Annotated in this window: 57 protein-coding genes (1 of these 57 cut by a window edge); 31 read left to right on the forward strand and 26 right to left on the reverse strand. The window is 37.1% G+C overall.

Annotated elements, in window-relative coordinates; translation table 11 throughout:
- Nucleotides 1-49: 49 nt before the first annotated feature.
- From AC59HC_RS14830 to AC59HC_RS14860, 7 genes are all read right to left on the reverse strand, one after another.
- On the reverse strand, nt 50-502 hold the full coding sequence (locus tag AC59HC_RS14830; protein ID WP_062671553.1) for a MarR family winged helix-turn-helix transcriptional regulator: 453 nt from the start codon (nt 500-502) through the stop codon (nt 50-52).
- A 165-nt stretch (nt 503-667) separates the two neighbouring features.
- Nucleotides 668-1,591 (reverse strand): ABC transporter ATP-binding protein, encoded by a 924-nt coding sequence (locus AC59HC_RS14835; protein WP_411413248.1) that lies wholly within the window; start codon nt 1,589-1,591, stop codon nt 668-670.
- 98 nt (nt 1,592-1,689) lie between these two features.
- Nucleotides 1,690-2,067, reverse strand: coding sequence for a GxxExxY protein (locus tag AC59HC_RS14840; RefSeq protein ID WP_062670086.1), 378 nt, complete (start codon nt 2,065-2,067; stop codon nt 1,690-1,692).
- A gap of 307 nt (nt 2,068-2,374) precedes the next feature.
- Nucleotides 2,375-2,497, reverse strand: coding sequence for a hypothetical protein (locus AC59HC_RS14845; RefSeq protein ID WP_395973430.1), 123 nt, complete (start codon nt 2,495-2,497; stop codon nt 2,375-2,377).
- 342 nt (nt 2,498-2,839) lie between these two features.
- Nucleotides 2,840-2,962, reverse strand: coding sequence for a hypothetical protein (locus AC59HC_RS14850; protein ID WP_407846406.1), 123 nt, complete (start codon nt 2,960-2,962; stop codon nt 2,840-2,842).
- A gap of 342 nt (nt 2,963-3,304) precedes the next feature.
- Nucleotides 3,305-4,276, reverse strand: a complete 972-nt coding sequence (locus AC59HC_RS14855) for a FecCD family ABC transporter permease (RefSeq protein ID WP_496558900.1) — start codon at nt 4,274-4,276, stop codon at nt 3,305-3,307.
- 23 nt (nt 4,277-4,299) lie between these two features.
- Nucleotides 4,300-4,860, reverse strand: a complete 561-nt coding sequence (locus tag AC59HC_RS14860; protein ID WP_496558901.1) for a thioredoxin domain-containing protein — start codon at nt 4,858-4,860, stop codon at nt 4,300-4,302.
- A 33-nt stretch (nt 4,861-4,893) separates the two neighbouring features.
- Here AC59HC_RS14860 and AC59HC_RS14865 point away from each other — a divergent pair, with 33 nt between their 5' ends.
- Together AC59HC_RS14865 and AC59HC_RS14870 are read left to right on the forward strand one after the other, a co-directional pair.
- Complete coding sequence (locus AC59HC_RS14865) at nt 4,894-6,018, forward strand: 2Fe-2S iron-sulfur cluster-binding protein (protein ID WP_496558902.1); 1,125 nt, start codon at nt 4,894-4,896, stop codon at nt 6,016-6,018.
- Between the two features lie 56 nt (nt 6,019-6,074).
- The gene (locus AC59HC_RS14870; RefSeq protein WP_496558929.1) at nt 6,075-6,632 is read left to right on the forward strand and encodes a SanA/YdcF family protein; all 558 of its coding nucleotides are present in this window, start codon (nt 6,075-6,077) and stop codon (nt 6,630-6,632) included.
- Here AC59HC_RS14870 and tamL read toward each other — a convergent pair.
- A complete protein-coding gene (gene tamL, locus AC59HC_RS14875; RefSeq protein WP_496558903.1) occupies nt 6,629-9,238 on the reverse strand; it encodes a translocation and assembly module lipoprotein TamL in 2,610 nt (869 codons plus the stop codon). The two genes, AC59HC_RS14870 and tamL, sit on opposite strands and share 4 nt — an antisense overlap.
- Here tamL and AC59HC_RS14880 point away from each other — a divergent pair.
- The gene (locus AC59HC_RS14880; RefSeq protein WP_110008752.1) at nt 9,224-9,949 is read left to right on the forward strand and encodes a TrmH family RNA methyltransferase; all 726 of its coding nucleotides are present in this window, start codon (nt 9,224-9,226) and stop codon (nt 9,947-9,949) included. The genes tamL and AC59HC_RS14880 overlap by 15 nt on opposite strands.
- Nucleotides 9,950-10,028: 79 nt before the next feature.
- Here AC59HC_RS14880 and AC59HC_RS14885 read toward each other — a convergent pair whose 3' ends face one another.
- From AC59HC_RS14885 to porQ, 5 genes are all read right to left on the reverse strand, one after another.
- Entirely contained in the window at nt 10,029-10,529 is a 501-nt protein-coding gene (locus AC59HC_RS14885) for a phosphoribosyl-ATP pyrophosphatase (RefSeq protein ID WP_202842456.1), read from the reverse strand.
- Nucleotides 10,530-10,532: 3 nt separating this feature from the next.
- The gene (locus tag AC59HC_RS14890; protein WP_034694332.1) at nt 10,533-10,841 is read right to left on the reverse strand and encodes a phage holin family protein; all 309 of its coding nucleotides are present in this window, start codon (nt 10,839-10,841) and stop codon (nt 10,533-10,535) included.
- A gap of 79 nt (nt 10,842-10,920) precedes the next feature.
- The gene (locus AC59HC_RS14895; RefSeq protein WP_047431084.1) at nt 10,921-11,271 is read right to left on the reverse strand and encodes a YtxH domain-containing protein; all 351 of its coding nucleotides are present in this window, start codon (nt 11,269-11,271) and stop codon (nt 10,921-10,923) included.
- A gap of 95 nt (nt 11,272-11,366) precedes the next feature.
- A complete protein-coding gene (gene cmk / locus AC59HC_RS14900) occupies nt 11,367-12,041 on the reverse strand; it encodes a (d)CMP kinase (RefSeq protein WP_496558904.1) in 675 nt (224 codons plus the stop codon).
- A gap of 84 nt (nt 12,042-12,125) precedes the next feature.
- Nucleotides 12,126-13,118, reverse strand: a complete 993-nt coding sequence (gene porQ, locus AC59HC_RS14905) for a type IX secretion system protein PorQ (protein ID WP_110008755.1) — start codon at nt 13,116-13,118, stop codon at nt 12,126-12,128.
- 167 nt (nt 13,119-13,285) lie between these two features.
- On the opposite strand from porQ, the gene pyrH reads away from it, so the two are divergent.
- Nucleotides 13,286-13,993, forward strand: a complete 708-nt coding sequence (gene pyrH, locus AC59HC_RS14910) for a UMP kinase (RefSeq protein ID WP_076355472.1) — start codon at nt 13,286-13,288, stop codon at nt 13,991-13,993.
- 81 nt (nt 13,994-14,074) lie between these two features.
- On the opposite strand, the gene AC59HC_RS14915 is transcribed toward pyrH, so the two are convergent.
- Nucleotides 14,075-15,430, reverse strand: a complete 1,356-nt coding sequence (locus AC59HC_RS14915; protein ID WP_496558905.1) for a lipase family protein — start codon at nt 15,428-15,430, stop codon at nt 14,075-14,077.
- Nucleotides 15,431-15,894: 464 nt separating this feature from the next.
- Here AC59HC_RS14915 and AC59HC_RS14920 point away from each other — a divergent pair, with 464 nt between their 5' ends.
- Nucleotides 15,895-16,605, forward strand: coding sequence for a hypothetical protein (locus AC59HC_RS14920; protein ID WP_343641007.1), 711 nt, complete (start codon nt 15,895-15,897; stop codon nt 16,603-16,605).
- A 31-nt stretch (nt 16,606-16,636) separates the two neighbouring features.
- Here AC59HC_RS14920 and AC59HC_RS14925 read toward each other — a convergent pair whose 3' ends face one another.
- Nucleotides 16,637-16,804, reverse strand: a complete 168-nt coding sequence (locus tag AC59HC_RS14925) for a hypothetical protein (RefSeq protein ID WP_343641009.1) — start codon at nt 16,802-16,804, stop codon at nt 16,637-16,639.
- Nucleotides 16,805-17,257: 453 nt separating this feature from the next.
- On the opposite strand from AC59HC_RS14925, the gene frr reads away from it, so the two are divergent.
- Together frr and AC59HC_RS14935 are read left to right on the forward strand one after the other, a co-directional pair.
- Nucleotides 17,258-17,812 carry a ribosome recycling factor gene (gene frr / locus AC59HC_RS14930; protein ID WP_034694343.1) on the forward strand — a complete coding sequence of 185 codons (555 nt, stop codon included), beginning with the start codon at nt 17,258-17,260 and terminating at the stop codon, nt 17,810-17,812.
- Between the two features lie 194 nt (nt 17,813-18,006).
- On the forward strand, nt 18,007-19,068 hold the full coding sequence (locus tag AC59HC_RS14935) for a 3-oxoacyl-ACP synthase III family protein (protein ID WP_062670066.1): 1,062 nt from the start codon (nt 18,007-18,009) through the stop codon (nt 19,066-19,068).
- 43 nt (nt 19,069-19,111) lie between these two features.
- On the opposite strand, the gene AC59HC_RS14940 is transcribed toward AC59HC_RS14935, so the two are convergent.
- From AC59HC_RS14940 to AC59HC_RS14960, 5 genes are all read right to left on the reverse strand, one after another.
- Nucleotides 19,112-19,903: a hypothetical protein gene (locus tag AC59HC_RS14940; RefSeq protein WP_202842444.1), complete on the reverse strand. Its 792-nt coding sequence runs from the start codon at nt 19,901-19,903 to the stop codon at nt 19,112-19,114.
- Between the two features lie 131 nt (nt 19,904-20,034).
- Nucleotides 20,035-21,492, reverse strand: coding sequence for an LptF/LptG family permease (locus AC59HC_RS14945; protein WP_137904035.1), 1,458 nt, complete (start codon nt 21,490-21,492; stop codon nt 20,035-20,037).
- 110 nt (nt 21,493-21,602) lie between these two features.
- Nucleotides 21,603-22,250 (reverse strand): outer membrane lipoprotein periplasmic chaperone LolA1, encoded by a 648-nt coding sequence (gene lolA1 / locus AC59HC_RS14950; RefSeq protein WP_496558906.1) that lies wholly within the window; start codon nt 22,248-22,250, stop codon nt 21,603-21,605.
- A 143-nt stretch (nt 22,251-22,393) separates the two neighbouring features.
- Nucleotides 22,394-22,855: a hypothetical protein gene (locus AC59HC_RS14955; RefSeq protein WP_496558907.1), complete on the reverse strand. Its 462-nt coding sequence runs from the start codon at nt 22,853-22,855 to the stop codon at nt 22,394-22,396.
- An 85-nt stretch (nt 22,856-22,940) separates the two neighbouring features.
- Nucleotides 22,941-25,520: an FtsK/SpoIIIE family DNA translocase gene (locus tag AC59HC_RS14960; protein WP_202842436.1), complete on the reverse strand. Its 2,580-nt coding sequence runs from the start codon at nt 25,518-25,520 to the stop codon at nt 22,941-22,943.
- Between the two features lie 362 nt (nt 25,521-25,882).
- On the opposite strand from AC59HC_RS14960, the gene AC59HC_RS14965 reads away from it, so the two are divergent.
- The 5 genes from AC59HC_RS14965 to AC59HC_RS14985 all read left to right on the forward strand — a co-directional run bounded on the left by AC59HC_RS14965 (nt 25,883) and on the right by AC59HC_RS14985 (nt 32,494).
- Entirely contained in the window at nt 25,883-26,518 is a 636-nt protein-coding gene (locus tag AC59HC_RS14965; RefSeq protein ID WP_202842434.1) for a cysteine hydrolase family protein, read from the forward strand.
- 361 nt (nt 26,519-26,879) lie between these two features.
- Entirely contained in the window at nt 26,880-27,458 is a 579-nt protein-coding gene (locus AC59HC_RS14970; RefSeq protein ID WP_496558908.1) for a Crp/Fnr family transcriptional regulator, read from the forward strand.
- 269 nt (nt 27,459-27,727) lie between these two features.
- Entirely contained in the window at nt 27,728-30,997 is a 3,270-nt protein-coding gene (locus AC59HC_RS14975) for a cytochrome c biogenesis protein (protein WP_496558909.1), read from the forward strand.
- Between the two features lie 358 nt (nt 30,998-31,355).
- Entirely contained in the window at nt 31,356-32,222 is an 867-nt protein-coding gene (locus tag AC59HC_RS14980) for an SPFH domain-containing protein (RefSeq protein ID WP_079241549.1), read from the forward strand.
- An 83-nt stretch (nt 32,223-32,305) separates the two neighbouring features.
- Nucleotides 32,306-32,494 (forward strand): type II toxin-antitoxin system antitoxin, encoded by a 189-nt coding sequence (locus tag AC59HC_RS14985; RefSeq protein WP_496558910.1) that lies wholly within the window; start codon nt 32,306-32,308, stop codon nt 32,492-32,494.
- A 189-nt stretch (nt 32,495-32,683) separates the two neighbouring features.
- Here AC59HC_RS14985 and AC59HC_RS14990 read toward each other — a convergent pair whose 3' ends face one another.
- Nucleotides 32,684-32,833: an FAM210 family protein gene (locus tag AC59HC_RS14990; RefSeq protein ID WP_002979804.1), complete on the reverse strand. Its 150-nt coding sequence runs from the start codon at nt 32,831-32,833 to the stop codon at nt 32,684-32,686.
- A gap of 135 nt (nt 32,834-32,968) precedes the next feature.
- Between AC59HC_RS14990 and amaB the strand changes: the two genes are divergently transcribed.
- The 8 genes from amaB to AC59HC_RS15030 all read left to right on the forward strand — a co-directional run bounded on the left by amaB (nt 32,969) and on the right by AC59HC_RS15030 (nt 43,349).
- Nucleotides 32,969-34,519: an L-piperidine-6-carboxylate dehydrogenase gene (gene amaB, locus AC59HC_RS14995; RefSeq protein WP_496558911.1), complete on the forward strand. Its 1,551-nt coding sequence runs from the start codon at nt 32,969-32,971 to the stop codon at nt 34,517-34,519.
- A gap of 113 nt (nt 34,520-34,632) precedes the next feature.
- The gene (gene lat, locus AC59HC_RS15000) at nt 34,633-35,958 is read left to right on the forward strand and encodes an L-lysine 6-transaminase (RefSeq protein WP_202842420.1); all 1,326 of its coding nucleotides are present in this window, start codon (nt 34,633-34,635) and stop codon (nt 35,956-35,958) included.
- A gap of 61 nt (nt 35,959-36,019) precedes the next feature.
- On the forward strand, nt 36,020-36,250 hold the full coding sequence (locus AC59HC_RS15005; RefSeq protein ID WP_002979801.1) for a DUF2007 domain-containing protein: 231 nt from the start codon (nt 36,020-36,022) through the stop codon (nt 36,248-36,250).
- Between the two features lie 172 nt (nt 36,251-36,422).
- The gene (locus tag AC59HC_RS15010; RefSeq protein ID WP_496558912.1) at nt 36,423-36,935 is read left to right on the forward strand and encodes a GNAT family N-acetyltransferase; all 513 of its coding nucleotides are present in this window, start codon (nt 36,423-36,425) and stop codon (nt 36,933-36,935) included.
- Nucleotides 36,936-37,051: 116 nt separating this feature from the next.
- Nucleotides 37,052-37,507, forward strand: coding sequence for a hypothetical protein (locus tag AC59HC_RS15015; RefSeq protein ID WP_034694378.1), 456 nt, complete (start codon nt 37,052-37,054; stop codon nt 37,505-37,507).
- A gap of 1 nt (nt 37,508) precedes the next feature.
- Nucleotides 37,509-38,696 carry an efflux RND transporter periplasmic adaptor subunit gene (locus tag AC59HC_RS15020; RefSeq protein ID WP_062670040.1) on the forward strand — a complete coding sequence of 396 codons (1,188 nt, stop codon included), beginning with the start codon at nt 37,509-37,511 and terminating at the stop codon, nt 38,694-38,696.
- The gene (locus tag AC59HC_RS15025; RefSeq protein WP_062670038.1) at nt 38,696-41,842 is read left to right on the forward strand and encodes an efflux RND transporter permease subunit; all 3,147 of its coding nucleotides are present in this window, start codon (nt 38,696-38,698) and stop codon (nt 41,840-41,842) included. The genes AC59HC_RS15020 and AC59HC_RS15025 overlap by 1 nt, the downstream gene beginning before the upstream one ends.
- Nucleotides 41,843-41,933: 91 nt before the next feature.
- Nucleotides 41,934-43,349, forward strand: a complete 1,416-nt coding sequence (locus tag AC59HC_RS15030; RefSeq protein ID WP_202842408.1) for an efflux transporter outer membrane subunit — start codon at nt 41,934-41,936, stop codon at nt 43,347-43,349.
- Nucleotides 43,350-43,543: 194 nt separating this feature from the next.
- Here AC59HC_RS15030 and AC59HC_RS15035 read toward each other — a convergent pair whose 3' ends face one another.
- Together AC59HC_RS15035 and AC59HC_RS15040 are read right to left on the reverse strand one after the other, a co-directional pair.
- Complete coding sequence (locus AC59HC_RS15035) at nt 43,544-44,434, reverse strand: C1 family peptidase (protein ID WP_429814821.1); 891 nt, start codon at nt 44,432-44,434, stop codon at nt 43,544-43,546.
- A gap of 192 nt (nt 44,435-44,626) precedes the next feature.
- Complete coding sequence (locus tag AC59HC_RS15040; protein ID WP_496558913.1) at nt 44,627-45,607, reverse strand: BtrH N-terminal domain-containing protein; 981 nt, start codon at nt 45,605-45,607, stop codon at nt 44,627-44,629.
- Between the two features lie 168 nt (nt 45,608-45,775).
- Here AC59HC_RS15040 and AC59HC_RS15045 point away from each other — a divergent pair, with 168 nt between their 5' ends.
- Together AC59HC_RS15045 and AC59HC_RS15050 are read left to right on the forward strand one after the other, a co-directional pair.
- On the forward strand, nt 45,776-46,264 hold the full coding sequence (locus AC59HC_RS15045; RefSeq protein ID WP_395973460.1) for a GNAT family N-acetyltransferase: 489 nt from the start codon (nt 45,776-45,778) through the stop codon (nt 46,262-46,264).
- A 2-nt stretch (nt 46,265-46,266) separates the two neighbouring features.
- Nucleotides 46,267-46,749 (forward strand): MarR family winged helix-turn-helix transcriptional regulator, encoded by a 483-nt coding sequence (locus tag AC59HC_RS15050; protein WP_496558914.1) that lies wholly within the window; start codon nt 46,267-46,269, stop codon nt 46,747-46,749.
- Nucleotide 46,750: 1 nt separating this feature from the next.
- On the opposite strand, the gene AC59HC_RS15055 is transcribed toward AC59HC_RS15050, so the two are convergent.
- Nucleotides 46,751-47,356 (reverse strand): hypothetical protein, encoded by a 606-nt coding sequence (locus AC59HC_RS15055; RefSeq protein WP_395973464.1) that lies wholly within the window; start codon nt 47,354-47,356, stop codon nt 46,751-46,753.
- 186 nt (nt 47,357-47,542) lie between these two features.
- Here AC59HC_RS15055 and AC59HC_RS15060 point away from each other — a divergent pair, with 186 nt between their 5' ends.
- Nucleotides 47,543-48,124, forward strand: a complete 582-nt coding sequence (locus tag AC59HC_RS15060) for a YdeI/OmpD-associated family protein (protein ID WP_395973466.1) — start codon at nt 47,543-47,545, stop codon at nt 48,122-48,124.
- 89 nt (nt 48,125-48,213) lie between these two features.
- Here the strand turns inward: AC59HC_RS15060 and AC59HC_RS15065 are convergent, their stop codons facing one another.
- Complete coding sequence (locus AC59HC_RS15065; protein ID WP_496558915.1) at nt 48,214-50,823, reverse strand: TonB-dependent receptor; 2,610 nt, start codon at nt 50,821-50,823, stop codon at nt 48,214-48,216.
- 373 nt (nt 50,824-51,196) lie between these two features.
- Here AC59HC_RS15065 and AC59HC_RS15070 point away from each other — a divergent pair, with 373 nt between their 5' ends.
- From AC59HC_RS15070 to AC59HC_RS15100, 7 genes are all read left to right on the forward strand, one after another.
- The gene (locus AC59HC_RS15070) at nt 51,197-51,592 is read left to right on the forward strand and encodes a low affinity iron permease family protein (RefSeq protein ID WP_496558916.1); all 396 of its coding nucleotides are present in this window, start codon (nt 51,197-51,199) and stop codon (nt 51,590-51,592) included.
- A gap of 27 nt (nt 51,593-51,619) precedes the next feature.
- Nucleotides 51,620-52,189 carry a CinA family protein gene (locus tag AC59HC_RS15075; protein WP_496558917.1) on the forward strand — a complete coding sequence of 190 codons (570 nt, stop codon included), beginning with the start codon at nt 51,620-51,622 and terminating at the stop codon, nt 52,187-52,189.
- 31 nt (nt 52,190-52,220) lie between these two features.
- A complete protein-coding gene (locus tag AC59HC_RS15080; RefSeq protein WP_496558918.1) occupies nt 52,221-52,973 on the forward strand; it encodes an SDR family oxidoreductase in 753 nt (250 codons plus the stop codon).
- 11 nt (nt 52,974-52,984) lie between these two features.
- Nucleotides 52,985-54,463: an alpha-amylase gene (locus AC59HC_RS15085; RefSeq protein WP_496558919.1), complete on the forward strand. Its 1,479-nt coding sequence runs from the start codon at nt 52,985-52,987 to the stop codon at nt 54,461-54,463.
- A gap of 163 nt (nt 54,464-54,626) precedes the next feature.
- The gene (locus AC59HC_RS15090; RefSeq protein WP_343641070.1) at nt 54,627-55,193 is read left to right on the forward strand and encodes a YciE/YciF ferroxidase family protein; all 567 of its coding nucleotides are present in this window, start codon (nt 54,627-54,629) and stop codon (nt 55,191-55,193) included.
- A gap of 225 nt (nt 55,194-55,418) precedes the next feature.
- A complete protein-coding gene (locus AC59HC_RS15095) occupies nt 55,419-56,027 on the forward strand; it encodes an alpha-ketoglutarate-dependent dioxygenase AlkB family protein (RefSeq protein ID WP_496558920.1) in 609 nt (202 codons plus the stop codon).
- A gap of 129 nt (nt 56,028-56,156) precedes the next feature.
- Nucleotides 56,157-56,768: a DUF4142 domain-containing protein gene (locus AC59HC_RS15100; RefSeq protein ID WP_202842376.1), complete on the forward strand. Its 612-nt coding sequence runs from the start codon at nt 56,157-56,159 to the stop codon at nt 56,766-56,768.
- Between the two features lie 122 nt (nt 56,769-56,890).
- Here AC59HC_RS15100 and AC59HC_RS15105 read toward each other — a convergent pair whose 3' ends face one another.
- Nucleotides 56,891-57,352, reverse strand: a complete 462-nt coding sequence (locus AC59HC_RS15105; RefSeq protein WP_202842374.1) for a PA2169 family four-helix-bundle protein — start codon at nt 57,350-57,352, stop codon at nt 56,891-56,893.
- 256 nt (nt 57,353-57,608) lie between these two features.
- Between AC59HC_RS15105 and pnuC the strand changes: the two genes are divergently transcribed.
- Nucleotides 57,609-57,671 carry the 5' portion of a nicotinamide riboside transporter PnuC gene (gene pnuC, locus AC59HC_RS15110; protein ID WP_496558921.1) on the forward strand. Its footprint extends 534 nt past the window's final position, so the window shows 63 of its 597 coding nt (coding positions 1-63); its start codon is at nt 57,609-57,611; its stop codon lies beyond the right edge, outside the window.

Raw genomic sequence — 57,671 nt, forward strand, 5'->3', positions numbered from 1 at the left:
AAATTTTTATTTGTATAAGATGATATGAACCCGAAGGCTTCATCATAATTTATTTTCTGTTATTTAATAATTCGTTTGCTATTTTCATGATTTCACCCATCACATCCTTGAAAGCCTCCAGTTTTTCCGGAGAAATTTTTTCCATCACCTTCTTGTTGAAATTCACAACGACTTCCTTAGACATATTTCTGGAGTTTAATCCTTTGTCTGTAAGTTTGATGATCACCTCTCTTTTATCAGTGGTGGTTTTCTCCTTATAGATGTATCCGTTATCTTCAAGAAGTTTGATAATTCTTGTTAATGAAGTAGGTTCAATAGCCATCTTAGGTCCAAGATTCGTACTTCGGGTTCCTTCTTTAGGATCTATTTTTAAAAGTGTGAGTGCCTGTACCGCTGTGGAATCATGTTCCTGGGCTAATTCTGTGTACATTTTAGAAACAGCCAACCAGGTCTGCTTTAAAATTAAATCTACGTTTTCTATTTTTTCCTTATTATGATCCATCATTTTTGCGCCAATGGTTTTACCCAAATTTAATAAATATTATGCATGCATAATATTTATTAACGTTAAATTTTGTTAATGGGCTGTAAATAAACGGATTAAATTGTATGATTAGCATAATACTATGCATGCATAGTATATGGATAAATCAAAGAAAATCAAGTATTAATGAATGTTTGAGACTAAATTGATGATTTCTTCAAAAGATTCACATTGATAGATGGCGGAATCCTTAGTAATTACCCAAAATGGGTTCTGAAATTCGAAATTCAAGTCAGACAGGTCTTTTTGGAAGTTTTTTTGAAGCAGAGAATACAGCATTTCCTTATGAAACTGAGGTGCAGAAATAAATGGCGGAATAAAGGTCTCACTGATTTGAAATAAGGAAGCATTGGTAAGTTCATCATGCTGAAGCAAAATGTCCTCAACAATTCCCGAATACAGATGATTCTCCTTTACATACCATATTTTGTCCGCAAACTCTTTGGCAAGGCGCCAGTCGTGGGAGGAAAACAGGATAAGTTTGTTTTGTTCCTTAGCCAGCTTTCTCAGGGTTTTTAGAATGATGATTTTATTTTTTTCATCCAGATGGGTAGTAGGCTCATCCAGAATGATAATAGGCGAATTTTGGGTGATAGCCCGTCCGATAAATGCTTTTTGAAGATTTCCGTCAGAAAGGTTTTTCAAAAGAGTATATCTGTACTGATTCAGATCCAGTTCTTCAATAATATGACCAACCTCTTCGCGATCTTCTTTTTTGAGTTCAAAATAAAAAGGATAGTAGATATACTTTCCGAGAGAAATAAGATCTTCAACGGTATAATGCTGCGGAATAACTGACTTTGAAAAGACAATGGCAATATTCTGCGCAATCTCTTTTACCGAAAGATTTTTTACATTTTTTTCATTAATAGAAATTTCTCCATTCAGCAAAGGGAGCTGATGCAGGATAGATTTGATTAATGTTGTTTTTCCTACACCGTTATTACCAATCAGCAGGCATACATCACCAAGCTTTAAATCTGCATTGGCATTGGAGATTAATGGGGTATTGTAGCCGATATTTGCCTGTTTGATCTGTAGATGCATGTTTTTGTTCGTTTTCGCGAAGACGCAAAGTTTTTTACAAAAATAATGTTTTAAGACGCAAGGAATTTGACTTTGTCAAATTTTTATCATGTTTTATTTTATAAGTTGTTCACAATTCTTGTTACTCCGTTTTTGAAGACATCAGATTGAAAGTTAAGTAATAATCCCAATTTACAGTTTGTCATTTTTAAGTAAGTTAAAAGCTGCGCTTTATGAGTAGGTGATATATACTCAACTGTTTTTATTTCCAGAATTACTTTGTTTTCAATAATCATATCGAGTCTGAAAGCGTTCTCTATTTTCAAATCTTCATAAATGATTGGAAGTAGCTTTTGCTTTTCTACTAAAAATCCTGCTTTTGTTAACTCATAGAACATGCATTCTTCGTACACATGCTCAAATAATCCTGCTCCAAGTTTTCTGTGAATCTTTAAACCTGTTTCAAAAACTACTTTTGATAATTCATTTTCTGTCATTTGTGGTGTTTTGTTGGACTTAAATATATGAATAGTTGCTTAATAATTACAAAGACTGTTACTAATGATTTTGGAACATAGTATGCCTATTGATGCGAAATGTTGGGTAAACGCGAAGACGCAAAGGCTTTTAATATTTTGTGTAATATTTTAAGGCGCGAGAAAATCGAAGATTTTCAGCAAGGTATTGGAGAAATTTTTTGTTTAGAATATGAGGTGTTCAATTTTATCGGAGATAAAATCTTTGCGCCTTAAAACAATGTCAAACTCATTTTTATTGCGTCTTTGCGTTTATCCAACAAAAAAGTTACCTCTTATTCTGTTTCAACAGCATCATCAGAATCACAGGAATTCCGAATACAGAGCTTATCACATTCAGAGGAATCTGTGTTTTTTCGGCAATGACAGAGAAAAATAACATAATCAGCATTCCCAGAAACATATCAAGAATCTATTCCTAGCATAGTTGAGCTTAAATATATGAATTGTTAGATAAGTATAATAGATGTAAGTATGTACTTATCAACATTTCAAAACTATAATATTAAGTTTATTAGGAAGTCTGTTGGGTAAACGTGAAGACGCAAAGGCTTTTAATATTTTGTGTAATATTTTAAGGCGCGATAAAATCGAAGATTTTCAGCAAGATATTGGAGAAATTTTTTGTTTAGAATATGAGGTGCTCAATTTTATCGGAGATAAAATCTTTGCGTCTTAAAAATATAAAATTTTTAAAAGTTTTTTGCGCCTTTGCGTTTATCCAACAAAAAAATCACACTTTATTCTGTTTCAACAGCATCATCAGAATCACAGGAATTCCGAATACAGAGCTTATTACATTCAAAGGAATCTGTGTTTTTTCGGCAATGACAGAGAAAAATAACATAATCAGCATTCCCAGAAACATATCAAGAATCTATTCCTAGCATAGTTGAGCTTAAATATATGAATTGTTAGATAAGTATAATAGATGTAAGTATGTACTTATCAACATTTCAAAACTATAATATTAAGTTTATTAGGAAGTCTGTTGGGTAAACGTGAAGACGCAAAGGCTTTTAATATTTTGTGTAATATTTTAAGGCGCGATAAAATCGAAGATTTTCAGCAAGATATTGGAGAAATTTTTTGTTTAGAATATGAGGTGCTCAATTTTATCGGAGATAAAATCTTTGCGTCTTAAAAATATAAAATTTTTAAAAGTTTTTTGCGCCTTTGCGTTTATCCAACAAAAAAATCACACTTTATTCTGTTTCAACAGCATCATCAGAATCACAGGAATTCCGAATACAGAGCTTATCACATTCAAAGGAATCTGTGTTTTTTCGGCAATGACAGAGAAAAATAACATAATCAGCATTCCCAGAAACATATTAAGAATCCATTGCTGCCATAATCTGGATGGATTATAAACAAGTCTGCAAAAGTGTGGCACAATGATTCCAATAAACAGAATAGGTCCTAAAAATGCAGTGACCGAAGCGGATAAGAGAGAAGACGCCACGATTATTAAAAGTTTCAACTGTTTCAAATTTACACCTAAACTTTGTGCATAGGAATTACCCAGAGAATTTCCAATGAGTGGTTTTATCGCTCTGAAGCAGATCAACATTCCGATTAAAACCAGAACGGAAAGTACATAGATCTGATTCCTCGTTACCATATTATTCGCTCCGAAAGACCATAAAATATAGTTTTTAAGACTCTGATTTTCTGCATAAAACTGAAGCAGAGAAACAATAGCTCCGGCAAAAGCAGATACCAAAAACCCGAAAATAATAAGATATGATTTGTCCTGAAATCTATTGGACATAGAGAGGAGTACCAACATCAACAGTAAGCTGCCTCCAATAGCTGATAAACTGAGAAAACTATTCTGTAAAAATTCAGGAAGGGAAATAGTATGGGAAAAGAAAATATAAAAAGCAACTGATAAACTGGCGACTGATGTTATCCCCAATATATCAGGCCCTGCCAGTGGATTTTGAAAATATTCCTGCATCAGAAAACCAGAAGTAGGAATGCAAATCCCAGCCAGCATCATCACCAGAACACGGTTGATGCGGATTTCAGCAATTTGATTCTGAGCAGAATCCTGAAAGAAATCCTGGAAGCTTAAACTTAAAAATCCTGTGTTCAGATTAATAATTGCGCTTGCAATAATGGCAATCACGAATAATAAACACAGGATTTTAAATCTTTTTGACATGATTCAGAAAGAGTTCAGTCTATTTATTTTAGGAAAGAATCGATTTTAGAATTCAATACATCTTCCGTCATCATTCCCAGATATTCGTCGGTTTTATCACCTTTTCTCATGAAAGTAAAAGGAATAGAACCTCCGTCCCATTGTTTAAAGTTGTTGTGAAAGAAGTTTGGATCTAATTTTTGTCCATCCAGTAATATAATGCTGCCTCCCAATTTATTTTCTGCAGCAAAATTCTTAACAGCACCAGCCCAATCTGCCTTATCATCAAGGTTGACGAAAGTGAACTTTACAGGTTTACCTTTCAATTCATCCATTTTACTTTTAAAACTTGGAATTTCTCTGATACATGGGCCACACCAGGTTGCAAAAAAGTTGGTTACATATAACGTATCATTATTTTTTGCCAAATGCTGGCTTACGTTTTCAGGAGAAAGTTCTTTGGGAATAGCGGTACTTCCTTCTGCCTCTGCAGTTTGAGATACAGAAACAGAATCTGCAGCTGCGATATTTTCAGATTTCTGACCTTCTTTTTTACAGCTGTAGAGAGCAGTAAGAAGTAACGTGGAAAAAATTATCTTCTTCATAAATTATTTTTTATCTATTTTTGAATTGAAGTTATGGAACAACAAATCTATAAGGGGAAACTGATACAGTTTCATCCGTTAAAAATAGCGAAAAAGGAAGAGCTGACCAAAAATACTTTTTCTCTGGAGTTTGATATTCCTGAGAATTTAAAAGAAAATTTCAGGTTTGAAGCCGGGCAGTTCGTCAGTATAAGATTTCAATCACATGGGAAAGAAGTTATTAATGATTATTCAATGACTTCAGCTCCTTATGAAGGGAAAATATGTCTGGGGATAAAGGTGAATTCCTCTGAAGGAGCTACTTCGCAGTTATTTCAAAATTATAATGCTGGTGATGAACTTTGGGTAAGTGAACCTTCCGGGAGATTTACCATTGTATCCAAACCCAGTGAATTCAGAACTATTGTTGCTTTTGCTGCCGGTATTGGAATTACCCCTATTTTAAGTCATTTCAAAAATATTCTTCACAATGAACCCAGAACGCGGTTGTTTTTATTTTTTGGAAATAAAAGTTCAGAAGATTTAGTCTATCGCGAACAGCTGGACAACCTTGCCAGAACATGTGGTGACAGGCTTCAGATATTTTACTTTTTTTCTCAGGAGAAAACGGCAGATCAGTTTTTTTATGGAAGACTTGATGAAAAAAAGCTGAATCTTATCATCAATCAGATTCTTCATTTGGATGATACAGACGAGGAATCTACCATCTGGGATGCTGTAGACGAAGTGCTGATCTGTGGAAAAGGCGAAATGATCAAAACTTTGGCTAATGCCTGCTATCATCACGGAATTCCGAAAAAGAATATTCATTTTGAACTTTTTGAAGAATTTAATGATGATATTTATCCTGTAGAAAAAGAATTTCCTCTGATTGAAAATATTGAGGTCGAATTTACCATGCTAGGGAAGAAATACACCACTTATCTGCCTGATAATAAGGATAAAATCCTACAGCAGCTTTTGATGCAGAAATTCCCTGTTCCTTATTCCTGTAAGTCTGGGATCTGTGGAAGTTGTGAATGTTCTCTGGAAGAAGGGGAAGTAGAACTGCTGGAGAATGAGTATCTTACCGAAAAAGAGGAGGAGCAGGGACATATTTTAGCTTGTATGTCTATTGTGAAAAGTAAAAAAATAAAGCTTAACTTTGATCTTAGTTGAGAGTTATTAGGAACATATTTAACCTTGGGTTTATATCACTGGAACTGGGAATTCTGATGATATGCTTCTGTAATGTGTGGGTTTTCGGACTTACCAACGGAAGAACCTATACTAAAATCTCAAAAATTCCCCCAAGAGAAATTGCATTGGTTCTGGGTACATCTCCGAAAATGAGATCCGGAAAATCCAATCCTTATTTCACCAAAAGGATGGACGCGGCAGCACTTCTATACCATCATGGAAAAATCAAGAAAATTATAGTAAGCGGGGAAAAAAGCAAAGGTTATAACGAGCCGGGAGCAATGAAAAACTATCTGATCAATCAGGAAGGAGTGCCTGAAGATATTATTGTGGAAGATCCTAAAGGCTTTAATACCTACAAAAGTATTCTCCGTTGTAAGGATGTTTATAAGAAGAAAAATGTCATTATTGTATCCCAGGGATATCACAACCTGAGAGCATTGTTTTTTGCAAGAAATAATGATATGAATGCTTTGGGATTTGATGCGCAGGATGTCACAAAACCCGAGAGTTTCTACAGAAACCAGACGAGGGAAATCCTCGCCCGTGTGATTGCTGTAGTCTATTTTATTTTAGGCGTTTCTCCGGATTAGAAAGGATATCCGAACGCGATATTAACTGTTGGTTTGAAAGGCTGGATGAATTTGAATCTCCATCGGTCGCCTTCAGGTTTATTCGGGTCATAGATCTTATACGCAAGGTCAATTCTCGCCGTTACATAAGCAATATTTAATCTTAATCCGAATCCACTTCCGATACCCACCTGTTTCCAGAACTTACCGAACTTAAATTCATCTCCATATCCATCGTTATAGTTACGAAGACTCCATGTATTTCCGATATCGGTAAATAAAGCGCCTTCATAAGTTTTATTGAAAGGAATTCGATATTCAATATTAGTGGTAAGCTTTAGATTGTCTGTCATATAGGTACGAACTCTTTCATCCACCTGGGAATCTGCAGGACCTAATCCTCCAAAGGCTACCCAGGCTCTGATATCGTTGGAACCTCCGTTGAAATAAGACTTGATGATGGGCATATCCTGAGAGTTTCCGTAAGGTATTCCAACTCCTATAAACTGGCGCAGCACCAATGTCTGATTTCCGTTAAACTTGAAATATTTTCTTGTATCAATATCAAATTTTACAAACTGTGCGTAAGGCAGTCCGAAAATAGTTCCTTGCGGGCCGGTAACAATACCTCCGCCGTTATCTTTTTTATTGAATATACTTAATATATTTCCCGCAAGCTCCACTTTTCCGTTAAAATAAAAGGCATTTGGATATTCTTTCTTTCCAATTTCACTATAGACAAAATTGTAGATCATGGAAGAAATAAGGACATCCTGAGTTTGTCTGTCTTTGTTCACCAATGTTCCGGTAAAGGCTGTTAAAAGATCTCTTCCCTGCTGATTAAGGCTTCCACGGTAAGCATCGTTCTCAATAATCATTTTGGAAACTTCATCTACACTGAGTTTTCCATCTTTATAATCTTGTCCGGTCTGCGCAGTTTCCGGGTTAAACATAAAATAATTCCCGAATACTTCATCTTTTACCCTTCCGTCATTCACAAAGTAGTCATAGTACGCATCTTTATTTTTTGTCAGACTGACCTGAGTATTGAATAAAGTAAGCTTGTGATACACCTGATCATTAACACTTGCCTGATAGTTCAGTCCCGTATTGAAAATCAACCTTCCCAAACCAATGTTGTTCTGTATGGATGCCCCCAGCAAAATAGATGATGTAGGTGTGTATCGTTTTGGAATGAATTTATAATAATTAAAAGGAAGCAGCAGTCTTGGGAAGTTCAGGGATGCCTGAGCCGATATTTCGTAGGCTGCAACTCTTTTACTGATATCTTTTGTACTTCTGATAGAACCAAATGTTCCTGAAAGACTGGTAGAAAGGTTTTCCGCTCCTCTAAAAACATTTCGGGTGGTAAGGTCCACAGAAGGAGAGATCCCCAGGTTTAAAACCTGAGAATAGTTGATATCTGTTCCCACTTTAAGTTCGTATTTCGGAAGTGGTTTCAGTACATATAAAACATCAACAATACTGTCGTTTGGAGAGGTCATTCCGCCTTGTCTCAGTGAGTCTCTCGCTTTAACGATGCTGAAGTTATTCATCGATAAAAGATTTCTCTTGGTTACGTCCAGTTTCGTTTGGTCAAAAACCTTTTTACTGTCCGGAATAATAGCTCTCCACACCGATGAAAGTTTATATTTATCATTCATCGTATGGAATCTTATTCTCCTTAAGCTATCTTTTTTGGTGTTTTTAGGATAGTCACCGGGTTCATCCACAATGGCAACATCAATATTTCCAAAAGTGGCTATTTTATAAGGGGTATCCAGGGAATCTTTATGAATTTCCAGGGTTAAAGGAACCTGTTTTCTGCTTTTAAGGGAATCTGCAACGAAATAAACTTCATCATTGGAAGCATTGAACCTGTAGAAACCAAACTCTCTCATCAGATCGGTGATTCTGGTAACCTCTCTTTCCAGAACGGTCTGGTCAAGGATCTGTCCGGATCTTACAAGACTTCTGTTCAGATTATAGTTGTAATACCCTTTGATCCCCTGATCCGGAATATTATAGAAATAATCCTTGATACGCGTAGGTTCATTATGTTTGATGGAATAATTAACCGATGCTTTTTTGGAAGCGGAATCCAGTGTATGTTTAAAATTGACATCAGCATCCCAATATCCCCTGTAGGTAAGTCTTTTCTTGATAGACTCAGCACTTTTTTCACTTCTTGTCTGATCAAGAATGACCGGCGGTGTTCCCCAGTTGTGCAGTAAACGGTCGAAAAGAAGACTTTTTCCGACACTGCTTTTCATATTATATTTAAGGAATAAAGAATCTCTCAGCTTCTGATTTCTCATTTCACCGGGATAGGTCATATATTCATTAAGTATGGTGTCGTATTTCGGATCCGCCATATTGTACAGAAGGAGACTTAATGGCATAAAAAGAAACTGCTTTTTATTGGGCTTCTGCTGAATATAATCTTTAAGTTCCTCATCGAAAAATACTTTCTTATCCTCGAACTCTAAATTGTTCTTGGTAAGCAGATATTCGCCGTCAGGAACTTTTTTTGTCGTACTACAAGCATAAAGGAGACCAACAAATGTTGCAAATGAGATAATTTTATAATATTTTTGAGGAGAATTCTTATAATGCTTACAGCTCATACAATAAAAGTTTTACAATCTTTAGATAAAAAGAAGTTCAGACAAAAATACAATTTGTTTTTGGTTGAAGGTAATAAAATCATTTGTGAACTTTCTAATTCTAACTTTAAAGTTAAAGAAATATTGTCAACCGATCCACAAAAATTGGACCGTACTGACGTTCCTGTTACCCATATCTCTGAAAATGAATTAAAAAAAATAAGTTTTCTTAAAACTCCAAAAGATTCCGTGGCGGTATGTTATCTTGCCGAGGAAGAAAAATGGGAAGATAAGAATATACAATTGGTTTTGGATGGAATACAGGATCCCGGAAACCTGGGAACCATTATACGTCTTGCAGACTGGTTTGGTATTGAACAGATCATCTGTAGTGAAGATACCGTAGATGTGTACAATCCGAAAGTCATTCAGGCAACCATGGGATCTTTTACCAGAGTGAATGTGGTGTATACTGATCTGGTGGAATATCTTTCCAAAACAGAGAATGTAAATATCGGAACGGATATGGAAGGGGAGAATATTTATACTTTCCAGAAACCCGAAAAGCTAAACCTTATTTTAGGAAATGAAGGAAACGGAATGAGACCTGAGACGGAAAAACTGGTACAAAAAAGTATCAGTATTCCTAGATTTGGAAAATCCCAGTCTACAGAAAGCCTGAATGTATCAATGGCTGCAGGGATTATTTTAGGACAGTTATTTTCAAAATAGAAAATCAGAAACCAGAGGTTGGAATGGTGGATAAACTACTTATCAATATTCTCTAACTTCTGGTTTCTGATATTTAAACCTATATCAATTGTTCCATACTTGAAACACTTTTGTTTTTCTGGTATACTTCTATTTTTTTTCTGACATATTTCAGTGCAATAGGAGCAAGGTAAATCAATGCAGCACCAATCAGTTTTTTCTTCCAGTTGGAACTTTTCATATTCTTTTTGGCATAATTCCCTACGATAGCAGTAACCCCTAGTTTTACAAGCCCGTCTGTAAGATTTCCTCCTTTGAAAGCAGAGCTGGCAATTCCTACAGCTGTATTTTTGCTGATTAAAAGGTCTTTCACCTCTGAAGTAAGCTGTTTGGCAATGACATCTTTCCTTAGGACCACTTTTTCATCACCGTCTTCATCAATCTTTTCCTGAAGATACTGATCAGTTAAACCATTGGTAAATGCACTCAGGCTTTCTTTTGTATTTTTGAAGGTCAGAAGATTTTCAAGATCACTAATTTCACCCTGAAGCAGTTTTTTCTTTCTTCTTAATTCTTCTATGCTCTCGTATTTTCTGCCCATAGTTTAATGATTTAAAAATTTAATAACCTGATCTGCAACAGTATTCACAATTTTTGTTTTGAAGGCAACAACAAACGCCATTACCAGTGCATAAAATGCAGCAACAATTAAGAATCCATAGGAATAATTATCCAGTGCTTTTCCGATAAGGAAAGCAATTCCAAAGTTGAAAAGGATAATAAAAAAAGCAAAAGCAACAAGCAGTACTACAAAGTAAGTAATGAGCCCGGCAGAAAGTGACGACTTTTCAGTCGCTTCAATTTTCAGAAGATCGATTCTCTTGGAGGCGTATTCTTTAATAGTTTCTATCATTGTTTTTTTTTAAAGTTACAAAAAAAGGAACTTTCGCACAAAAGTTCCTTTCTGTAATTTACTTAAAAAGATAAATTACTTATTTTTTCAGATCATTCAGTTCTGCTTCTACATCTTTTGCCAAATCTGCAGTTTTAGAAACAATCTGATCTTTGTATTTGTCATATCCGTCTTTCACAGTATGTGCTACACTGTTAGCTGTTTCCTTGAAAGTAGAAGAAATATTGCTGTACTGGTCTTTCACCTTTTCAGAAACCTCACCGTATTTGTTCTTTGCCTGATCTTTAAGATCATTTGCCTTCGTTTTAATTTTTTTTCTGGTTTCTTTACCTTCTTCCGGTGCGTATAACATTCCTAAGATTACACCTGCCGCAGCACCTGCAAGAAGTCCTGCCAATATACCTGCTGTATTATTTCCTTTTCTAGACATTTTAAGTTTTTTAATAATTAATAATAGATTAGTTTTTACAGTAATAAAACTTACAATTTGTATACCAAAGGAGGCTTGAAGCCTATTAAAAATTGTTAAATCTTTTTGATGTGAGATAAAATAAGCTGTATGGTTTCTTCTTTGGTGAGTGTCGAATTATCAATAACAATAGCGTCGTCAGCCTGCTTCAATGGGGCTATTTCACGCTCACTATCGATCTTGTCACGTTCTATCAGGTTTTGTTTTACCTGTTCTTTATCTGCTTCTATACCCAGTCCTTTCAGTTCCAGAAACCTTCTGTTGGTTCTTTCATCAATACTGGCAGTAAGAAAGAATTTATAGTCTGCATCTGGCAGAACTACTGTCCCGATGTCACGCCCGTCCATAATAACGCCACCTTTTTCTGCCAAAGTGCGCTGTGACTGCAGGAGGAAATCTCTCACCTCTTTTTGCTTGGCAACAAGACTTACGTTGTCTGATACGATATTGGTACGGATTTCCGTAGAGATATCTGTGTCATTCAGGAAAAGAATAAGGGTGCCGTCGTTATTTTTAAATTCAAGTTTGATCTGATTAAAAGAAGAGAACAATGTATTCAGATCAATCTCACCGTTTTCATTCAGACAATGCTGCAAAGCATACCAGGTAACTCCTCTGTAAAGTGCTCCTGTATCCATATGAATAAGTCCCAGTTGATCAGCAATGATTTTAGAGATAGAACTTTTTCCGGTAGACGAGTACCCATCGATAGCAATTACAGGTTTTTTCATACTGCAAATTTCAAGATTTTTTTTAGAAAATCAAGAGGAAGTAAGAAATTTTCGGAATAATTAAGAAATTTCCGGCCAGGAAGATTATTCTCCTCTGTGGCTGGAAAGGTCCATAGAAATTCCTATCTGATTGACGTTCGAAGAGTTGTGATATCTCACGTGGGCATAATCAATACGGAATCTGGAAACTTTAACTCCAAATCCTGCAGAAAGTCCCGAGAAATTTCTTTGATCCGCAACCGCCAGCTCATTTCCTCTTTTTACATTATATCCCAGCCTGATATTGAAATTCTTTTCCGGAAACAATTCGGCTCCCAAAGAAAAGTGATCGGCAATCTTTCTGCCGGCACCCACTTTCTGCCCGTCCAGGTTTTCTTCTGAAGAAATATCAAACTTCTGAAGGTCATGTGCGGTAATAGTAATGGCAAGAGGGAAGTTCTTGATGATTTTGGTATATCCAAGATCGATTCTGAAAGGAAGATTTTCTCTTGTCCCGTTAAAGGATTTCAGCTGAAACCCAAAGTTTCTCATGACCAGTGAAACGACTTCCTTGCTCTTTTTATTATGATAGGTAATTCCCGCTGTTCCTGAGATCGCGGAAGAAGTATAGTTGTCAATTTTTGAGGTAATAAAATTAAGTCCTCCACCAATCGTCCAGTCTTCTTCAAACTGGTAGGCATAGCCTGCGCCAATCGCTACATCTGAAGCTTTGAATTCTCCGTTTTCAAAACCGCTTTCATCCGTCCTCGGAATACTTCCATAGCTCATATACCTTGCATTGATGGTAGCCATGTGGCCATTTTCAAAGTCTTTGGCATAAGCAATCGTTCCGTATTTCGAGTCGGCAAGGTAAGCCGTTGCGTTTACAGAAAGCTGTTTGTCAGAATCTTTATTTAACAGGGCAGGGTTTGCAATAGCAAAGGAAACATCATAATCTCTTACCGAAATTGCATCTCCGCCCAAAGCAGCCTGTCTTGCAGATACAGGTACATTTAAGAAAGGATAAACATTTGTTCCTGTTTGCGCATAAGAAACAATTCCTGATAGAAATAATGAAAAAATGATAATTTTCTTCAACTCAATTTATAATTAATGCAAAAATAATCCTTTTTCGTACTTTTCAAAATATTTCTGACATTATTTCTATTTAAATATTTTTCTTTCATCAATATCTTTAATGATTATATTTGCAAAATCAAATTCCGGGGAAACCGGTACTAATAAAAAGTTATTAAAAATAAAAGATGAAATATAAAAGAATCCTTCTGAAACTGAGCGGTGAGGCCTTAATGGGAAACAGACAATACGGTATTGACAACGAAAGACTGCAGGAATATGCAGCTGAGATCAAAAAGGTAGTTGAAAAAGGCTGTGAAGTAGCGATCGTAATCGGAGGAGGAAACATTTTCCGTGGTGTTGCAGGAGCTGCCAAAGGAATGGACAGAGTGCAGGGAGATTATATGGGAATGCTGGCCACGGTAATCAACGGAATGGCTTTGCAGGGAGCATTGGAAGATGCAGGAATTAAAACAAGACTTCAGTCTGCTATCGAAATGGATAAAGTAGCTGAACCTTTCATCAAAAGAAGAGCGGTAAGACATCTTGAAAAAGGAAGAGTAGTGATCTTCGGGGCAGGAACAGGAAATCCTTATTTTACAACAGATACAGCGGCTACCTTAAGAGCGATCGAAATCGGAGCTGATGTGATCTTAAAAGGAACAAGGGTAGACGGAATCTACGACAGCGATCCTGAAAAGAATGCAGATGCTGTAAAATACAATTCATTATCTTTTGATGAAGTATTTGAGAAAAACCTTAAAGTAATGGATATGACTGCGTTTACTCTGAGCCACGAAAACAAATTACCAATCATTGTATTCGATATGAACAAAGATGGAAATTTAGAAAAAATCGTAGACGGAGAAAATGTAGGTACTTTAGTTGATTTATAATCAGTTTAACCGTTTAAAATATAAAAACACCTGTTACAGTAATTGTGACAGGTGTTTTTTATTAATGATTGTTTTAAGTATTTATTTGTCTGCTTCAACATTCTGTGTGGCATTTTCCTTTTCAACCAAAACATAACGGGAAGAAATCCATCCGATGATCTGATCGATTATTTTAAGAATCATCTCCAATTCGGTGACAGCAGTTACTCCCGGTACCAGCTTTACGTCTGGTTTTGGTAATGGCTGTGATAAAATAAGTCCTTCTACCTGTGGATTGGATCCTTCCGCAGGAATGCCATTATACATTCCCACATGCTGTACGGATAGCTGCAGCATATAGTCCTGTAAAGACTCAGGAGGTGTCTTGATGCTCACCGAGGAGGCGCTTGAGTGTTGGAGCCGGCCTGGCAGCGATTGGTTCTGTATTCTTGTATAACTGGCTCCTGAATTTGAAGAATCAGCAATCGCCATTTTTTGTAAAGCGTTTAATAAGGCAGCCGTCATATAGGTAGGAGCCTGACCATAAATCGTTGCTATTTTTCCCAGTTCCGATACCGGCCATGCATGAGGAACAACGTCCAGATCATTCCAGTGCATGGTATTCCAGCTTTGATAAGTACCTGTCTGTTGCTGCCATCCCGGAGGCAATGGCGGGAATTTACTGTTGAAAAGATTGGCGAATGCTGCCTCACCTGGCGTTGGTCCGGCAGTAGGATATACAAGCGTAACCCCGAAAGCATCCAGATCTTTATTCTCTTTCAGATAAAGGGCAAGGGTAGGAGATAATGCTCCGGCAAGGCTATGTCCACAGAATATGATGGCTGTATCCGGATCCGGACTTAAGCTGGCAAGAAACTGTTGAAGCGTGGTATTGGGTGCGGCTGCATCACCCGGACTTATAAGTCCCAGAAGTATACCGACTCCGGTAGCCGTTCCTTTTGAAATATAAGGGTCAATGCCGTTAAAGGCTGATGGAGCAAAGTTGGAAGGATTATAAGTGGTCCAGTTTACTACTTCTGCCACTGAGAAATCTTCTGTTTCCCAATCGTAAAGTGACGAAGGATTAGTGGCAGCAATAGCCACAACGTAGGTAGGCAATGTAGGACCTCCCGGAAATGCGACAGCATCAGATTTAACAACATATAATGCATTATCTGCAACTCCGGTAGGAACTCCCTTTTCATTTTTTTCTTCGATCAGGGCAGGTCCCCAGACCAGATCCCAGTTTCCTAATTCCGATACGGCTGAAGGATTTGCTATGGAAGGTGTTTTCTGATCCATTATTTTAACCGGAGGAACATTGTTAAAATAATAGGATAAATCATACTGAAGCTGTTGCTGCAGTTGGATACCAAAACCGTTGTAGCCTCCGGCACGGTTGGCAAGACCTGCCATACCGAAAACTTGTTGATAGGCATCTAAAGATGGATTTGTCATGATGTGATTGGTTTAAATTAGTTTATAATTGTTCATTTCTGCAAAATGTCTTCTCCAAGACTTTTCGTTTGTTACGGCAAGTTTTCCTTTTAAAATACCTGCCGACGTTTCGTTTAAAAGAATAGAGTAAAGGACGTTATTAAAAATGATATCACACTAAGTAGAAATAACCAAAATATTCGGTAGGTATTTGTACCCGAAGCTTTTGCTTTCAGTTGGTTTTTAGGTAAAAAAAGAAGTTTCTTGTTTCAAAGAGGAGGAAAGTATACAAAACCAATGTTAGAAATAGTTATTATTCGAAAACAATTCTGATTCTGAGTAACAATGGAGAAAACAGAGTTAAGGGACGTGGAAAAGATGCAAAAGGAAATTAAGAAAGAAATGCGGCTGCTTCCCAAACTGGTAATTGAGTAAAAAATTGGAAGATATATTTGATTGTGGTATTTTTGGAGAAAGATATTAATATGACTAAAAAAAAATTACCACTTTCAGTTTTAAAGGCTTTAGAGCCCTTTGTTGGAATGCAGGGTAATCTGTTCACAATTGAGGAACCAGGAAACAATTTACTTTATGCAAAAGACAAAGACCCTTCTTCAGATTTCTATTTTGTAATTGAGAAATATGAAATATCAAGTGATGGAAGAGAGATTTATTATATTGGCCACTCTCCAAAAGATGAAAAAGAAGTTAAAGCTACTGCTTTTAGGGTTTTACGTGATGATTTGAGAGCAACTTTCAACAGTTGGATTCTTTCATTAGAAAATTATGATAAAATAAAATCTTTTTATGATGATCCAATTCTTGAATCTTATGAAGAAGAATTTTTTGCAAACTTTGAATTAGTGGAAGAAGGAGCCGATACACGTCCTTTTAAAACAACTCAAATTTTACAGCTAGACTATCTTTTAGAACAAGTAAGCACGAGACTAATTGAGATGGTTGATGAAAATAATAGGGAAGAGATTAAGTCTATTATTACAGAAATTACTGAAGTTAGGGAAAACCTACCAACAAGGCCTCAAAAGTGGATTGCAGAACACGTTTCAAAGATTTATGCTAAAATAGCAAAACAAGGAATTAAATTTATGAAAGAATTTTGGGCTGAGGGGAAGAAAGAGATAATTAAAAACATTGTCAAGGGATTAATAGAACATGGCCCTGATATGTTTAATTAATAACAAAGCCCCTTATATTGGGGCTTTAAATTTACTTGTACTTAGTTAAAGAGTCTTTGTGAAATAAATGCTGTTTAACATCATTCCCAGAGAACCACGTACAATAAAACAATGCTCCGTCTTTACCGCTTACAGTCATTAATACATTCATATTAAGGTCCGAATTAAGATAGACTACGTCTCCGATTTGTAATTCCATATTATATAATTTTTTCATTCTAAAGTTACTTTATTTTAATTTTTAACATTACGGTTTCCCGTATTTTAAGATAGTTTTTTTCTATGAGATTGTAAAATATGCCATTTTAGTTTGTGAGTTTTTCAATAATATCCACTAAATAATTCTACATCTAAAAAAAAACACCTCCCTAATTGATCAACTTAAATCTGCCAAAGCAAAACAGGAAACAAGTAACGACTGGTAATAAAATAATTTTGTTTGCCTGTCCTATTCAAAAATATCAACGTTTTCACAAAATACAGAATGCAGTCTTACCAGAATATGGAAATAATCATTATTTTTGCAGCACTGAATAGTAAAAAATAATTTAAAATAATAAGAAAACCCTGATGTTTACAGTGTTTTTAGTTTTAATTGATTGATATTCAGATGGATTAATAGATGTGTAATTTATCAAACTATACTATAATAATGGAAGAATTAGATCTTATATTAGAATCTGTAAAACAAGACATGGATGCAGCTGTAAAGCACCTGGATCACGCATTTCAAAGAATTAGAGCAGGACGTGCTTCTACGACAATGGTTCAGGATGTAATGGTAGAATACTACGGAGCAATGACTCCTATCAACCAGGTTGCGAATGTTTCTGTTCCGGATGCAATGACAATCTCTATTCAACCTTGGGACAGAACGGCAATCAATGCGATTGAAAAAGCAATCATCAATTCCAACTTAGGTTTTGCACCTTCTAACAACGGAGAAAACATTATCCTTAATGTTCCGCCTTTAACAGAGGAAAGAAGAAAAGAACTTGCAAAACAGGCTAAAGTGGAAACTGAGAACACTAAAGTAACGGTAAGAAATGCAAGACAGGACGGTTTGAAAGAACTTAAAAAGCTGGAAGGAGTTTCTGAAGATGTAGTAAAAGGCGTGGAAGAAGAAATCCAGGCTTATACTGATAAATACGTTAAACTTTGCGATGAGCATCTTAAGACAAAAGAAGCTGAAATTATGAAAGTATAATTTTCAGTTTTGAAAAATAATAAAGAGATTTCCTATAGGAGATCTCTTTTTTTTGTTTTTTTGCTGTTTTATTTAACTTTTTATAATGCAATGCATTCTTATTCCATACTATATTGTGAAGTATTTACGTTCATTCATTATATTTAATGAATTATTCCTGACGTTCAATTAAAAAACAGGAAACAGATACTATAATGATGACAAAAATAATCGGGGTAGGAAATTATATCCCATCGGAAACAATAACCAATTTATTTTTTGATAAACATATTTTTCTTAATGAAGAAGGGATTTTATTAAAGGAGAATAACGCTTCCATTACGGATAAGCTTAAAAAAATTACAGGTATTGAAGAAAGGAGATATGCACATAGTACACAGGTCACTTCAGATCTGGGCGTCATTGCGGCGCGTGCAGCCATAGAAAATGCAGGAATCGATCCTGAAACATTGGACTATATTATATTTGCCCATAATTTTGGGGATGTTCGCTTCGGAACGGTTCAGTCTGATACGGTGCCCAGTCTTGCTGCAAGGGTGAAGCATGTATTGGGAATCAGAAATAATTTCTGTGTGGCCTATGATGTTCTTTTCGGATGTCCGGGATGGATTGAAGGGGTAATTCAGGCTCACGCGTTTATCAAATCCGGTATAGCGAAGCGATGCCTGGTGATTGGAGCAGAAACACTTTCCCGTGTGGTAGATATCCACGACAGAGACAGTATGATCTATGCCGACGGTGCCGGGGCGGCTGTTCTGGAAGTAAATCAGGATGATGATGCCGGGATCAAATCCCATTTGTCAGCTTCTTATACCCTTGAAGAAAAAGACTATCTGTATTTTGGAAAATCTTACAACAACGAAAGATGCCCGGATACCCGATACATTAAGATGGATGGTCGTAAAATATATGAATTTGCTCTCGTGAATGTTCCGGATGCGATGAAAAAATGTCTGGACAACAGTGGATATTCTATTGATCAGCTCAATAAAATTATCATTCATCAGGCGAATGAAAAAATGGACGAAGCCATCGTTAACAGGTTTTATCAGCTGTATGGAAAACCGGTTCCGGAAAATATCATGCCTATGGTTATTCATAAATTAGGTAACAGCAGTGTGGCTACGATTCCTTCTTTGCTGACGATGATTTTGCAGGATGAACTTGAACATCATAAAATCAAAAAAAATGATATTGTGTTATTTGCTTCAGTAGGAGCAGGGATGAATATCAATGCTTTTGTGTATCAGTTTTAAAAATAAAAAGAGGTTTCCAACCGGAAACCTCTTTTTGTATATTCTATTTACAGTTCTCATTGTAATCATAGATCACTTCATTGATAATTGAAAGTTTATCCACCGTTGAATTGTTGATTTCATCCCGGATGAATTTTCCAAGACCGCTTCTTTTCTTCTCTTCGTTTTTCAGGGAACCATATTCTCCCTTTGTTATTTTTGCTTTTACGTAAGGGCAGTCTGCCAGGATAATTTTGGCTTTTGCGGGCGTTAATTCTTCAGCTTTTCCTCCTTTCTTTGAAAAAATATAATTGGGATTCTCTCTTAACCGGTCTGTTTCTCTCTGCGTGATGGCCTGAGTACTGTTTGCAGAAAGAGCCGTAGGGTAGCCATAAAGCTTATAAACTGTAATTTTGCCCTCCGTTACGACTTCTGCAAACTGTTCTGTTCTTGACAGATTGTTGATTGCCTTAAAGCCGGCCGATAATCCTGTTGAACTTTCAGAGCTGTTCAAGGCTTCTCTCATGTTTGAGTATTTTACAGACTTGAAAACCCTCGGAGTGTCACCTTCATACAACATATATTCTTTGATATCGTCTGTGTCGTAGGTTTTGAATTTTATCTTATTCTTTACTTTGTCAATATCAGCAATGGCCGCAAATTTTACTTTTAACTGATTTTGCCACGGACTTGAATAGCCGCCGTGGAGATGTACGACACCTTCAATTTTCTTTCCGGATTTGTCAATGATGTAGCCGTATTTTTCACCGTTGTAGGTTCCGGTTTCATCCTGATCCTGAGCATGGGCATTGAGTGACACAAGACCGAACAGGCCAATAAGTAGTAATTTCTTCATGGTTTTGTTTTAAATTCCCACAAATATAAATTTTTAAATTCAAAATCATTATCAATTAAATATTGTAATAATAATCAACAAAAAAGCTCCGGAATTTCTCCGAAGCTTTTAATTTTATTTTAAAATCAGAATTATTGGTATCTCTGATGTTCCTTACTTTTGGTAAACCTTTTGGTGATAGGTTTGAACAATGCTTTGTATTTTTCTGCATCAAACAGTTGCGAATCTGTAAGTGCTTTATAAGTCATCCAGACTCCAAAGGGAAGAAGGATCAGGTTGGGAAGCCATGCTGCAAGATAAGGATTCATTTTCCCGCTCCATGACATATTTTCCACCCCGACATTCATGACATAAAAGATGATGAAAATAACGATAGCGATGATGACCGGAAGCCCCATTCCTCCTTTTCTGATGATAGAACCTAAACTTGATCCAATCAAAAAGAAGATGATACAGGTCACAGAATAGGCAACAATTCTCTGCTGGTAAATCACTACCTTACTGAAGTATTTTACATTAGAACTGTATTCATTCTTTTTGGATTCCAGTGTTGATTTCAGGTTGTCCAGCCTGGTGTAGGAATTATAAATGATTTCCATTTTTCTTTCACCTTTTACCGTATCCAGTTTGATCTGGGTTTTCGGAGCAGCTTTATGTTTATTCCCTTTATCCATATAGGTAATCACAGAATTGGTCTGGTTAAGAACTTCCGAACCTATATTGTCAAAGAACTGTTTATTGTCTTTTTTGGTTTTGGTAATCGTTCCGTCAAGCTGGTTGTAGGTCTGGAAACGGTAGTCATCCGTAATCTGTTCCTTTTCGATCGCTTTATTGATGATTTCACTGATGTCAAAGTGAGAAACCAGTGTATCGAATTTAATAGCCTGGTCCGGCTGTTTCAGCCTTACGTTATCGCCTTTTCCGGCAAAGGCATCTTCAAATACATAACCGTTATACAGTACCAGTTTTAAAAAGTTCTTGTTGGCCGCTGGAACAAATTTTCCTTTTTCTGCAACAACAGACTGCTGGTTTTCGTAAGCATTGGCTTTTTTATGAACAAAAACGCCTTCAATATTTTCACCGTTCTCCCCGTATATTTTATCAAATTTTACCATATAACCGGGAATCTGATCAATAAACTGTCCCGGAGTAAAGTTGATGGCCGGTTTGGTCTGAGCAATATTAAAAAGCATATTCTTGGCTTTTTTCTGAAAATCCGGAATAATATTGTTGGAAAAGAAAAACAACATGATAGCAAGGGCTGTTGAAATTCCAAGAAGAGGAGTCATTACACGGGTCAGTGGAATTCCTGCGGCTTTCATTGCTGCAAGCTCGTACCGTTCTCCAAATTCACCGAACGACATAATACTCGCCAGAAGGATGGTAAGCGGGAGCACCATACTGATAACGTTTACTCCAAGATAAAAAAGAAGTTTAAGGATCTGCCAGTAGCTTAATCCTTTTCCCATAAACTGTCCCAACTGTACCCAGATAATGTTTACAATAAAAATGAAAAACAATACGCTGAATATAAAGAAAAACGGTCCAAAGAAGGTTTTTATAATGTATCGGTCTAGTATTTTTAACATGCGCCAAAATTAATCAAAAAGCCACAAAGTTTACTTGTGGCTTTTTATATTTTGTTATTTTTTTAACTTTAAAAGTAAATTTACATAGTTGCGAATTCACTTTCAGCTTTTTAAAGTTCTGTAACGATGTAGTTTTTAAACTTATTTTTGTCAAAAACAAACATATTAGGATCCAGATCCTGGTTTTCTTTATATTCTTTAATAGCAATTACTGCAACATCTTTATTGTTTCCGTGCTGTTCCAGTTTTACCATCTGCTTTTTCGCTGAATCGACAAAAAGGTATACATACTTTATTCCGTTGGCTTTTACCGGCGTCAGTTTAATAAAGTCAGCATTCACGCCATTGACCATTTTCTTACCGTTGTACGTTACATTATAATCGTTTCTATACGTTGTAAGGTAGTTGATAGGGGAGAACATGGTGCTGGTTCCGTTAGGCTTGGCAATGGTAACTTCCATATCATCGGCGTTGATGTTGTAAATTTTATTTCCGTCAAAGATCTGTTCCGTATCCATGATCTTCAGTTTGTATTTCTCTCCGGCAACATAATAAATACCAGGTTCTGTTTTGGTCACCTGTCCGTTAAGGCCGCTTCCAAAAGAAAATTTGAAGTAAGAATTCTTTTTAGAATTGTAGTTGGCTGTAATATCATCCAATATCTTTTTAGCTTTCGCATCAATCTTTTGAGCGTTGGCCATACCTACTGCACCTACAACAAAACTTCCCAATATAACTTTTGAAATAATATTTTTCATTTTCTTAATTTAATAATCGTTAGATTTTCTTTAATTCTTAAGGTTAAAACGATGTTTTTTTCCTTTAACTACGCAGATCTTCCAAAAACTGTTCCAAAATCCACCTTTTAATGCCTGATACTTTATGGCAGATAGGTTACAGATTATCTTGTTTCCGGTCTTTCAATGTACTGATCAAATTTTTCAGGAAGAATATTGGTCACAGTTAACTTATTGGAAGTAATGGTTGGTTCAATTTTAATTACTTTAGTATTTTCATCAATTTCAACCTGATGCTTACTTCTCATATTTACCATATCTATATGAAGAACCGTAAACTCATGTTTTCCTTTCTCTAAATCAACAATAACATATTCTTTCGGTCTGATTTGTCCTAATGATTTGCCATCAAGTCCGATATTGAGTCTTGCCGTGTTATCCATTTTATGAAGAATTCCGGCACCATTATAAATAAGGACTTTGCCATTTCCCAGCGTGTTATTATCAATAACGTCCAGTTTCACAGAAGCATAATCACTGGGAACAGTTCTTAAGGCGCATGAAGAGAATGTTAATGTACATGCTAAAAGACTCAATGCAATAGTTTGTTTTACTGTAATTTTCATGGTAATAGTTTTAGTGAATTTTTTATATCCCGGTCTCCAATCAGGAGTATCCGGGATTAATCTTTGTATTGATGATTTTTTATAATTAGTTTCTTAAATCTTCAAGAAACTGTTCCAGAGAATGAAGATCACTGATCAGAACCTCTCTTGCTTTAGCACCATTGAATCCTCCCACAATACCACTTGCTTCCAGCTGATCCATAATTCTTCCGGCTCTGTTATAGCCCAGTTTCAATTGTCTCTGAAGCATTGAAGTAGATCCCTGCTGGGTAGAAACGATTATTCTTGCGGCTTCTTCAAATAAAGCATCTTTTTCGTTCGGGTCAAAAGCACCTACTGTACTTGATGAATCTTCAGATACGTATTCAGGAAGTAATAATGCTGAAGAATACCCTTTCTGTTCTCCGATAAACTCTGCCAATCTTTCCACTTCCGGAGTATCCACGAAAGCACACTGAAGTCTCAGGATCTCGTTTCCGTTGAAATAAAGCATATCTCCTTTACCAATCAGCTGATCTGCTCCCGGAGAATCAAGGATGGTTCTGGAGTCAACACTGGAAATTACCCTGAAGGCAGCTCTTGCAGGGAAGTTAGCCTTGATCATACCTGTAATAACATTAACGGAAGGTCTCTGTGTAGCTACAATAAGGTGGATTCCTACGGCTCTTGCAAGCTGTGCAAGTCTGGCAATCGGTAATTCAACCTCTTTTCCTGCCGTCATGATCAAATCTGCAAACTCATCTACTACCAATACGATATACGGTAAATAACGATGTCCGTTTTCAGGATTTAATTTTCTTTCCGTAAACTTTTTATTATACTCTTTTAAGTTTTTACAAAAAGCATTTTTCAGAAGATCATATCGGGTATCCATTTCAATACAAAGAGAGTTCAGTGTATTGATTACTTTATTGGTGTCTGTGATGATGGCTTCTTCTGCATCCGGTAGTTTTGCCAGATAGTGTCTTTCAATTTTAGAATATAATGAAAGTTCCACTTTTTTAGGGTCTACCATGACGAATTTCAGTTCGCTCGGATGTTTTTTATAAAGAAGGGAAGTAAGGATAGCATTAATACCAACAGACTTACCCTGACCTGTTGCTCCTGCCATCAATAAGTGAGGCATTTTTGAAAGGTCAGCCATAAAGATTTCGTTGGAAATGGTCTTTCCGAAAACTACCGGAAGATCCATATCCGTATTCTGGAATTTCTGGGAAGCGATAACAGAACGCATAGAAACCATGGTAGGATTCTTTCTTGGCACTTCAATACCGATTGTTCCCTTTCCTGGCATTGGCGCTATAATTCTGATTCCTAATGCGGAAAGGTTCAGCGCAATATCATCCTGCAGTTTTTTAATCGCTGCTACTCTGATTCCTGCTTCAGGAACAATTTCATACAGCGTAACTGTAGGACCGATTGTTGCTTTAATCTCTGCGATTCCAACATTGAAATTCTTAAGAAGTCCGACAATCTTGTTTTTATTTTCTTCTAATTCTTCCTTATTGATAGAAATTTCTTCATTACCGTAATCTTTCAGCAAATCTACAGGTGGCATCTGGAAGTTGGCCAGATCTAGCTTGTGGTCATATAAACCATGCTTTTCTACCAGTTCCTGAGACTTTTTATCAGAATCATCCAAAACATCAACCACCTGTGCCACTTCTACATTGAATTTAATATTTTCCTGTGCCGAAGCAGTGGTTACTGCCGGAGACGGAGTAGAAGGTCTGATATCAAATGCTTCCTCCGGGCTTGAAACCGGAACAATGGGCTTGGTAGAAAGGTTTAAGCTTACCTGTTGAGAAACATCTCTTGGCTCTGCTTCAAATGAAGTATGGTTGGGCGTAGAAATGGTTTCTATTTCGTTGGAAACCGGAACCTCAGGAAATCCTTTCGGAGCACTTACAGGTTCTGGTTCTTTCATTGTATTGACAGGAGTTGTAACGGGCTTGTTGGCAACATCACTCACCGTAACTCTGGAAAGCGTCTCTTCTTCCGCTTCCTCTGCTTCCTCTTTCAATTCCTCATCAGCTTCGAAATCATCATTGGAGTCCGGCATCATAGATTTTACTTTTCCAATCGTATTTTCATTGATTTTATCCAGTTTCGCTTTGATAGAACTTGGACGAAGATTGAATTCAAGAATAAAATAGAGAAGAATGCTTGCAGCTAATACCGTCCACAGACCTACTGCTCCGATGATAGAGTTAAGATAGTCCATGATCTGATATCCATAAACACCGCCTAAAACACCCTGGCCTTTCGTAAGTGCCCCCATAAAAATAGGAAGCCAGCAGATGAAAAATAAAGAGTGGCCGATCGTTTTCCACGGTTTGAAGATTTTCTTCTTAAGGATCAGAGTCCCCACTACAAGGAATAAAAATGCAATGATAAATGAAGCAATACCAATACTTTCAAAAATGAAAATATTTCCAAGCCAGTCACCTACCTTGCCAAAGATATTGGAAGATTTTATGCTTTTGTCCAGCATGGTTCCGGCCTGGCTTTGATCTGCTTTCCAGTTCATCAGATAAGAGACGAATGAGAGTGCAAGAACAGCCGATAAAAGTATAAAAGTAAGCCCGAAAAAAATACGTGGCTTAGATAAGATTCTGCCTTTCTCAGGCGATTCAGTCGGTTTTTTTTGTGTCTTTTTATCCATAATATCAATGTCGCAAATTTAATGTTTTATTCAACACTAAATAAATCTTTTTTATCCAAAAAACATTTTGGTAATCCCGCTTTTATAAAGGGTATTTAAAATTTTTACTTTAAGAATATTTTCTCTTATGACAGAATAAAATAAGGTTATTTTTTTGGCTTATCCAAATCTGATACCGTTAAATTATATTAACTGTTTATGAGTTGTTTTTCTTTAAAAAGGTAATAAAATTTTTGATTTAATCGGACAGAGATGAAAAAAATTAACAATATTAAAGTTTTTAGATAGCAACAGTGTTTTTTGAACTAGTTCAAAGGTCAGGAGGTGAAGCCTCTGTAATTTTGGCCAATACAATTTTACTCATGAAAAATAAATTTAAAACTATTCTGACCTCTTGTCTGATATTAATTTCAATGATTACAATGAACGCACAACAACAAAAAACGGAACACACGGCGCTATTAATTATCGACGTACAAAACGATTATTTCCCGGGCGGAAAAATGACACTGGAAAAAAGCGTACAGGCCGCTGAAAACACCAGAAGAATTTTAGAATATTTCAGGAACAATCATCTTCCTGTCATTCACATTCAGCATATTTCTACCAATGATGGTGCAACGTTTTTCCTTCCGGGTACAGAGGGCACTAAAATCAATCATCTGGTTTTACCGAGGGAAGATGAAAAAGTTATCGTTAAGCATTTTCCCAACAGCTTCAGAGAGACGGATCTTCTAGGTTATCTTCAGTCAAAGAAAATTAAAAATCTGGTGATTACAGGAATGATGACAGATGTCTGTGTGGAATCTACAACCAGAGCTGCTTTTGATTTCGGGTTTACCAATACCATTATCGGAGATGCTACAGCAACCAGAAACCGTGAACTGAATGGGGAAGTGATAAAGGCTGAAGAAGTTCAAAGATCCTTTTTGGCCGGGATTTCTGCTCTTGGAAATCTTTATGCCCGTGTAATAAATACTGATGAACTTTTAAAATAAGGCTATTTTTTAGATAGGGAACGTGTACAATGAACTTCAATTTTTGTTGGGTAAACGCAAAGGTGCAAAGTTTTATCATACGTATTGTTTAATTTAAGACGCAAGGAAATCGAAGATTTCCAGCAAAATGAATCTAATAAATTTTATCATAGATAAAATCCTTGCGCCTTAAAAACTGCTGATATTTCAAAAAAATCTTGGCGCCATTGCGTTTTCTAATATTTTTTATTTAGCAAATACCGAAGATTTCTAATAAACTTATTTAAAAAGATCATTTGCTTAATATAAAAACAGCTTAACATAACTTAATTTGATAAAGGTGCCAATAATTTTGATACCTTTATTTTGCTTAAATAATCCGATGTCCGATTTACTTTTTAAAAATATCAGTCAATATATCAATCTTCCAGAAGAGGATTTTCAAAAGTTTGCAAAGCCTTTTGAACGCAAAACATTTAAAAAGAAAGAAGTGGTGCTCAAAGAAGGAGATTATTGTTTCTTTGAAGGATTTGTTCTGAACGGGTGTTTTAAAATCTATTATCTCAATGAAAACGGATTGGAGCAAACCTTATATTTTGCGGTTGAAGGCTGGTGGATTACGGATATTGACAGCCTCATCAATACCGTTCCCAGTATTCTCAATATTGAAGCCCTTGAAGACAGTGAAGTTTTGATGATTTCTAGAAAAGATAAAGAAAATCTGTATAAAACAATGCCGCAGATAGAAAAGCTTTTCAGAATCATGAACCAGAAATCTTCGGTAGCGTTGCAGAGAAGAATTCTTTCCTTAACGGGCAAAACAGCAGACAAACGATATCTTGAATTCCTTGAAAAGTATCCTGGATTGGAACAACGGATTACCCAGCAGCAGGTAGCATCCTATCTGGGAATTACCCATGAGTTTTTAAGCAAGATCAGAAAAAAATTATTGATTGACTGAAGGAATTTGATTGTTATATGAAAGTTTAACTATAAACCAATGTTTTACAGTGTTTTATTTCACCTTCATATAGAAGGGTTCAATCATCAGAATAGTTTTTATAAATCTATATCTTTTCGGAATTAGAAATTGAATTTTTCTTAATGTTTCTGGGCTTATTAAGAACGTTTCAAAATAAGCAAAACCAAGGCCAAAGTGATAAAAAACAGCTTTTTTTAAGCTCTTTGTGGTTTATCATGCTTATTTTTGCATGTCAAGTACAATAAATCATGAAGAAGCTCCAAGATATTCTTATCTCAACCAGGACAATGGCTGTATTGTTGCTGGTGTACGCATTCGCGATGGCTTATGCAACGTTCTTAGAAAACGACTACGGAACTCCTACAGCAAAAGCATTAATTTATGAGGCTAAATGGTTCGAACTGATCATGGTCTTACTGATTCTCAATTTCATAGGAAATATCGGAAGATACAGACTGTGGAAAAAAGATAAGTGGCCGGTTCTTGTTTTCCACCTTGCCTTTGTTTTTATTTTTATCGGTGGTGCCATCACCAGATACATCAGTTTCGAAGGACAAATGCACATCAGAGAAGGTGAGACATCCAACGAAATCGTAACCGATAAAAATTTCTTTAAAATTCAGATCGAAGAAAAGGGTGATGTACTGAATTATCAGGATGTTCCTTATCTGATGTCTCCGTTACACAAAGATTTCAAAGCAACTTATGACTTCCACGGAAAAGAAGTGAAAGTGTTTGCCAAGGAATACATCCAAAGAAAAAAAGACAGCCTTGTAGCTGAGCCAAATGGTGCTGAGTATCTTCATCTGGTTTCTACCGGAAATACCGGAAGACAGAATATTTACATCAAACCGGGAGAAACAAAATCCATCAACGGTACTTTGGTGACATTCAACAGAGCTATTGAAGGTGCTGTTGAATTTAAAAATGAAGGCGGAAAATTATTCATCAAAACTCCTGTAGATGCCAGCTATATGACCATGGCTACACAAGCAACAGGAACTACAGTGAAAGATGCGTTTCAGCCTTTGGCATTAAGAAGTTTATATACCATCAACGAGCTGAAGCTGGTAGTACCTGAAGGTCTTAAAAAAGGAAGACTGATGGCTATTGAAGGCGACAGAAAGAAAGATGCTAATGTTCCTGATATGCTTCAGATTGAGCTTCAGGGTCCAAAAACAAAACAAATTGTAGATCTTTCAGTTGAAAAAGGAAACCCGAATGCTTACAAGCAGGTTACTATGGACGGTTTAAACATCATGGTAGGTTTCGGACCTAAAGTATACAACACGCCTTTCGCATTGAAACTGGATGATTTCGTGATGGAAACATATCCGGGAAGTTCATCTCCGAGTGCTTATGAAAGCCACGTAAAAATCATTGACGAAGGTAAAGAAACTCCTTATAAAATCTATATGAACCACGTTCTTAACCATAAAGGATACCGTTTCTTCCAGTCGAGTTTTGATCCGGACAGAATGGGAACCGTTCTTTCTGTAAACCACGATTACTGGGGAACTTTGATTTCTTACATCGGATACGGACTTTTATTCCTTGGAATGTTTGTCATTTTCTTCTGGAAAGGAACTCATTTCTGGAAATTAAATAAAATGCTGGCTGAAGTGAATAAAAAGAAAGCAGCAGGTATACTTTTATTGTTCTTAAGTTTAGGTTTACATGCACAAAAAATCGAAACTCACGGAACTACCGACGGAAGCAGAGAACATATTCATGTGGAAGGAGACAATCATTCCCATGCTCCGGCACCGTCTGCCCAGCCGCTTGATGGCGCTGCTCCGAAGCAGAACTCTCTGGCAACTCCAATGGGAAAAATGAGAACTATTTCTCCGGACGAGATCATTGCAAGAAACAAAATCAGTAAAGAACATGCTGATAAATTCGGATATCTTTTGGTTCAGAACTTTGAAGGAAGAATTGTTCCTATCAATACAGAGGCAATCGATATTTTAAGAAAATTATACAAGAAAGACGAATTTAAAGGAACAGACGGAAAATCTCTTACAGCCAACCAATGGTTCCTTTCTATCAATACAGATACTCCGAGCTGGACAATGGTTCCGATTATTAAAGTAGGAACTAAAGGAGGTGATGAGCTGAAGAATAAAACAAAAGCAGATGAAGATGGTTATACTTCATTGATGAACCTTTTCCCTGCAGATGCAAACGGTAATCTTACTTATATTCTTGAGCATGATTACAATACCGCATTCCGTAAGAAACCGGCTGAGCAAACAAACTACGATAAAGAAGTAATTGCTGTAAACGAAAGAGTACAGATCTTTAATGAGTTCTTCAGCGGTCAGTTTATGAGAATTGTTCCTGTGAAAAATGATGCCAACCATACATGGCATTCATGGCTGGATCAGAAATTCGAACCGGATATGGAATCTCAGCAGGTAATGGGACCTTATTTTGCAGAAGCGCTTACGGCACAAAAAACCGGTGACTGGAGCAAAGCAGATGCAGAATTGAAAAAGCTTTCAGACTATCAGCAGAAATGGGGTAAAGCAGTTGTTCCTGCTAAATCCAAAGTAGATCTTGAAGTATTTATGAATAAAGTAGATATTAACTTCAAATTATTGATCTTCTACACGCTTATCGGTGGTCTTCTTCTGATCTTAGGTTTTGTTGAATTATTCAAATCAAATAAAGTATTAAATAAAGCAATTAAAGTAATCATTGCGATTGGTTTAATTGGATATCTGTGTCATTTCTTAGGACTTGTTGCAAGATGGTATATCTCAGGTCATGCTCCTTGGAGTAACGGATACGAAGCAATTATCTTTATCTCCTGGGTAGGTATTACGGCAGGTTTAATCCTGTACAGAAATGCCAATGCATTGATTCCTGCAGCAGGATTTATGGTAGCTGTTATCATGATGGGATTTGCCCATGGAGGTTCAGCTCTTGATCCGCAGATTACACCACTTGTTCCGGTATTGAAATCTTACTGGTTAATTGTTCACGTAGCTATTATTACATCAAGTTACGGATTCTTCGCGCTCTCCATGATTATTGCTGTAATCTCATTGGTATTCTATATTATCTCTAATAAAGAAACGTATAAAATTCACCACGATACGACATTGAAGGAACTGGTAATTGTTTCTGAAATGTCATTAACCATCGGATTATTTGCTTTAACAGTAGGAAACTTCTTAGGAGGAATCTGGGCGAACGAATCATGGGGAAGATACTGGAGCTGGGATCCGAAAGAAACATGGGCTTTCATCTCTATCATGGTATATGCATTTGTACTGCACATGCGATTAGTACCGGGATTGAGAAGCAGATGGGCATTCCACGTAGCAACAATGTTTGCATTCTGCTCAATGGTAATGACCTATTTTGGAGTAAACTATTACCTGAGCGGACTTCACTCATACGCAGCGGGAGATCCGGTACCTGTACCAGCCTGGGTATACATCGGAATCTCAACAATGATTATTTTATCAGCTGTTTCTTATATCAAGTTTAAAGCTTTAACAAAGAAGTAAAATACTGAACCTATAATTTAAAATCCCGGAATTCACTTTCCGGGATTTTTTTATTTCTATTGTTTTTAGCATTAGGGTCAGCTGTTTTAACGCTAAGGATCGCAATGATTTTGGGATACTAAATATTGTTCCCAAAGGCGTTTCACTCAGCAAAGAACTAGCGGTCTTAGCTAAACGAATTGGCTTTGCGAACAAAAATATAAGACATCCTAATAAATTAAACTTCCGAACTTTGCATTAGTTAAAAATTCCCGGATCCCGAAACTCGCACCTCAAAAAAATCAAAATTTATCATTCATAATTCAAAATTCATTACTATCTTTATGATATCAAAATAATATCAAATTAAAATTCAATCATGGAAAAAACATTAAAACCCATGTCGGGTTATCTTACATTGGTCATTTGCCTGGCCTTGTTTGTTGCAGCAGTATACTTCTTTGTGAGTGGAGTAGATCAAAGTATAGCCTATGTGGTTATCTCTATGCTTTGTTTTCTTCTTTCGTGCTTTTTCTTAAAAGGGTTAATGATTATTCAGCCTAACCATTCGAGAGTATTAAACTTCTTTGGAAAATATGTGGGAAGTGTAAAAGAGAACGGATTATTCTTTATCAATCCTTTATATTCATCACAAAAAATTTCTTTACGTTCCGAAAATCTGCAAGGTCAGACTTTGAAGGTAAATGATAAAATGGGTAACCCTATTGAAATTGCAGTTGTAATTGTATGGAAAGTAGGAGATACTTATAAAGCGGCTTTTGATGTGGAGCGTTATTCAGACTTTGTAAAAATGCAGAGTGAAGCAGCAGTACGTCATTTGGCGATGAGCTTTCCTTATGATAATTTAGAAGATGATCATGCTCCGATTACTCTGAGAGAAGGTGGAGATAAGATCAATTCTATTTTGGAACAGGAACTTACAGATCGTCTTTCAAAGGCAGGAATTGTGATTCAGGAGGCCAGGATTTCGCATTTGGCTTATGCTTCGGAAATTGCAGGTGCTATGCTTCAGAGACAGCAGGCAACAGCTATTGTAGCAGCAAGAACCAAGATTGTGGAAGGAGCTGTAGGGATGGTAGATCTTGCATTGAAAAAGCTTTCAGAAGAAAATATCGTAGATCTTGATGATGAAAGAAAAGCGGCAATGGTAAGCAATTTAATGGTGGTTCTTTGCGGTGAAAAAGCAGCAACTCCCATATTAAATGCGGGAACACTTTACAATTAAGAAGTGAACAATTAATAGTTAAATTTTAGTGCAGATAGCTTTTACACTAAAATAGTCAGAAATAATGTTAGAGAATTTAGAAAATGAAATCAGAAAAAGCTCAGAACTCTTCAGAAAGCAAAGGCAAAAAATCTTTTGTGATAAGGATAGATGAGTCTACTTATAAACTCCTTGAAAAGTGGGCCAATGATGACTTCAGAAGTGTGAATGGACAGATAGAATACCTGCTGCATCAGAGCCTGGTTAACGCGGGGAGAAAGAAAAAAGAGTAAAAGAAGGAAAAGAATTGACAATAATGGATCATATTTTTAGGAGCTAAATTCACGGAAATTATGATATCCCTCTTTTTTTGCATTGCAGAAAATATAAAAAAGACCTTGTTTTTTAGCTTTTCAATAAAAAAGTAACAATTCGGTTAATTTTCCACCAAAAAAGAAAGCAGAGAAATTTTCTCTGCTTTTTTATTGTATACAACTTTGGAGACTGTCTGCTCCAACGTAGAATATGACGAGCCAAATCAAGCCTTTAATGGTAAAGAACGCTAATCCTGCCCATCCCACACGCTTGAACCACTTTTTAAGCTTTGAGTTGTTTTCCTGTGAATTTTCCATTGGTGATTATCAAAATGATTACTTTACAAAGATAAGCATGTTTATAATTAGTCCAAATAAAAAGCCTGTTAAAAATTAAAGTTTTGAGGTTCACATAATATTTTTATCTTTAGAGAGAACGAAAAGTAAGATTTTATGTCAAAAAAAGTAAAAGATTTCGGAATCGAAAAAACACTCAGAAATCTTGGGATTAAAGAAGAGAACAAAGGGGCTTCAGTGGGCGGAAAATATTTCGCATCAGGAAAAGTGATAGAAAGCATTTCTCCTGTGGACGGAAAGTTGATTGCTAAAGTAAAAACTTCCGGAGAAAGTGATTATGACAAAGTAATTGAAACTGCTCAAAAGGCATTTCAGGAATTCAGGCTGATTCCGGCTCCCAAAAGAGGAGAGATGGTAAGACAGCTGGGCTTAAAATTAAGAGAATATAAAGACGACCTGGGTAAACTTGTTTCTTATGAAATGGGTAAATCATTACAGGAAGGTCTTGGAGAAGTTCAGGAAATGATTGATATCTGCGATTTCGCAGTAGGTCTTTCAAGACAGCTTCAGGGATACACCATGCACTCTGAAAGACCGGGACACAGAATGTACGAACAGTATCATCCGCTGGGAGTTGTTGGGATTATCACCGCATTCAACTTCCCGGTAGCCGTATGGTCCTGGAACACTGCATTAGCATGGATCTGTGGTAACGTTACCATTTGGAAGCCATCTGAGAAAACACCGCTTTGTGCTATTGCATGCCAGAATATCATGATGGAAGTTTTGAAGGAAAATAATCTTCCTGAAGGAATTTCAAGTGTATTGGTATCGGACCACGAAATCGGGCAGAAACTGGTAGATGATAAAAGAGTAGCGCTGGTATCTTTCACTGGATCTACAAGAGTTGGAAGAATGGTTTCTTCTAAAGTAGCTGAAAGATTCGGGAAGTCTATCCTTGAATTGGGTGGAAACAATGCGATCATTATTACAAAAGAAGCTGATATTGATATGTCAATTATCGGAGCTGTTTTCGGAGCTGTAGGAACTGCAGGCCAGAGATGTACTTCGACAAGAAGACTGATTATCCACGAAAGTGTGTATGATGAAGTGAAAACAAGATTGGCAAAAGCTTATGGCCAGTTGAAAATCGGAAATCCATTGGATGAGAAAAACCATGTAGGACCGCTTATTGATACTGATGCTGTAAACCAATACGAAGAAGCCATCAAAAAATGTAAAAAAGAAGGTGGAAAATTCGTTGTTGAAGGCGGAGTTTTATCTGGTAAAGATTACGAATCCGGATGCTATGTGAAACCTTGTGTGGCTGAAGTGAAAAACTCTTATGAAATTGTTCAGCACGAAACTTTTGCACCAATCCTATATCTGATCAAATACAAAACATTAGAAGAAGCGATCGCTATTCAGAATGATGTTCCTCAGGGATTGTCTTCTGCAATCATGACCCAGAATCTAAGAGAGGCAGAATTGTTCCTTTCTCACGCTGGTTCAGACTGTGGTATTGCCAACGTCAATATCGGAACATCCGGTGCTGAAATTGGTGGAGCTTTCGGTGGTGAAAAAGAAACCGGTGGTGGAAGAGAGTCAGGATCTGACGCGTGGAAGTATTATATGAGAAGACAAACCAATACTATCAATTATACCGCGCAACTTCCTTTGGCACAAGGGATTAAATTTGATTTATAAAAGCTTTACTTAAAGCACTCAAAAAACATAAAACTTAATAACCTGAATGATTAAACGCTTCATTTTTTGGATTATTTAATCGTTCATTTATTAAATCACACTACAAATTTATTATGGAACACACATTAGATATAAAAGCAAATAAAGTAAAAGAAACAGTAGGAAAACATGTGTTGGCAGACGGTTTCGATTTTGTGATGGATATTGAAAAGTCACACGGATCATGGCTTTATGATAAACTGACAGACAGAGAATACCTGGATATGTTCTCTATGTTTGCATCTGCATCTATCGGTTATAACCACCCTTATCTTGTTGAAAGATCAGAGTGGTTAGGTAGAATGGCTGTTAATAAACCTACTCTTGCGGATGTTTACTCAGAAGAGTACGCTCACTTCCTTGAAGTATTCGAAAGAGTGGTTATCCCTGAAGAATTACAATATGCTTTCTTTATCGAAGGCGGAACGATGGGCGTTGAAAATGCAATGAAAGCATGCTTCGACTGGAAAACCCGCAAAAACTTTGCAAAAGGATTAGACACTGAAGCAGGAATCTGTATTCATTTCAAACAGGCTTTCCACGGAAGAAGTGGTTATACTTTAAGTTTAACAAACACTGCTGATCCGAGAAAATACCAATATTTCCCGATGTTCAACTGGCCGAGAATTTTAAATCCCAAATTAAAGTTCCCGATTACAGAAGAAAACCTTGAAGAAACTATCAAAAACGAAAACCTTGCTTTACTTCAGATTGAAGAGGCTATTTTGATGAACCCCGATAAAGTGGCGTGTATCATCATCGAACCTATTCAGGCTGAAGGCGGTGACAATCATTTCAGAGACGAATTCCTGCTGGGATTAAGAAGAATCTGTGATGATAACGAAATCTTACTTATTTTTGATGAAGTTCAGACAGGAATTGCTATTACAGGGAAAATGTGGGCATTCCAACATTTTACAGCAAAACCGGACATTATTTCTTTCGGGAAAAAAGCTCAGGTTTGTGGTGTGCTGGCTAATAAGGAAAAATTTGATCAGGTTCCAAACAATGTTTTCAGGGAAAGTTCAAGAATCAATTCAACATTCGGAGGAAACTTTATTGATATGCTTCGTTTCCAGCTGGTAATGGAGGTGATCGAAAAAGAAAATCTTGTAGAAAATGCAAGAGTAGTGGGAGATTTCTTACTGGAAAGCTTAAAAGCTCTGGCAGAAAAATATCCTGAGAAAATTTCAAATGCAAGAGGAAGAGGGCTTATGTGTGCGATCGATCTGCCAACTGCAGAACAGAGAAACCACCTGATGAATGAGCTTTTCAATGACGGATTGATTATTCTTCCTTGCGGGGATCAGTCTCTTCGTTTCAGACCTCATTTGAATGTTACTAAAGAAGAAATCCAGCTTGCTTTAGACAAAATTGAAAACAATATTAATAAAATTTAAAATCCGGAATTTGTAATTTTAAAAAAAACATTGTATATTTAGATACTCAAACAATTAGAATATGGAAAGAAGTACGAGAGTATCAGTTTATGAAAGTGATAACCCTTCAGAAATTCAGTTGGTTAAATCTAAATTGGATGACGCACAGATTACAAACACGGTTGAAAATAACTATCTTACATTTACTACAACGCCAACAGCCACTTCGCTGAAGGTAATGGTAGATCTGGAAGATGAATCCAAAGCATTTGAAATTATTGATGCTTACCTTCAACAAAGTGAAAATCAATAAACAATTTCATAATTTTAAATTTTACTACTTCGAACCGAAAATTAATTTTAATTAATTTTCGGTTTTTTAATTGCAACCCATCAAAAAATAAATATTTCAAAGATTGAACGGAAAGCAGCAATTCTGATTTTAAATTCTTAAATCATTCAATCTTTTAATCAAATTTTATAACATGAATCCAGAGATTAAACTAAGACAAGCGGAAATTGAAGACAGAAACATTATTTGGAAAATCATCCAGCAATCCATTGAAAGAAGAAGACAGGACGGAAGCTCCCAATGGCAGAACGGATACCCTAATCTTGGAACGGTAGAAAGCGATATTGCGAAAGGATTCGGGCATGTATTGACCGTAGACGGAGAAATTGCAGTATATGCAGCCCTGATTTTGAATGATGAACCGGCGTACAGTACCATTGAAGGAGCATGGCTAAGTGATGGTGAATTTGTTGTGGTTCATAGAGTGGCTGTAGATGAAAAATTTGCCGGACAGGGAATGGTAAAGAAGCTTTTTGATCAGATTGAAGAGTTTACCAAATCCCATGGAATTCAGAGTATTAAAGTAGATACCAATCATGATAATATTGCCATGCTGAAAATTCTTGAAGGCAGAGGTTATTCCTATTGTGGAGAGGTTCTTTTAAGAGACGGGATGAGGAAAGCTTTTGAGAAGATTATAATTTAGGCAAAAAGTTAAATCAACTTTCATTGAATTTTTAAAACGTCCAGTATTTATAAACTCTATCGGGTTTGTTCGTTTGGTTCTGAACTAATTTCTACTTTTGTTCAAATTTTTATATTATGCACCAAAGTATAGAAATTGATGAAAAAATTTTTCAGGATGCCGTAAAATTTTATGGTACTGTGTTCAGCTTACCTCCTTTAGCATCAAAAATTTATTCCTACCTTCTTTTTGACTATGAGAAAGTAGGAATTACTTTTGACGAGTTCGTTGAAGTGCTCTCCGCGAGCAAAAGTTCTGTTTCCACCAGTATTTCATTACTACTGAATGCCCAGCTTATCGTAGACCATAACAAAATGGATGAGCGGAAACGGTATTTTTTCATCAATGATGAATACAAAAAAATACGATTCGAGAAAATTGTCCAGAAAATGCAGGACGAACTAAGACTATTAGATGATTTAAACAATTTTAAAAAAAGTAAAGACGATGGATACAATGAAAGAATAGAAGTTTACAAAGCACTCTTAAATAAAAACATAGAAAATATTCAGGAATCTCTTAATAAACTATAAAATGAATAATAAGCTAGTTATACTTTCCATTGCAGCGCTTTCACTGACTGCCTGCAAAAAAGAAGCTCCGAAACAGGATGGTGCCAAGCCATATCCTGTTATCTCAGTGGAGTCAAAAAATATAGTGGGTTATCAGACGTTTCCGGCTACCATCCAGGGTAGAGTAAACAATGATGTACGTGCAAAAATACAGGGATATATTACCCAGGTATTGGTAGATGAAGGACAATATGTTACAAAAGGACAGCCATTGTTCCGTCTGGAAACCAATATCCTGAACGAAAATGCAGCAGCTTCCAAAGCAGGTATCGGTGCTGCAGCATCAAGCGTTGCCGCAGCGCAGGCTTCTGTAAATGCAGCTCAGGTTGAAGTCAACAAACTTAAACCACTGGTTCAGAAAAATATCATCAGTAACGTACAGTTACAGACCGCTCAGGCTCAGCTGGCACAGGCACAGGCACAGCTTCAGCAGGCCAATGCTGCTAAAAGACAGGCAGAAGCCAACTATAAAGGAGTAGAAGCCAACATCGAATATTCTATTATCCGTGCTCCTATTTCAGGGGTAATCGGAAGACTGCCATTGAAAGTAGGAAGTTTGGTAGGGCCGTCTGATCAGACTCCTCTGACAACGATTTCTGATACCTCTGAGATCTATGCTTACTTTGCCATGAATGAAAAAGAATATTTTGATTTCCTTGAAAAATCTCCGGGAGCTTCTATGCCTGAGAAAATCAAAAACTTACCTATGGTTGAACTTCAGTTAGCCAACGGAAGTCTTTATCCTGAAAAAGGGAGAATTGAAGCCATTACCGGCCAGATTGATCCTACAACCGGAACCATTCAGTTCAGAGTTGCTTTCTCGAATGCCCAGAAATTATTAAGTAATGGGAACAGTGGAACGATCAGGTTCCCTCAGCATTATGACAATGTACTTGTAGTACCTGAAAGTGCTACTTATGAGCAGCAGGGTATTGTTTACGTTTACAAAGTAGAAAAAGGAGATACTGCCAGAAACGTTGTTGTGAATGTTATCGACAGAATCGACAATATGGCTCTTATCAAATCCGGAGTTAATAAAGGTGAAAGAGTTATTGCAGCTGGTATCGGAGGTCTGAAACCGGGAACAGCCGTGAAACCGCAGCCAATTAAAATGGATAGTCTTGTTCAATCAATAAAACCGAAATTCTAATGATAAAAAACTTTATTAACAGACCGGTTTTATCCACCGTAATCTCAATCCTGATTGTGATTCTCGGTGTGCTGGGACTGATCTCGTTACCGGTTACACAGTATCCGGACATTGCGCCGCCTACGGTAAGTGTCTCCGCAAACTATACGGGAGCCAATGCCGAGACGGTAATGAAAAGTGTAGTAGTACCTTTGGAAGAACAGATCAATGGGGTGGAAGGTATGGATTATATCACTTCCAGTGCCGGAAACGACGGTTCTGCCCAGATCCAGGTTTTCTTCAAACAGGGAATAGATCCGGATATTGCAGCGGTAAACGTACAGAACCGTGTAGCGAGAGCTACGCCGCTTTTACCTGCCGAAGTAACGCGTTCAGGGGTAGTAACCCAGAAGCAGCAGACCAGTGCCCTGATGTATATGTCCTTCTATTCTGAAAATAAAGACCTGGATGACGTATACCTTCAGAACTTTTTGAATATCAATATTATTCCTAACCTGAAAAGGGTAAATGGTGTTGGAGATGCGAACGTTTTCGGGGGTAAAAACTACTCGATGAGAATCTGGCTTGATCCTGCAAAAATGGCTGCCTACAGTGTAACTCCTACCGACGTTACCAATGCCATCAATGAGCAGAGTAGAGAAGCAGCAGCAGGTTCTATCGGCCAGAACAGCGGTAGTTCTTTTGAATATATCATCAAATACGTAGGAAAATTCAACGATAAGGAACAGTACGATAATATCATCATCAAATCTCTTGCAAACGGACAAAACCTGATGCTGAAAGACGTTGCCAAAGTGGAACTGGCAGGACAGTCTTACACAGGAATCGGGGAGAACGGAAACAATCCTTCCATCAGTATGGGGATCTTCCAGACTCCGGGATCCAACGCACAGGAGATTATTAAAAATATCAAAGCCTATCTGAAATCGGCTGAAGGAACTTTCCCGCAGGGAATCAAGTATACATTTAACTTCGATACCAACGAATTTCTGGAAGCTTCTATTGAAAAGGTGGTTCATACCCTTATTGAAGCCTTCATTCTGGTATTTATCGTAGTATATATTTTCCTTCAGGACTTCAGGTCTACGCTGATCCCGGCTATCGCGGTTCCGGTATCTATTGTGGGGGCATTCTTCTTCCTGAATCTCTTCGGATATTCATTGAACCTCTTGACTTTATTTGCATTGGTACTGGCCATTGGTATTGTAGTGGATGATGCCATCGTCGTCGTCGAGGCCGTTCATGCCAAGATGGAACATGGTATTTCTGATGCTAAAAAAGCGACCGTAGAGGCAATGGATGAGATCACAGGGGCTATTATTTCGATTACTTTGGTAATGGCAGCTGTATTTATTCCGGTGACGTTCATTACAGGTCCTACAGGGGTATTCTATCAGCAGTTTGGTATTACGCTGATTATAGCCATCATCATTTCTGCGATTAATGCATTGACCCTGAGTCCGGTTTTATGTTCATTATTCTTAAAACCTCACGAAGCGCATCATGCAGAATATAAAAATCTGAACCTGTTACAGAAGTTTTTCTATAAGTTTAATATTGCTTTTAAAACAACTACTGAACGTTACGGAAGAGGATTTGTATTCCTGTTGAGACATAAATGGGTAACCCTGATAATTTTTGCTGTTACCGGAGGTATTCTGTTCTGGGCAAGCAGCAGCATGAAGAAAGGGTTTGTACCTACAGAAGACAGAGGGATTATTTTTACCGATGTTCAGCTTCCTCCGGGAGCTTCTATGGAAAGAACTTACAACGCATTGAAAACTCTTCAGGCTAAAGCATTGAAAGTTCCGGGCGTACAGAACGTAACGATTTCAACAGGTAGAGGGTTCTTGTCCGGAAACGGAAGTAACAACGGTCTTGCCTTTGTTAAACTGAAACCATTCGAAGAAAGAAAAAAAGACGGACAGACTTCTGAAGATATCACCAAAAAACTATTCGGAATTGTAGGATCTGTTCCTGACGCTAAAGTAGTATTCTTCCAACCGCCAAGTGTACCGGGATTTGGTAACAGTGCAGGTTTTGAAATGGTATTGCTTGATAAATCAGGTGGAGAATATGCCGATCTGGATGCTAAAACCAATGAATTCATCGGTAAGCTGATGCAGAGACCGGAAATTCAGTTTGCACAGACTTCATTCAATACCAAATATCCTCAGTATCAGATGGAAATTAATGTTCCTCTGAGCAAACAGCTTGGAGTTTCTGTCAATGAAATTCTGGCTACAATGCAGGGGTATATCGGAGGTATTTATACTGCAGACTTTACCAAGTATGGAAAGCAGTTCAGAGTGATGGTTCAGGCTCTTCCTGAAAACAGAAAGAATATTGAAAACCTGAATCAGCTTTATGTGAGAACAGGATCAGGGATCATGACTCCGATTTCACAGTTTGTAACATTGACAAAAGCATACGGACCACAATCCGTAAGCCGTTACAACCTCTTTACTTCAGTGAAGGTAACGGGAGCAAACTCTGACGGATACAGTTCTGGGGATGCCATTGCTGCGGTGCAGCAGGTGGCAGATGAAACCCTGAATCAAAACTATGCCGTAGAATTTACCGGGTTAACGAGAGAAGAATTAAATTCAGGATCTCAAACGCTTTTGATTTTTGGACTGAGTTTGATCTTTGTTTACTTTATCCTTTCCGCACAGTATGAAAGTTATATCCTTCCGCTGATTGTTATTATTTCTCTTCCTCTTGGGGTAATGGGAGCTTATTTCGGCCAGAAGATCATGGGACTTGAAAATAATATTTACTTCCAGATTGCCCTGATCATGCTCGTGGGACTACTGGCGAAAAACGCAATCCTTATTGTTGAATTCGCTGTCCAGAGAAGGCATCATGGAGAAACGATTGTGATGTCGGCCATTAATGCAGCGAAAGCCAGGGTAAGACCTATTCTGATGACCTCATTCGCCTTTATTTTCGGTTTATTGCCGTTGGTACTGGCAAGCGGAATCGGAGCAGTAGGTAACAGATCTATCGCTACGGGAGCGGCCATCGGACTATTGATAGGAACTGTTTTGGGATTATTTGTAATTCCGGTTCTGTATGTGATTTTTGAAACACTGCAGGAAAAAATCAAACCTATCAAAAAAGAAGATATCAATTTAGCAGAATAAAATTAAGATTTAAGAAATTAGAAGTTAGCAATTAGAGATAAGTCTAAAAACTAACTTCTAACTTCTAAACTCTAACTTCTAATTAAAAATAATGAAGAGTTTATTAAACATCATAAAAGGGATCACTTTTTCAGTTTTCATACTCGGAGCCATCTCATCCTGTATGGCGAGAAAAGAATATGAAAGACCGAAAAATGTTGTAGACGAAAAGCTTTTTCGTACAGACATGCTTCCTTCGGACAGCACGAATATTGCAGATATTTCATGGAAAGAAATATTCACTGATCCGATATTGCAGGGGCATATTTCCAAGGCACTGGAAAACAATCTTGATATCAGAATTGCTTTGGAAAGTATTAATTCTGCGGAAGCCTATCTTAAACAGAGTAAGGCAGCGTATCAGCCGACGCTTTCTATCGGACCCAACTATACATTTCAGACCCAGTCTATCAATACCCAGTTTGGACAGATCATCGGAGAAAGACGTTATGTAAACCAGTTTGACATTACGGCAAGTATCGGATGGGAAGCTGATATCTGGGGCAAATTGAAAGCACAGGAAAAAGCCCAGCTTGCGACTTATTTAGGAACTGTTGCCGCTCATAAAGCCGTTAAAAGCAGCTTGGTGTCTTCCATTGCTTCTGCGTATTATCAGTTGCTGACTTTTGATGCCCAGAAAAGAATTATCACGGAAACAATTGCTGTAAGGGAGAAAAATCTTGAAGCCACAAAAGCTTTAAAAGCTTCCGGGTCTCTTACTGAAGTAGCAGTTCAGCAAAGCGAAGCGCTTGTTTTCAATGCCAAATCATTACTGATTGATATTGATACACAGATCCAGCTGCTCGAAAATACAATGAGCCTTTTGATGGGAGAGCCTTCTCATTCTATAGAAAGATCTACATTGGAAGGGCAGAAACTTCCGATCGATTTAAAACTGGGTTACCCGACTCAGCTTCTGGCCAACCGCCCGGATGTAATGAGAGCAGAGTTTAACTTAATGAATGCTTTCCAACTGACGAATGCTGCCAAAGCTCAGTTTTATCCTACTTTAAAACTGACAGGAAGCGGCGGATTGCAGTCTGTGGATATTGACCACTTATTCAGTGTAAATTCATTATTCGCAAATGTAGTGGCGGGACTGGCTCAGCCGATTTTAAATAAAAGACAGATTCAGACCAACTATGACGTAAGTCTTGCCAATCAGGAAACGGCTTATCTTAACTTCAGAAAAACAGTTTTGACTGCCGGAAAAGAAGTTTCGGATGCCATCAGGGTTTTCTCTGTTCAGGATTCATTCATTGAATTGAAACAAAAAGAACTTGATGCCTACAAAAAATCAGTTGACTATTCCCAGGAGCTGGTGAACTATGGGATGGCCAACTATCTTGAAGTATTGAATGCAAGTGTGAATTCATTGAATGCAGAACTTAACATTTCCAATGCAAGATACAGTAAAATGAAAGCAGCCGTAGAGCTCTATCAGGCTTTGGGCGGAGGCTGGAAATAACCGCTTCAGCAATGTAATATCATAAAAACGTATGTCAGGAATGGCATACGTTTTTTTATTGACAATATTAATCTGATTTTACCAGTGTTGTTATTATTTGTAAAAAATAAATGATCAGGTTTTAAAAGTATAAAAATGAGACTGTCTCCTATATCTGACAATACAAACATAGGAGACTTACTCAAAGTTAATTTTTATTGAACATAGGCTACATAAGATTCATTTATAGCTCCTTTTCTAGCCTTGGCAAAAAATGCATAGTCTATCCAGAAAAATCCATTGTTTCCCCATGTGGTACCCCAGGAATTTTGTACTTTAAAAGCTTGTTTAGCATCGTCATAACCCACTACACAAATGGCATGTCCTCCTCTTACAGCACCAGAATGACTTTTCCATATCCAATTGTTTGCCGAGCTTAAACTATCAAAGCTTCCATCTACCGTCACCGTAATAATTATTGGTAAATTCATGCTTAAAAGTGTCTTTACATTGGTGATATTGGTCTTATCTACAGTAGCCCAGGTTGTAAATTTATGAGTACTTGCTGCACTTTTTTGTGTTGCATTGGGCTGTGTAGAGCACTCTACATCTGTGTAGGGCATTTCATCCCAGCTGCAAACTCCCTGATCTTTTATTAAATTTAATCCACTGGATGCATAAGTTCCATTAGCGCAGCCATTTATCTTTATCTGATTATATACGTACTCAGGGCTTCTTGGGGTTGTTATCCCTTTAAAATTATATTCCAGAATACTTGCAGCAGCATAAGCTGTAGCAAATGCAACGCATGAACCTTCCTGTCCCTGATTTACTATTGGAGGAGTGTTGGGTATGGTATAACTTGATGGAATAGAAGCTATAAGCGTTTCTGCCGATTTGCCCTTAAATTTTATAGTTAATGCATCTATATCAGCTTTAGCAAATGAACTGTAAGTTTTGTCATCTACCAGGATTGCTCCTAAGGAACGCATTGCCTGATTTTCCTGCTTAGGCTGCTGAGTATTTTGTTCTTCTTCATTTCTGTTACATGAAGACAGAGATAGCATCCCTAATGCGATTGCAATTAATTTTAGATTTTTCATCATTGTATTATTTAAAATTTATTATATAAAAATATAAATTATTTTCATATAATCGCGATATAATTTACGAATAATCTATTGTTTTAGCTTTTTTTATGTGTTTGTATGTTTTTATTTATCGATTTGTTGATGGGTGTTAATATTATTCATTATTTTGTGAATTTATTATAACAGGAGTACCCGTTTCTTTTCCAGCTATAAAGTTGTTAATATCTCCATAGTTCTTTTTTCTTTTCCAGATATCTCTTTTAAAATATCCGAAGCCTGATGAATATATTGAATTTCCTTTGTCTGGCTTACTTTTTCAAACAGCTGAGACACATTTGTCCAGAGTCCGGCAATTTCAGTGAAGGCTTCATAGCCTGATTTTAAAGGATCAAGCTGAAGGAGTTCATAGCTTTCTTTCAAAAAATCACGGTATAAATTTCTGAACAATGCACCTCCGGTTCCTGCTTTTTCCATTAGTAAAGCCGCTTGCTTAAATTCTCCTTCAATATCTTTACTTGTATTGAACCATTTGACAATTTCAGTACTTGTTTTTAAAATCCCTTTGTAAGAAATATTGGTAATGGGTGGATTTAGGTATTCGGCCGCATTATTTCTGATTGCGGCGGATATGGCTTTTTCCAGATCAAATTTTCTGTCTGTGTTCCTGAGGGTATAATACATATTTTTGGAAGCCATCGGGCCTTTTTCAGAACGGGCCATAGCCAGACTTTTTAAAGATGTTTGTACTTGTCCGCCTTGTTGTCTGGTATCAATCAGGAAAGCATTTTCATCATCATAACCATAAATGGCGGCATAATGTCCTGCAAAATGGAAAGGATTTGAGAAATATTCCAGATGATAGCAATCCATTTTCAATCCTACTGCCTGTCCGTCATCGAGAAGTTCTTTTACCTGATCCCAGGCCTTTTGTTGTGAAGAAGTTTCCTTTATGGTTAATTCCAGATTCAGATTTCTGGCTAAATTTTGAGTGAGCAGGTCAGGTTTTATCCTTCCTCCAATGAAAGGGAAGTCCATTGTTTTCATGTTCCAATAGATAAAGCCCAGCCCTTCACCCAATCCGAAAAGCATTGGTTCGGAAAGGTCGATCCCGATTTGTTGTAATAATGTTCCCGTTGCGGTCGTTTCACAATGCTGTCCGTTAAAAGGTTTTATGTTTTCTATTTTCATTGTTAAAGTAAAGTTTTGAATGGTATTAATTTTTTGAGAAAATTACATAAATATCATCATGTAGAAATTCCGGTTTTGAAAATTTAGTGTTAAAATTTTTTAAAAAGTAGAATTGATTTGTATTTATGTATTCAACTACGTAGTTTTGTGCTTTAAAAGGTGAACACTATGAAATTAGAAATACAACCCATAGGAAATTCTTATTCGGAACAAGCCATTGATTTGATTTTGACGATCCAGCAGAAAGAGTTTAATATTCCGATTACCATAGAAGATCAGCCTGACCTTTTGCAGATAGAAAGTTTTTACACAGCAGCCGGAGGTAACTTTTGGGGCGCTTTTGCAGATGGTGAGCTGGTAGGTTCTATCGCTTTGGTTAAATTTGACGAAAGGGCAGGAGCCATCAGGAAAATGTTTGTTAAAAAGGAATTCAGAGGAAAAGAACTGAATATTGCGCAAGAATTACTGGAAGTTTTAATTTCTTTCTGCCGTGAAAACAGAATTGATGATCTATATCTGGGAACCATAACGGTACTGAAAGCAGCCCGGCGTTTCTATGAAAGGAATCATTTTGTAAAGATTGAAAAAAGCAATCTTCCTGCGAAATTTCCTTTAATGAGTGCCGATGATGTTTTTTACCACTTAAATCTCGACTGAATATGAATGTAATCAACGAAGCAGGAATTCTTGCCATATCCACAAGGCTACACCGCCTCAGTGAACAATTGAGGAAAGATGGAGCATTGATTTATAAAGCATTTGGAATCAATTTTGAGCTGAAATGGTTTCCGGTTATTTTCACGATTTATAAAAAAGAAATAGCAAGTGTAGTAGAAATAGCCAACGAAATAGGATATACCCATCCATCCACCATAACACTGCTCAAAGAACTTGAAAAGCAGGAGTTGATCCAATGGGAAAAAGATAAACAGGACGAGCGCAAAAGGCTTTTTAAACTCACTTCAAAAGGGCAGGAGCTCATTGAAAAAATGAAACCCGTTTGGGAACTGATGTCCCAGATTTTAGGTGATATTGCAGACAATAAAAATAATCTGCTGACTGCCATTGATGAAGCCGAAGAGAAAATTGCCAATCAGTCCTTTTATCAGAGAGCATTGCAGGTGAAGAACTCGAAAAAATAATTTATTCTATTATGATGTCAAGTGGATCTCTGACAGGCATGATATTTTTTAAATATTCTTTATCTTCTGCAGTTAGCTCATCTATGCCCAGTGCAATATCTTCCCACGCTTTTCCGCCTTGACGTGTAAGGGCAAATTCAATGGATTGAATTTTAGGCTTTTTATTAAGACCCAATATTCTTAAATCTATTCTTTGTCCTTCTTTTATTTTACCTTCTTCAATTTTTCCTATTAAGAAAAAATTTCTTCCTGTAACTTGAAATGTATTATTGAGTTGAAATTGAGCAACCGTTAAATGATGCCAGTTATATCCACAATATCTGCATTGCTTTGCACGTGGAGTACGGGCTAGTTTGTGGCATTTAGGACAATTGTTGAAAAAAACTTTTTCAGGAGTTTCTTTCATGATCCGGGTTACAACATTTTGTTCAAAAACTTCATATCCATGTTCTAATAGTTGTATGACTTCAGGATCAGAATTTATCCAGCCTCGCTCAATCATTATATTTCTCATACGTGTATTTTCAGAGCTCTTCAAAGTATACATATGATGATTCAGTGCTAAAGCTTCATCCTTGGTCATTAATTTGCTAAAATATCTGATCATATAATCTATAGTTTCTCTGTCCATATCCAAGTGAAAAAAATAGAATGTTTTTTAATGATTTATTTTGCCTAATTTATAATTTATTTCTTGAAGATAAGTTTGCGTATTATGAAATTAAATATTTAATACTGACAAACTATTGTCACTAAAGTATTTTAATTTTACATCATCAATAAAATAAAAGCTATGGGAAAAATTGCAGAGAAACAAACTTTCAATGTTAATACCAGGGCAGAATGGCGGCAATGGCTGGAAGAGAATCATCATACAGAACAATCGGTATGGCTGATCTGCAATACCAGAAAATCCAATTTACCCAATGTTTCCTGGAGCGAACTGGTAGATGAAGCGCTTTGTTTTGGCTGGATTGACAGCACAAGAAAGACTATTGATGAAGGCTCGTTTATGCAGTTATTCAGCAGACGCAAGCCGAAGAGTACATGGTCTAAAATCAATAAAGAGAAGGTTCAGAAGCTGATCAAAAATAATCTGATGATGAAAGCGGGATTTGAAACCATCAGAATTGCCAAAGAAAACGGCTCCTGGACTATTTTAGACAGTGTGGAAGACCTGATAATTCCGGAAGATCTGAATGAAGCATTTAAAATTCATGAAGGCTCTGAAGCCTATTTTCAAAGCTTGAGCAAGTCCATAAAAAAAATGCTGCTTCAATGGATTGTGTTGGCCAAAAGACCTGAAACAAGAAAAAAACGTGTTGACGAAATCGCAAAACAGGCTGCTCAGAATAAGAAGCCAAAAAATTTTTAATTTTTTATTGATGATTAATAGATATAAAGACAGGCTGATCCAAAAAGGAACAGCCTGTTTAATAGTTTCATTATTGAAACGATATTGTATTAGAATCTCAAAGTCGCTGCAACAGACCAGGTTCTTCCGAAACCAAGGAATCCTGTATTACCGTCTGCAACACCCTGATACACTCTGCCAGCTTCCTGATATGTTTTTCCGGCATCCGGGCCATTGGCAATTTTATCGCCTGCAAAGATATTGGAGCTTAATTCAGAAATATAATATTTGTTGAATAAGTTGTATACGTTCGCTCTCAATGTCAAAGATTTTTTCGCATCAAGCGTGAATTTGTAAGAAGCTCCTACATCAAATAAATGATAGCTTGGCAATTTTACAATTCCTTTTTCTCTTGCCGCTTCAGTAAGGAAGTTGATCGGGTTGAACTGAGCATACAGTTTGTCATAATATTCCCAGTTGGCATCGATACTGAAAGCTTTGGTAATATTGTAATCAGCTCCGATGCTTGCTGTTGTCTGGGCCGCATCTCCAACCTTCAGGTCTTTGATATTGATCATTCCGGTTGCTCCTGCTATTTCCTGATTGTTCTGAACATCAAGAATATTGAAGTTAGCGTTTCCTTTATATTTCCAGTTACCCATTGATACCATTCCTCTTAATCTTAGATTCGTAAAAGGTCTGGCTTTTGCTTCCAATTCGATTCCCTGGTGGAGCTGACCTACGTTCAGAGCATTGTAGAAATATGCACTTCCAAGGTTAAGCTGAGGGAATTTAGCAACATCTGCCGCTGTAGCATTGAATGTTCTTGAGATAAATCTGTCATCCCACTGCGTTCTGTAAGCATTGATGTTCATATCTATATAACGCGATTTGAAACCATATCCTAATTCCACAGAGAAGATTCTTTCATTCTTAGCATCATTATAGATATTCTGGTTAGACGGGAATAATGCATTGAATAAAGGCTGTCTTGAGATAACTCCTGTATTGAAAAATACATTGTGGTGGTCGTCAATATTATAGTTGGCACCTCCTTTTACAATATAACCTGTTTTATGATACCATTTTGTCTCCTGATTTCCAGGAGTATATAGCATATAGTCTCTTCTCTTGTAATATTGCTCGGAAACAGATCCCTGAACGGATGCACTTAGCTTTTCAGAGCTGTATTCAACCATACCGTAGATACCTGCCCATTTTACAAGACCTTCGTTGTGTATGGATACTTTCTGAGCATCTTTAAGCTTGGTAAGCGGCTCCGGTTTTACAGTTTGATTAATATAATATCCTTTTGGAGCATTGGCTGTAGTAGGAACAAATAGCGCATCAGATCCTAACATATCAGTTACAATGTCATACAAAGCTCCTTTGTACGTTTTAAGATCAATACCTCCGTTGAAAGTCCAGTTGTTCTTTTTGTAATTAAGGTCTGCAATTACGCCATACCAGTCATGAGCATTGATACTCTGCTTTCTTACGATACCAGTGGTTCCGTTCAGAGTAGATACATATTGTCCGTTATAATCACCAGGAGAGCCTACAGGAGCCGTAAAAGTAGATTTCTGGAAGCTATTTCCATTATAATCCGTCACCATACCGCCTCTGTTATAACGGTAAATCATATCCCAGTTGATGGTACCGTCTCCTCCTGCACCATAATTCATGAAATTCATGGTTTGTCCTGCAGTGTTTTTGATAGAACCGTTAAGTCCGGTACCGCCGCCACCGCGTCCCCATGAGCCGTAAACCACTGTAGATAACTTCAGGTTGTCATTCATGGTCCAGTCCCAGTTCAAAGAGGCGATAGGCTTATGATAGAAATTAGGAGCTAAATTGAATTGAGAACCATTCAGCATTCCTGTTTGAGGGTTATATCTTCTTCCGTAAGTTCCAAATTGCTGTAAAGTGGCAACATTGGCTCCGGTTGCAGAAGACCTTCTCGTATCGTGTACCTGTGGTGCTCCGGTTGCAATTAAATTGAATGCATGTTTGTCATTAGGCTTAAATCCTGTTGAGAAAAACCATGAATAACCTTCTCCTTTTGTTCCGTTGATATATCCGTCACCTTGCCAGCGGGAAAGCAATACGGTTGTTCCCCACTTGTTTTTTAACCCTGAAGAGTACATGGCAGAAATTCTGGAGTAGTTATCGTTTCCAACTTCTCCTTTCACCATTGCTTTTTGCTCGGAATCGGTAGCTTTGGTAACAATATTGATCGTTCCTCCAACAGAAGGTACTACAAATTTAGAAGCACCCAATCCTCTCTGAATCTGAATATTGCTGGCAATATCAGCCAAACCGGTCCAGTTGGACCAATACACGGTACCTCCCTGCATGTCATTCACCGGCTGTCCGTTGATGATTACCGCAATGTTAGCTCCGTCAAAACCTCTCATGTTGATTCTGCTGTCTCCGAATCCTCCACCTACTTTCGTTACGTAAACGGATGGAGTAGACTTCATAATTTCAGGGAATTCTCTGTTTCCCAGTTTCTCCTGAATTTCTGCAGCCTTAATGTTGGAAACCGCAACAGGTGTTTTTCTCTCTTTGGCTGTTTGGGAAAGGTTTCTACCTACCAACATAACCTCATCAATAGATTTGGATTTCTCTAAAGAATCCTTCGTACTCTGCCCATAATATATGGCGGCCGTAGGTAATACAAGCGCTATAATAAGTCGCTTTTTAAAAGTAATGCTCATGAAATAAACTAGCGTGTTTGATTTTTAAGGCTGCAAAGATGGATAATTATTTTTTAATTAAGTATTAAATCTTAACGAAGTGATTTTATTCAGTTGTTGGAATATGCTTTATTTCTCACTTTTTGCAATGTGTTAATTATTCTACATATTTAGTTTACAGTTTGTTATAATAGAAAATGATAAAAGAATGGCTTGTTTTTAACGGGTAAAAATAATTATGCGGTTCTCCACATTTTTAAACAAAACTCAATATTGTTGGAAAATATACTATAATAATAGCTAAGTCATAAAAGGCATAGGTGACTTGAGTCATAATTTTTATACTGTTGTTTTGATAACTTGTATTACCATTTTATTCAAAATCGTGTTATTTATGAAAAAAAATTTTTTTGAAAGGTTTTCAGATCGTGTTGTCTGTATAACCGGAAGTCCGGGTGCTTTTATTACAGCAAGTTTACTGGTTATTGTCTGGGCTGTATGTGGACCTCTTTTCAAGTATTCTGAAACCTGGCAGCTTGTTATCAATACGGGAACCACAATTGTAACTTTTCTAATGGTATTTCTGATTCAGAAAACTCAGAATAAAGACTCTAAGGCTATTCAGATAAAACTCAACGAATTGATAGCGTCCTACGAAAAAGCCAGTAACAGACTGGTGGATATTGAAGATCTGACGGAAGAAGAACTGGACAAGCTTCACAAATATTATGAGAAACTTGGACAACTATCCCAAGAAAAAGAACATTCACAGGATCCCGTGCAACAATAGTCTTAATACTATTATAATATATACAGCATGATTTTAAAATCTTCTCAAATTGCCCACGCTGATTCACTGTCAGTGAAATCCATCGTGCATTTCGTCATAGAACTCGAGAAACTGTTTAAGCGTATCGGAGAGTATCTTCTTTCAGGAGATGAAACCGTTTCAACGGCTGAAAGTGTTACAGCCGGATTTTTACAGTTTTCGTTTTCCCAGATGAAGGATGCCTCCCAATTTTTTAAAGGCGGCATGACAGCGTATACTTTAGAAGAAAAGGTAAATCTTCTTGATGTAGATGCTCTGGAAGCCAGACAATATAACTCTGTTTCTCCTCATATTGCTGAGACAATGGCGTTGCAGGCAGGTAAACTCTACAAAACCGACTGGTCTATTGGAGTTACAGGATATGCCATTCCGGTGGAAGAATCAGAAGGGAAGCTCTTCGCTTACTTTGCCATTGCCCACAAAGGAAAAGTAGTTCTTTCAGAGAAATTAGATCTGCACTCCAGAACCAAACCTGTTAATGCCCAGCTCTATTACAGTGAATTCATCCTGGGATGTTTTAAGCTGGAACTGGATAAGAACCGGAAAAACAAAGAATAAAACTATTTCAATAATAAACTATAATCACACTATGAAAGATTTACAACTGAAAAATAAATCTGTTCTTATTACAGGAGCAGACAGCGGAATTGGTAAAGCCATCGCTCTTTTATTTGCTAAAGAAGGAGCTGATATTGCCTTCATACACTATCATGATGCCAAAGATGCCATGAAAACAGTGGATGAAATAAAAAAAACAGGAAGAAAAGTTCTTTCGTTTGAAGGAGATATTAATGACAGCAAATTTTGTGAATCTGTTGTTAATGAAGTCGTATCCAAATTAGGAGGAATAGATATCCTGATCAATAATGCCGGAACCCAGGTTCCCTGTGAAAGTATAGAAAATCTTAAAGAGGAGGATATCCGCAAGACTTTCGATTCCAACATTATTGGAATGATCCTTCTGACAAAGATCGTATTCCCTTATTTAAAACAAGGAGATTCTATTATCAATACTACTTCAGCTACTGCCTATCTGGGACATGAAGAATTACTGGATTATTCAGCAACCAAAGGCGCTATCGTTTCGTTCACCCGTTCACTGGCAATGCAGGCTAAACCTAAAGGAATACGGGTGAATGCTGTTGCACCCGGACCGGTAGCTACGCCGCTCACGGAAAAAACATTTGGGGAAGAAGATGAAGATCAGAATAAACCGCCGCTAGAACGTAATGCTTCTACCGAAGAAGTGGCAGCAAGTTTTCTATTTCTTGCCACAGATGCTTCATCACAGATAACGGGACAGGTTCTTCATCCTAATGGAGGTTTAATTGTTAACGGTTAATCTTAACGGATATGAATGGAGTTATTATTCAGTTTTTCCATTGGTACCATCCCGGGAACCTATGGAATGAGTTTGCTGAAAAAGCAGAATATTTAAGAGATTTGGGGTTTACTGCCGTCTGGTTTCCTCCTGCCAATAAATGCAGTCTCAATATGGAAGGCCGTGGTTATGATGTCTATGATCTTTATGATTTGGGAGAATTTGATCAGAAAGGTTGCATACCAACCCGGTACGGGACGAAAGCTGAATATTTAATGGCTATAGAGAAAGCGCATGAAGCGGGGATGTCTGTATATGCAGATATCGTTTTAAACCATAGGATGGGAGGAGATGAAGAAGAAAAGATTATGGTACATCAGCTGAATGAAGAAAACCGTAATGAAAGAATCTCCGAAAATATGGAGGTTTCAGCCTATACGAAATTTACTTTTCCGGGAAGAAAAGGAGTGTATTCGAACTTTATATGGGATCATCACTGTTTCAGCGGTATTGATTATGTGATCAGAGAAGGAGAGGAGATGAAGGGTGTTTTTAAAATCCATAATGAATATGGTGAGGAGTGGACAGATGCCGTAAGTCATCAGTTCGGTAATTATGATTATCTGATGGGAGCTGACATAGAGTACCGTAATCCTTATGTTGTGGAGGAAATGAAAAACTGGATCAGATGGTATATGGAAACAACGAAAGTAGACGGAATCAGATTGGATGCCTTAAAACATATCTCCTCAGACTTTTTGAAAGACTGGATCTCCTATATTAAAACAGAAGTAAATCCTGAATGTTTTGTTTTAGGCGAATTCTGGAAAGACGAGGCAGAAAAAATTGAGTATTTTTCCGATAAAATGTCTGATCTTATCTCTTGTTTTGATGCTCCGTTGCATTATAATTTCTTTAAAGCATCACAGGATGGTAAAGATTACGATATGAGCCGGATTTTAAAAGGAAGCTTCCTGGAGAAGAAACCGGTATTCTCAGTTTCTTTTGTTGAAAATCACGATACACAGCAGCTTCAGGCTCTTGAATCTGCGGTGAAAGACTGGTTCAAACCCTTGGCTTATGCTATTATTCTTCTTACCGATGAAGCTTATCCCTGCATCTTTTATCCCGATCTTTTTGGTGCAGACTATATCGATATAAAGGATGAGCAGGAAGTGCATATCATCATGCCGAAGGTTGAAGAACTTCCTGGTTTGCTTGAAGCGAGAAAGCTTTTTGCATATGGTAAACAGACCGATTATTTTGATCATCCCAACTGTGTAGCTTTTGTACGGAAAGGAGATGAAAAGCATGCGGGCTGCATTGTAATCATGTCTAATAGCGAAGAAGGTTATAAAGAAATAGAATTGGGAAAAGAACATGCGGATTCGGTTTATACCGATTTTTTAAAGAACCGTCATGAAGAAATTTATACGGATAAAGACGGGAAAGCGGTGTTTACTGTAAATTCGGGTTCGGTAAGTATATGGGTAAAAAAACAAACACCGTAATGATTGGCAAATTTTCAGGCCTTTTATTCTCTGCGAACAGCTATTCTAATTTTAACTTACCATATAAGCTCCTGTAATTTTAGATACCACATCTCAGTATTTTGGACAAAAATGGTCTTATAGTTGCAGATTTACCACCAATCAATCACTAAATTATTATAATATGGAAACTAAAACGGCAACCAAAAAAACACCAGCCAAAAAAGCAACACCAGCAAAAGCAAAAACTCCGGCTAAAAAAAATGCAGCCAAAAGTTTGGAAGATCTTTTTGAAGATGCGCTGAAAGATATTTACTGGGCTGAAAAAGCACTGCTGAAAGCGCTGCCGGCAATGATGAAAAATGCAACCAGTGAAAAGCTTAAACAAGGCATTGATAAGCACATCACGGAAACAGAAGGCCATGTGGAAAGATTGGAAGAATGTTTTAAAGCATTAGGAAAAAAAGCCCAGGCAAAAAAATGTGATGCTATGCAGGGATTGCTGGATGAAGGAAAGAGCATTATGGAAGAGACAGAACCGGGAGCAGTAAGAGATGCGGGCATTATTGCAGCAGCGCAAAAAGTTGAACATTATGAAATTGCTACTTATGGAACACTGGCAGCATTCGCAAAAGTATTGAAGGAAGAAGAGTGTCTTAAAAACTTTTTAAGCACATTGGAAGAAGAAAAAAAATGTGATGAACTGCTTACAAAAGTTGCTGATACCAATCTTAACAGCAAAGCCATGTAAATACAATCTTTAAAAAGGAGACCTGAAAAAATCAGGTCTCCTTTTTATTGAAATCCGGAAAGGTTTAAAATGCAACATTTTTATCTTGGTTGATTTTGTATCAGTTGTAGTATATTTGTGGATATAATTTGTATCAATTTAGTTTTTTTAAATGAACTGTAATTGAATAACAAAACTCTTATACTGTAAAAGAAAACTGTATTCTACCATTTATAAAGTTTAAAAATGACCCAACTTAGCCTGTTCGACTCAGCAGATCTGTACGAATTTACAAAAGACCTTCTGGAATACAGAGAACATTTCCTGAATCAGGAAGAAGCTGACCGCCTTAAAATTCATCTGCTTGAAACAGCTCCCTGGAAACAACGTACCCAGAAAATGTATGATAAGATGGTTCTCACACCTCGCTTAACCGCCTGGTATGGAGATGAGAAAAATGCCTATCCTTCAGACAATGAACTGGATGCCCATCATTGGACACCCGAACTGTTTTCTTTAAAACAAAGAATAGAAGAAACATTTGGCTATCAATTCAATTCCGTATTGTTGAACCTTTACAGAGATCATAACGATTCTGTTGCCTGGCATCGGGATAAGGAAAGCAGATATGGGAAACGTCCGGTGATTGCATCAGTAAGTCTGGGGCAGACCAGAAATTTTGATTTCAGGAAAAAAGACCATCATCAGAGTAAATACAGCCTGCCTCTTCCTCACGGATCATTATTGATTATGAAAGGAGACCTTCAGGAAAACTGGGAACATCGTATTGCCAAGTCTCTAACCGCTATGAAGGAGCGTATTAATCTTACATTCCGGTTGGTTAATAAGTTGTAAGGTATTTATTCATAATGTTTTATGATTAGGTTAGAAGTGTTGTAATCGGTTTTTGGCAGATAAATTGTTGCATTTATAAACAAAGTCATTGTTTGACTTCATTAATATCACCACTTAAAATTTATTATTATGAAAAATCTTGTAGTAACAATTTTTGCATTAGCTGCTTTAACGGCCTGCAAAAAAAACGAACCGACAACCACGAGTCAATCTGAGGAAAGTACCACAATGTCTGCCCCTGCAGAATCCGGGATGACGGTAAGCGACTCCACCAAAATGTCAGACACCAAAGATCAGAAAAGTACTCTCAGCGATCAGGACAAAAAGTTTGCGGATGCTGCAGCCATAGGAGGACTGATGGAGGTAATGATGGGAAAACTGGCCGCAACAAACGCTGAAAACTCAGTGGTAAAATCTTTGGGAGCAATGATGGTAACCGATCATTCCAAAGCGAACGACGAGCTTAAGAATTGGGCATCAGGAATAGGGTATACCTTACCCACAAGTCTGGATGCCGAAAAGCAGAAGATGTATGATGACCTGAAAGCTAAGAAAGGTAAAGACTTTGACAAAAAATATACAGATTTAATGGTCAGTGACCACAAGGAAGATGTAGAAGCATTCAAAAAAGAGGTGTCAGAAGGAACAGAAGCCTCATTAAAATCTTTCGCAGCGAAAACCCTTCCGACACTTGAACATCATTTGCAGGAATCGGAAAAAGCTAAAAATGTGGTCAAATAATATTGAGTTTTTATGACCTGCATCATAAGTATGAGCATACAATATTTAATAATTTTGAATTGATTAAATATTATTTTGTTCTTGATTATAGTAAGCTCCTCTTTTTAAGAGGAGTTTTTTGATTATTCTTTCTTTTTATATTCTTCAATTTTCTTGAATTGTCTGTAAGAATCTTTAAGGATACGAAGCTGTTCAGACACAATCTCAGTACTTTTTGGGCTGAGCTCACCTGTGTCCAGGGCATTTTGATAAGCTTCAATAGCTGCTTTTTCGCCAAATACCACATTTTCTAATGTAGATTCTATGAGATTTCCCATGGTAAAAGAATTTTTAATGTCAATCCAAGTTCTGTGAACAGCTCCTGCCATGGACGTTGAGTCCTCCGGAGTGCCTTGCTTTTCTGTGATGAGGTTGATCAGTTCATTTTTCATGATTTTCGACTGCGAAATCATATGTTCGTACTCATCTTTTACATCCGGATACATTTCCCATACTTTTCCCTCAACTTTTTCAAAGCCTTCCTTTCTGTCGTTGGTAATGTGTAGTAAGTCATTAAGTACTGATATTTCCTGCTGATGATCCATAATATAATTTTTAAAGTGAGCTATAAAATTAAAACTTACCTGACGGACTCTTTATAATCCTGATCATATCTCAAAAATAATAGGCTAAAGTCCTTTCTTTTTTCAACAAAAAGCTGCACCTTTGCCCAACAATGGGGTGCTACAGATAACGGTGGCTGAGATGATACCCAGGAATGTATTTCCACACCTGATCCGGATAATGCCGGCGTAGGGATTGCTTACTGATCATCTCATCATTTGATTTCTAATAATTAATATGATGCAGGACATTTTAAAACAAATTACCTTACCGGAATGGTTCGGAGTATTATTTTCAGTA

This window comes from Chryseobacterium sp. DZ-32, assembly GCF_059587025.1.

Bases quoted from the DNA above. Each gene is read 5' to 3' on its own strand.
- AC59HC_RS15025 (WP_062670038.1), top strand. From the start codon at position 38,696: ATGATAAAAAACTTTATTAACAGACCGGTTTTATCCACCGTAATCTCA.
- AC59HC_RS14985 (WP_496558910.1), top strand. From the start codon at position 32,306: ATGAAATCAGAAAAAGCTCAGAACTCTTCAGAAAGCAAAGGCAAAAAA.
- AC59HC_RS15100 (WP_202842376.1), top strand. From the start codon at position 56,157: ATGAAAAATCTTGTAGTAACAATTTTTGCATTAGCTGCTTTAACGGCC.
- AC59HC_RS15055 (WP_395973464.1), bottom strand. From the start codon at position 47,356: ATGATCAGATATTTTAGCAAATTAATGACCAAGGATGAAGCTTTAGCA.
- AC59HC_RS15070 (WP_496558916.1), top strand. From the start codon at position 51,197: ATGAAAAAAAATTTTTTTGAAAGGTTTTCAGATCGTGTTGTCTGTATA.
- AC59HC_RS15010 (WP_496558912.1), top strand. From the start codon at position 36,423: ATGAATCCAGAGATTAAACTAAGACAAGCGGAAATTGAAGACAGAAAC.
- AC59HC_RS15045 (WP_395973460.1), top strand. From the start codon at position 45,776: ATGAAATTAGAAATACAACCCATAGGAAATTCTTATTCGGAACAAGCC.
- AC59HC_RS15035 (WP_429814821.1), bottom strand. From the start codon at position 44,434: ATGATGAAAAATCTAAAATTAATTGCAATCGCATTAGGGATGCTATCT.
- AC59HC_RS14870 (WP_496558929.1), top strand. From the start codon at position 6,075: ATGATATGCTTCTGTAATGTGTGGGTTTTCGGACTTACCAACGGAAGA.
- AC59HC_RS14915 (WP_496558905.1), bottom strand. From the start codon at position 15,430: ATGACAAATCCATCTTTAGATGCCTATCAACAAGTTTTCGGTATGGCA.
- AC59HC_RS14865 (WP_496558902.1), top strand. From the start codon at position 4,894: ATGGAACAACAAATCTATAAGGGGAAACTGATACAGTTTCATCCGTTA.
- AC59HC_RS14855 (WP_496558900.1), bottom strand. From the start codon at position 4,276: ATGTCAAAAAGATTTAAAATCCTGTGTTTATTATTCGTGATTGCCATT.
- AC59HC_RS14975 (WP_496558909.1), top strand. From the start codon at position 27,728: ATGAAGAAGCTCCAAGATATTCTTATCTCAACCAGGACAATGGCTGTA.
- AC59HC_RS14850 (WP_407846406.1), bottom strand. From the start codon at position 2,962: ATGCTGATTATGTTATTTTTCTCTGTCATTGCCGAAAAAACACAGATT.
- AC59HC_RS14845 (WP_395973430.1), bottom strand. From the start codon at position 2,497: ATGCTGATTATGTTATTTTTCTCTGTCATTGCCGAAAAAACACAGATT.
- AC59HC_RS14920 (WP_343641007.1), top strand. From the start codon at position 15,895: ATGACTAAAAAAAAATTACCACTTTCAGTTTTAAAGGCTTTAGAGCCC.
- AC59HC_RS15105 (WP_202842374.1), bottom strand. From the start codon at position 57,352: ATGGATCATCAGCAGGAAATATCAGTACTTAATGACTTACTACACATT.
- AC59HC_RS14935 (WP_062670066.1), top strand. From the start codon at position 18,007: ATGATGACAAAAATAATCGGGGTAGGAAATTATATCCCATCGGAAACA.
- AC59HC_RS14880 (WP_110008752.1), top strand. From the start codon at position 9,224: ATGCTTACAGCTCATACAATAAAAGTTTTACAATCTTTAGATAAAAAG.
- AC59HC_RS14885 (WP_202842456.1), bottom strand. From the start codon at position 10,529: ATGGGCAGAAAATACGAGAGCATAGAAGAATTAAGAAGAAAGAAAAAA.
- AC59HC_RS15005 (WP_002979801.1), top strand. From the start codon at position 36,020: ATGGAAAGAAGTACGAGAGTATCAGTTTATGAAAGTGATAACCCTTCA.
- AC59HC_RS14970 (WP_496558908.1), top strand. From the start codon at position 26,880: ATGTCCGATTTACTTTTTAAAAATATCAGTCAATATATCAATCTTCCA.
- AC59HC_RS14955 (WP_496558907.1), bottom strand. From the start codon at position 22,855: ATGAAAATTACAGTAAAACAAACTATTGCATTGAGTCTTTTAGCATGT.
- AC59HC_RS15085 (WP_496558919.1), top strand. From the start codon at position 52,985: ATGAATGGAGTTATTATTCAGTTTTTCCATTGGTACCATCCCGGGAAC.
- tamL (WP_496558903.1), bottom strand. From the start codon at position 9,238: ATGAGCTGTAAGCATTATAAGAATTCTCCTCAAAAATATTATAAAATT.
- AC59HC_RS15040 (WP_496558913.1), bottom strand. From the start codon at position 45,607: ATGAAAATAGAAAACATAAAACCTTTTAACGGACAGCATTGTGAAACG.
- AC59HC_RS14840 (WP_062670086.1), bottom strand. From the start codon at position 2,067: ATGACAGAAAATGAATTATCAAAAGTAGTTTTTGAAACAGGTTTAAAG.
- AC59HC_RS14830 (WP_062671553.1), bottom strand. From the start codon at position 502: ATGGATCATAATAAGGAAAAAATAGAAAACGTAGATTTAATTTTAAAG.
- AC59HC_RS14980 (WP_079241549.1), top strand. From the start codon at position 31,356: ATGGAAAAAACATTAAAACCCATGTCGGGTTATCTTACATTGGTCATT.
- AC59HC_RS15020 (WP_062670040.1), top strand. From the start codon at position 37,509: ATGAATAATAAGCTAGTTATACTTTCCATTGCAGCGCTTTCACTGACT.
- amaB (WP_496558911.1), top strand. From the start codon at position 32,969: ATGTCAAAAAAAGTAAAAGATTTCGGAATCGAAAAAACACTCAGAAAT.
- AC59HC_RS14945 (WP_137904035.1), bottom strand. From the start codon at position 21,492: ATGTTAAAAATACTAGACCGATACATTATAAAAACCTTCTTTGGACCG.
- AC59HC_RS14965 (WP_202842434.1), top strand. From the start codon at position 25,883: ATGAAAAATAAATTTAAAACTATTCTGACCTCTTGTCTGATATTAATT.
- frr (WP_034694343.1), top strand. From the start codon at position 17,258: ATGGAAGAATTAGATCTTATATTAGAATCTGTAAAACAAGACATGGAT.
- AC59HC_RS14990 (WP_002979804.1), bottom strand. From the start codon at position 32,833: ATGGAAAATTCACAGGAAAACAACTCAAAGCTTAAAAAGTGGTTCAAG.
- lat (WP_202842420.1), top strand. From the start codon at position 34,633: ATGGAACACACATTAGATATAAAAGCAAATAAAGTAAAAGAAACAGTA.
- AC59HC_RS15030 (WP_202842408.1), top strand. From the start codon at position 41,934: ATGAAGAGTTTATTAAACATCATAAAAGGGATCACTTTTTCAGTTTTC.
- AC59HC_RS14895 (WP_047431084.1), bottom strand. From the start codon at position 11,271: ATGTCTAGAAAAGGAAATAATACAGCAGGTATATTGGCAGGACTTCTT.
- AC59HC_RS15015 (WP_034694378.1), top strand. From the start codon at position 37,052: ATGCACCAAAGTATAGAAATTGATGAAAAAATTTTTCAGGATGCCGTA.
- AC59HC_RS14860 (WP_496558901.1), bottom strand. From the start codon at position 4,860: ATGAAGAAGATAATTTTTTCCACGTTACTTCTTACTGCTCTCTACAGC.
- AC59HC_RS15095 (WP_496558920.1), top strand. From the start codon at position 55,419: ATGACCCAACTTAGCCTGTTCGACTCAGCAGATCTGTACGAATTTACA.
- lolA1 (WP_496558906.1), bottom strand. From the start codon at position 22,250: ATGAAAAATATTATTTCAAAAGTTATATTGGGAAGTTTTGTTGTAGGT.
- AC59HC_RS14890 (WP_034694332.1), bottom strand. From the start codon at position 10,841: ATGATAGAAACTATTAAAGAATACGCCTCCAAGAGAATCGATCTTCTG.
- AC59HC_RS14925 (WP_343641009.1), bottom strand. From the start codon at position 16,804: ATGGAATTACAAATCGGAGACGTAGTCTATCTTAATTCGGACCTTAAT.
- AC59HC_RS15075 (WP_496558917.1), top strand. From the start codon at position 51,620: ATGATTTTAAAATCTTCTCAAATTGCCCACGCTGATTCACTGTCAGTG.
- AC59HC_RS14940 (WP_202842444.1), bottom strand. From the start codon at position 19,903: ATGAAGAAATTACTACTTATTGGCCTGTTCGGTCTTGTGTCACTCAAT.
- AC59HC_RS14835 (WP_411413248.1), bottom strand. From the start codon at position 1,591: ATGCATCTACAGATCAAACAGGCAAATATCGGCTACAATACCCCATTA.
- AC59HC_RS15090 (WP_343641070.1), top strand. From the start codon at position 54,627: ATGGAAACTAAAACGGCAACCAAAAAAACACCAGCCAAAAAAGCAACA.
- AC59HC_RS15060 (WP_395973466.1), top strand. From the start codon at position 47,543: ATGGGAAAAATTGCAGAGAAACAAACTTTCAATGTTAATACCAGGGCA.
- AC59HC_RS15050 (WP_496558914.1), top strand. From the start codon at position 46,267: ATGAATGTAATCAACGAAGCAGGAATTCTTGCCATATCCACAAGGCTA.
- pyrH (WP_076355472.1), top strand. From the start codon at position 13,286: ATGAAATATAAAAGAATCCTTCTGAAACTGAGCGGTGAGGCCTTAATG.
- AC59HC_RS14960 (WP_202842436.1), bottom strand. From the start codon at position 25,520: ATGGATAAAAAGACACAAAAAAAACCGACTGAATCGCCTGAGAAAGGC.
- AC59HC_RS15080 (WP_496558918.1), top strand. From the start codon at position 52,221: ATGAAAGATTTACAACTGAAAAATAAATCTGTTCTTATTACAGGAGCA.
- cmk (WP_496558904.1), bottom strand. From the start codon at position 12,041: ATGAAAAAACCTGTAATTGCTATCGATGGGTACTCGTCTACCGGAAAA.
- AC59HC_RS15065 (WP_496558915.1), bottom strand. From the start codon at position 50,823: ATGAGCATTACTTTTAAAAAGCGACTTATTATAGCGCTTGTATTACCT.